The sequence below is a fragment of the Pseudonocardia aurantiaca genome (assembly GCF_039526725.1).
GTDB classification, from domain to species: domain Bacteria; phylum Actinomycetota; class Actinomycetes; order Mycobacteriales; family Pseudonocardiaceae; genus Pseudonocardia; species Pseudonocardia aurantiaca.
The window spans coordinates 338,611-394,773 of sequence record NZ_BAAAJG010000002.1; the positions used below are offsets into that span (position 1 = coordinate 338,611).

The 56,163-nt window shown below is 70.3% G+C and carries 53 protein-coding genes, 1 tRNA gene and 4 pseudogenes (2 of these 58 cut by a window edge); 38 read left to right on the forward strand and 20 right to left on the reverse strand.

What is annotated here, in order from left to right:
* The 7 genes from ABD143_RS03580 to ABD143_RS03610 form a co-directional block, all read right to left on the reverse strand.
* Positions 1-125 carry the 5' portion of an amidohydrolase family protein gene (locus tag ABD143_RS03580; protein ID WP_343971119.1) on the reverse strand. The gene continues 139 nt to the left of window position 1, outside the view, so the window shows 125 of its 264 coding nt (coding positions 1-125); its start codon is at positions 123-125; the stop codon falls past the left edge of the window.
* A gap of 52 nt (positions 126-177) precedes the next feature.
* Positions 178-525 (reverse strand): L-rhamnose mutarotase, encoded by a 348-nt coding sequence (locus ABD143_RS03585; protein ID WP_343971122.1) that lies wholly within the window; start codon positions 523-525, stop codon positions 178-180.
* The gene (locus ABD143_RS03590) at positions 525-1,790 is read right to left on the reverse strand and encodes an alpha-L-fucosidase (RefSeq protein WP_343971125.1); all 1,266 of its coding nucleotides are present in this window, start codon (positions 1,788-1,790) and stop codon (positions 525-527) included. Before ABD143_RS03590 ends, ABD143_RS03585 begins: the two co-directional genes overlap by 1 nt.
* A gap of 32 nt (positions 1,791-1,822) precedes the next feature.
* Positions 1,823-2,941, reverse strand: a complete 1,119-nt coding sequence (locus ABD143_RS03595; RefSeq protein ID WP_343971129.1) for a mandelate racemase/muconate lactonizing enzyme family protein — start codon at positions 2,939-2,941, stop codon at positions 1,823-1,825.
* Between the two features lie 101 nt (positions 2,942-3,042).
* Positions 3,043-3,930: a carbohydrate ABC transporter permease gene (locus tag ABD143_RS03600; RefSeq protein WP_343971132.1), complete on the reverse strand. Its 888-nt coding sequence runs from the start codon at positions 3,928-3,930 to the stop codon at positions 3,043-3,045.
* Positions 3,920-4,894: a carbohydrate ABC transporter permease gene (locus tag ABD143_RS03605; RefSeq protein ID WP_343971135.1), complete on the reverse strand. Its 975-nt coding sequence runs from the start codon at positions 4,892-4,894 to the stop codon at positions 3,920-3,922. Before ABD143_RS03605 ends, ABD143_RS03600 begins: the two co-directional genes overlap by 11 nt.
* A 1-nt stretch (position 4,895) precedes the next feature.
* The gene (locus tag ABD143_RS03610) at positions 4,896-6,155 is read right to left on the reverse strand and encodes an ABC transporter substrate-binding protein (RefSeq protein ID WP_343971139.1); all 1,260 of its coding nucleotides are present in this window, start codon (positions 6,153-6,155) and stop codon (positions 4,896-4,898) included.
* A 220-nt stretch (positions 6,156-6,375) separates the two neighbouring features.
* On the opposite strand from ABD143_RS03610, the gene ABD143_RS03615 reads away from it, so the two are divergent.
* A complete protein-coding gene (locus tag ABD143_RS03615; protein WP_343971142.1) occupies positions 6,376-7,062 on the forward strand; it encodes a GntR family transcriptional regulator in 687 nt (228 codons plus the stop codon).
* A gap of 57 nt (positions 7,063-7,119) precedes the next feature.
* On the opposite strand, the pseudogene ABD143_RS03620 reads toward ABD143_RS03615, so the two are convergent.
* Positions 7,120-8,238, reverse strand: a pseudogene (locus ABD143_RS03620) (aminotransferase class V-fold PLP-dependent enzyme); the annotation flags it as partial.
* Between the two features lie 169 nt (positions 8,239-8,407).
* Here ABD143_RS03620 and ABD143_RS03625 point away from each other — a divergent pair.
* The 3 genes from ABD143_RS03625 (at position 8,408) to poxB (ending at position 11,363) form a co-directional block, all read left to right on the forward strand.
* Positions 8,408-9,085 carry a response regulator gene (locus tag ABD143_RS03625; RefSeq protein ID WP_343971145.1) on the forward strand — a complete coding sequence of 226 codons (678 nt, stop codon included), beginning with the start codon at positions 8,408-8,410 and terminating at the stop codon, positions 9,083-9,085.
* An 86-nt stretch (positions 9,086-9,171) separates the two neighbouring features.
* A complete protein-coding gene (locus ABD143_RS03630) occupies positions 9,172-9,363 on the forward strand; it encodes a hypothetical protein (protein WP_343971148.1) in 192 nt (63 codons plus the stop codon).
* A gap of 260 nt (positions 9,364-9,623) precedes the next feature.
* Entirely contained in the window at positions 9,624-11,363 is a 1,740-nt protein-coding gene (poxB, locus tag ABD143_RS03635) for a ubiquinone-dependent pyruvate dehydrogenase (protein ID WP_343971151.1), read from the forward strand.
* A gap of 80 nt (positions 11,364-11,443) precedes the next feature.
* Here poxB and ABD143_RS03640 read toward each other — a convergent pair whose 3' ends face one another.
* The gene (locus ABD143_RS03640) at positions 11,444-14,032 is read right to left on the reverse strand and encodes a GAF domain-containing protein (RefSeq protein ID WP_343971154.1); all 2,589 of its coding nucleotides are present in this window, start codon (positions 14,030-14,032) and stop codon (positions 11,444-11,446) included.
* 450 nt (positions 14,033-14,482) lie between these two features.
* Between ABD143_RS03640 and ABD143_RS03645 the strand changes: the two genes are divergently transcribed.
* The 18 genes and pseudogenes from ABD143_RS03645 to ABD143_RS03730 all read left to right on the forward strand — a co-directional run bounded on the left by ABD143_RS03645 (position 14,483) and on the right by ABD143_RS03730 (position 32,460).
* Positions 14,483-15,451: an ABC transporter substrate-binding protein gene (locus ABD143_RS03645; protein WP_343971157.1), complete on the forward strand. Its 969-nt coding sequence runs from the start codon at positions 14,483-14,485 to the stop codon at positions 15,449-15,451.
* 1 nt (position 15,452) lies between these two features.
* Entirely contained in the window at positions 15,453-16,313 is an 861-nt protein-coding gene (locus ABD143_RS03650; RefSeq protein ID WP_343971160.1) for an ABC transporter permease, read from the forward strand.
* The gene (locus ABD143_RS03655; RefSeq protein WP_343971163.1) at positions 16,268-17,083 is read left to right on the forward strand and encodes an ABC transporter permease; all 816 of its coding nucleotides are present in this window, start codon (positions 16,268-16,270) and stop codon (positions 17,081-17,083) included. The genes ABD143_RS03650 and ABD143_RS03655 overlap by 46 nt, the downstream gene beginning before the upstream one ends.
* Before the next feature lie 2 nt (positions 17,084-17,085).
* Positions 17,086-17,934 (forward strand): ABC transporter ATP-binding protein, encoded by an 849-nt coding sequence (locus ABD143_RS03660; RefSeq protein WP_343971166.1) that lies wholly within the window; start codon positions 17,086-17,088, stop codon positions 17,932-17,934.
* On the forward strand, positions 17,931-19,013 hold the full coding sequence (locus ABD143_RS03665; protein WP_343971170.1) for a hypothetical protein: 1,083 nt from the start codon (positions 17,931-17,933) through the stop codon (positions 19,011-19,013). The genes ABD143_RS03660 and ABD143_RS03665 overlap by 4 nt, the downstream gene beginning before the upstream one ends.
* Positions 19,014-19,033: 20 nt before the next feature.
* Complete coding sequence (locus ABD143_RS03670; RefSeq protein WP_343971173.1) at positions 19,034-20,224, forward strand: DUF5624 domain-containing protein; 1,191 nt, start codon at positions 19,034-19,036, stop codon at positions 20,222-20,224.
* Between the two features lie 142 nt (positions 20,225-20,366).
* Positions 20,367-20,948 (forward strand): TetR/AcrR family transcriptional regulator, encoded by a 582-nt coding sequence (locus ABD143_RS03675; protein WP_343971176.1) that lies wholly within the window; start codon positions 20,367-20,369, stop codon positions 20,946-20,948.
* Positions 20,949-21,047: 99 nt separating this feature from the next.
* Positions 21,048-21,884 carry an HpcH/HpaI aldolase family protein gene (locus tag ABD143_RS03680; RefSeq protein ID WP_343971179.1) on the forward strand — a complete coding sequence of 279 codons (837 nt, stop codon included), beginning with the start codon at positions 21,048-21,050 and terminating at the stop codon, positions 21,882-21,884.
* Positions 21,881-22,753, forward strand: a complete 873-nt coding sequence (locus tag ABD143_RS03685; RefSeq protein ID WP_343971182.1) for an amidohydrolase family protein — start codon at positions 21,881-21,883, stop codon at positions 22,751-22,753. Before ABD143_RS03680 ends, ABD143_RS03685 begins: the two co-directional genes overlap by 4 nt.
* A 167-nt stretch (positions 22,754-22,920) precedes the next feature.
* On the forward strand, positions 22,921-24,111 hold the full coding sequence (gene hppD / locus ABD143_RS03690) for a 4-hydroxyphenylpyruvate dioxygenase (RefSeq protein ID WP_343971185.1): 1,191 nt from the start codon (positions 22,921-22,923) through the stop codon (positions 24,109-24,111).
* Between the two features lie 14 nt (positions 24,112-24,125).
* Positions 24,126-25,321 (forward strand): annotated as a pseudogene (locus tag ABD143_RS03695) (cupin domain-containing protein).
* Positions 25,318-26,220, forward strand: a complete 903-nt coding sequence (locus tag ABD143_RS03700; protein ID WP_343971188.1) for a hypothetical protein — start codon at positions 25,318-25,320, stop codon at positions 26,218-26,220. The pseudogene ABD143_RS03695 and the gene ABD143_RS03700 overlap by 4 nt, the downstream one beginning before the upstream one ends.
* On the forward strand, positions 26,217-27,452 hold the full coding sequence (gene fahA / locus ABD143_RS03705; protein ID WP_343971191.1) for a fumarylacetoacetase: 1,236 nt from the start codon (positions 26,217-26,219) through the stop codon (positions 27,450-27,452). Before ABD143_RS03700 ends, fahA begins: the two co-directional genes overlap by 4 nt.
* Before the next feature lie 460 nt (positions 27,453-27,912).
* Positions 27,913-28,419 carry a Dps family protein gene (locus ABD143_RS03710; protein ID WP_343971194.1) on the forward strand — a complete coding sequence of 169 codons (507 nt, stop codon included), beginning with the start codon at positions 27,913-27,915 and terminating at the stop codon, positions 28,417-28,419.
* 49 nt (positions 28,420-28,468) lie between these two features.
* Positions 28,469-29,875 carry a Dyp-type peroxidase gene (locus ABD143_RS03715; protein ID WP_343971196.1) on the forward strand — a complete coding sequence of 469 codons (1,407 nt, stop codon included), beginning with the start codon at positions 28,469-28,471 and terminating at the stop codon, positions 29,873-29,875.
* Positions 29,876-29,937: 62 nt separating this feature from the next.
* On the forward strand, positions 29,938-31,044 hold the full coding sequence (locus ABD143_RS03720; protein ID WP_343971198.1) for a YVTN family beta-propeller repeat protein: 1,107 nt from the start codon (positions 29,938-29,940) through the stop codon (positions 31,042-31,044).
* Positions 31,045-31,324: 280 nt separating this feature from the next.
* Positions 31,325-31,915 (forward strand): annotated as a pseudogene (locus ABD143_RS03725) (FAD-dependent oxidoreductase); the annotation flags it as partial.
* Between the two features lie 74 nt (positions 31,916-31,989).
* Complete coding sequence (locus tag ABD143_RS03730) at positions 31,990-32,460, forward strand: FAD-dependent oxidoreductase (RefSeq protein ID WP_343971200.1); 471 nt, start codon at positions 31,990-31,992, stop codon at positions 32,458-32,460.
* Positions 32,461-32,523: 63 nt separating this feature from the next.
* Here the strand turns inward: ABD143_RS03730 and ABD143_RS03735 are convergent.
* A pseudogene (locus ABD143_RS03735) lies at positions 32,524-32,829 on the reverse strand (response regulator); the annotation flags it as partial.
* A complete protein-coding gene (locus ABD143_RS03740) occupies positions 32,826-33,725 on the reverse strand; it encodes a sensor histidine kinase (protein WP_343971203.1) in 900 nt (299 codons plus the stop codon). The pseudogene ABD143_RS03735 and the gene ABD143_RS03740, both read right to left, overlap by 4 nt.
* Positions 33,726-34,187: 462 nt before the next feature.
* Between ABD143_RS03740 and ABD143_RS03745 the strand changes: the two genes are divergently transcribed.
* The 3 genes from ABD143_RS03745 to ABD143_RS03755 all read left to right on the forward strand — a co-directional run bounded on the left by ABD143_RS03745 (position 34,188) and on the right by ABD143_RS03755 (position 40,222).
* Positions 34,188-38,528, forward strand: coding sequence for an ATP-binding protein (locus ABD143_RS03745; protein ID WP_343971206.1), 4,341 nt, complete (start codon positions 34,188-34,190; stop codon positions 38,526-38,528).
* Between the two features lie 231 nt (positions 38,529-38,759).
* Positions 38,760-39,218, forward strand: a complete 459-nt coding sequence (locus tag ABD143_RS03750; RefSeq protein WP_343971209.1) for a hypothetical protein — start codon at positions 38,760-38,762, stop codon at positions 39,216-39,218.
* A 299-nt stretch (positions 39,219-39,517) separates the two neighbouring features.
* Positions 39,518-40,222, forward strand: coding sequence for an MvdC/MvdD family ATP grasp protein (locus ABD143_RS03755; RefSeq protein ID WP_343971212.1), 705 nt, complete (start codon positions 39,518-39,520; stop codon positions 40,220-40,222).
* Positions 40,223-40,295: 73 nt separating this feature from the next.
* Here the strand turns inward: ABD143_RS03755 and ABD143_RS03760 are convergent, their stop codons facing one another.
* Positions 40,296-40,946, reverse strand: coding sequence for a hypothetical protein (locus ABD143_RS03760; protein ID WP_343971215.1), 651 nt, complete (start codon positions 40,944-40,946; stop codon positions 40,296-40,298).
* A 320-nt stretch (positions 40,947-41,266) separates the two neighbouring features.
* On the opposite strand from ABD143_RS03760, the gene ABD143_RS03765 reads away from it, so the two are divergent.
* The 5 genes from ABD143_RS03765 to ABD143_RS03785 all read left to right on the forward strand — a co-directional run bounded on the left by ABD143_RS03765 (position 41,267) and on the right by ABD143_RS03785 (position 44,593).
* The gene (locus tag ABD143_RS03765) at positions 41,267-41,491 is read left to right on the forward strand and encodes a hypothetical protein (RefSeq protein ID WP_343971218.1); all 225 of its coding nucleotides are present in this window, start codon (positions 41,267-41,269) and stop codon (positions 41,489-41,491) included.
* A gap of 1 nt (position 41,492) precedes the next feature.
* The gene (locus ABD143_RS03770) at positions 41,493-42,818 is read left to right on the forward strand and encodes a tyrosine-type recombinase/integrase (RefSeq protein ID WP_343971220.1); all 1,326 of its coding nucleotides are present in this window, start codon (positions 41,493-41,495) and stop codon (positions 42,816-42,818) included.
* A gap of 8 nt (positions 42,819-42,826) precedes the next feature.
* On the forward strand, positions 42,827-43,003 hold the full coding sequence (locus ABD143_RS03775; protein WP_343971223.1) for a hypothetical protein: 177 nt from the start codon (positions 42,827-42,829) through the stop codon (positions 43,001-43,003).
* A gap of 856 nt (positions 43,004-43,859) precedes the next feature.
* On the forward strand, positions 43,860-44,249 hold the full coding sequence (locus ABD143_RS03780) for a hypothetical protein (protein WP_343971226.1): 390 nt from the start codon (positions 43,860-43,862) through the stop codon (positions 44,247-44,249).
* A gap of 110 nt (positions 44,250-44,359) precedes the next feature.
* The gene (locus ABD143_RS03785) at positions 44,360-44,593 is read left to right on the forward strand and encodes a hypothetical protein (RefSeq protein WP_343971229.1); all 234 of its coding nucleotides are present in this window, start codon (positions 44,360-44,362) and stop codon (positions 44,591-44,593) included.
* A gap of 397 nt (positions 44,594-44,990) precedes the next feature.
* Here the strand turns inward: ABD143_RS03785 and ABD143_RS03790 are convergent, their stop codons facing one another.
* The 4 genes from ABD143_RS03790 to ABD143_RS03805 form a co-directional block, all read right to left on the reverse strand.
* Positions 44,991-45,209, reverse strand: coding sequence for a hypothetical protein (locus tag ABD143_RS03790; protein ID WP_343971232.1), 219 nt, complete (start codon positions 45,207-45,209; stop codon positions 44,991-44,993).
* Between the two features lie 49 nt (positions 45,210-45,258).
* Positions 45,259-45,498 carry a hypothetical protein gene (locus ABD143_RS03795; protein WP_343971235.1) on the reverse strand — a complete coding sequence of 80 codons (240 nt, stop codon included), beginning with the start codon at positions 45,496-45,498 and terminating at the stop codon, positions 45,259-45,261.
* A gap of 278 nt (positions 45,499-45,776) precedes the next feature.
* Positions 45,777-45,849, reverse strand: a tRNA-Arg gene (locus tag ABD143_RS03800).
* A 252-nt stretch (positions 45,850-46,101) separates the two neighbouring features.
* The gene (locus tag ABD143_RS03805) at positions 46,102-46,320 is read right to left on the reverse strand and encodes a hypothetical protein (protein WP_343971237.1); all 219 of its coding nucleotides are present in this window, start codon (positions 46,318-46,320) and stop codon (positions 46,102-46,104) included.
* A 201-nt stretch (positions 46,321-46,521) separates the two neighbouring features.
* On the opposite strand from ABD143_RS03805, the gene ABD143_RS03810 reads away from it, so the two are divergent.
* Positions 46,522-47,253: an SIR2 family NAD-dependent protein deacylase gene (locus ABD143_RS03810; RefSeq protein WP_343971240.1), complete on the forward strand. Its 732-nt coding sequence runs from the start codon at positions 46,522-46,524 to the stop codon at positions 47,251-47,253.
* Between the two features lies 1 nt (position 47,254).
* On the opposite strand, the gene ABD143_RS03815 is transcribed toward ABD143_RS03810, so the two are convergent.
* Positions 47,255-48,007 carry a TetR/AcrR family transcriptional regulator gene (locus ABD143_RS03815; RefSeq protein WP_343971243.1) on the reverse strand — a complete coding sequence of 251 codons (753 nt, stop codon included), beginning with the start codon at positions 48,005-48,007 and terminating at the stop codon, positions 47,255-47,257.
* Between the two features lie 111 nt (positions 48,008-48,118).
* On the opposite strand from ABD143_RS03815, the gene ABD143_RS03820 reads away from it, so the two are divergent.
* From ABD143_RS03820 to ABD143_RS03845, 6 genes are all read left to right on the forward strand, one after another.
* The gene (locus ABD143_RS03820; protein ID WP_343971246.1) at positions 48,119-49,060 is read left to right on the forward strand and encodes an ATP-binding cassette domain-containing protein; all 942 of its coding nucleotides are present in this window, start codon (positions 48,119-48,121) and stop codon (positions 49,058-49,060) included.
* A gap of 34 nt (positions 49,061-49,094) precedes the next feature.
* A complete protein-coding gene (locus tag ABD143_RS03825; RefSeq protein WP_343971249.1) occupies positions 49,095-49,919 on the forward strand; it encodes an ABC transporter permease in 825 nt (274 codons plus the stop codon).
* A 144-nt stretch (positions 49,920-50,063) separates the two neighbouring features.
* On the forward strand, positions 50,064-50,762 hold the full coding sequence (locus ABD143_RS03830; protein ID WP_343971252.1) for a response regulator transcription factor: 699 nt from the start codon (positions 50,064-50,066) through the stop codon (positions 50,760-50,762).
* Positions 50,762-52,207 (forward strand): sensor histidine kinase, encoded by a 1,446-nt coding sequence (locus ABD143_RS03835; RefSeq protein WP_379659804.1) that lies wholly within the window; start codon positions 50,762-50,764, stop codon positions 52,205-52,207. Before ABD143_RS03830 ends, ABD143_RS03835 begins: the two co-directional genes overlap by 1 nt.
* Before the next feature lie 102 nt (positions 52,208-52,309).
* Positions 52,310-53,767 carry a S1C family serine protease gene (locus tag ABD143_RS03840; RefSeq protein ID WP_343971257.1) on the forward strand — a complete coding sequence of 486 codons (1,458 nt, stop codon included), beginning with the start codon at positions 52,310-52,312 and terminating at the stop codon, positions 53,765-53,767.
* Between the two features lie 333 nt (positions 53,768-54,100).
* Positions 54,101-54,589 carry a MogA/MoaB family molybdenum cofactor biosynthesis protein gene (locus ABD143_RS03845; RefSeq protein WP_379659805.1) on the forward strand — a complete coding sequence of 163 codons (489 nt, stop codon included), beginning with the start codon at positions 54,101-54,103 and terminating at the stop codon, positions 54,587-54,589.
* 20 nt (positions 54,590-54,609) lie between these two features.
* On the opposite strand, the gene ABD143_RS03850 is transcribed toward ABD143_RS03845, so the two are convergent.
* Positions 54,610-54,972 (reverse strand): hypothetical protein, encoded by a 363-nt coding sequence (locus ABD143_RS03850; protein WP_343971263.1) that lies wholly within the window; start codon positions 54,970-54,972, stop codon positions 54,610-54,612.
* A 34-nt stretch (positions 54,973-55,006) separates the two neighbouring features.
* Between ABD143_RS03850 and ABD143_RS03855 the strand changes: the two genes are divergently transcribed.
* The gene (locus tag ABD143_RS03855) at positions 55,007-55,180 is read left to right on the forward strand and encodes a hypothetical protein (RefSeq protein WP_343971266.1); all 174 of its coding nucleotides are present in this window, start codon (positions 55,007-55,009) and stop codon (positions 55,178-55,180) included.
* Between the two features lie 24 nt (positions 55,181-55,204).
* Here the strand turns inward: ABD143_RS03855 and mscL are convergent, their stop codons facing one another.
* Positions 55,205-55,621: a large conductance mechanosensitive channel protein MscL gene (mscL, locus tag ABD143_RS03860; protein WP_343971269.1), complete on the reverse strand. Its 417-nt coding sequence runs from the start codon at positions 55,619-55,621 to the stop codon at positions 55,205-55,207.
* Position 55,622: 1 nt separating this feature from the next.
* On the reverse strand, positions 55,623-56,163 hold the 3' portion of the coding sequence (locus tag ABD143_RS03865; protein WP_343971272.1) for an SAF domain-containing protein. It continues 101 nt past the right edge of the window; the window shows 541 of its 642 coding nt (coding positions 102-642); its start codon lies off the right edge, out of view; the stop codon is at positions 55,623-55,625.

A 56,163-nucleotide genomic window follows, 5' to 3' on the forward strand; every position in this document is an offset into this window, starting at 1 on the left:
ACCGGCCAGTCGCCCCCGTACATCAGCCGGTCCACGCCGAACAGCTCCGCCGCCCGGTCGATATAGGGCCGCACGTCGCTCGCGGTCCACGTGCCATCGGCTACATCTCCGCCGCGGCGAGCCACTCATAGCGGCCGGGGCCGGGCGTCCAGAAGTGCTGGTGCGCGTCGATCACGGTCATCGGGGCCCTGCCGCTTGCCGGGAGAGTGTCCATACCTCGCCCAGCACCATGTGGGCGGCTTCGTCCGCCACTCCACCTGCCGTGTTCTCGAACCGGTCCACGAACGGGCCGATGAACGCCTGCCACCGCTGGTTCGCGGGATCGTCCTGCAGGACGCGCATCGCCTCGGCGAAGTCGTCGCAGTCGACCAGGTGGAACAGGTGCCGGCCGCTGCGCCAGATCGTCCACTCGTGGATCCCGACGCGGGCGAACGACGCCACGAGGTCGTCGGGGATCCGCACATGCGCCTCCTCGTATCCCCCCTCCTGCCCGTCCGCGATTACCGAATGCAGCGCCACTCGCATCAGCCTTCGCCTCCCAGATCGATCGCGATCACGTCGACAAGGGCGCCAGTCGGCTGGGGAGCCGCGATGAGGAGCTCACCCAGTGCGTCCTCGCCGCGGTGCTCCTCCTGGTGCACCTCGATGTTCGTCTGGTGTGCGAGCGGGGTGTCCGAGCCGAGCAGCGTCACCGCCCGGATGCGGCGCACCGGGATCCCACGCACCACTACCTCCTCCACCGGGCGCAACAGCAGGTGCAGGTACAGCCGCTCGCCCCGGCGAGTGAGGGGGCCGTAGAAGTCCACGGCGCCGCCCACCGGCTCCACGCCGATCACGCTCTCCCCGTGGGTGTCGATCCACGCACCCAACTCCCGCAGCAGCGCGACCTCGGTGTCGGGCACGGCGCCGTCGCCCGTCGGGCCCACGTTCAGCAGGAGGTTGCCGCCGCGCGCGACCGTCTCGACGAGGTAGCGTGCCAGCCGCCGCGCCGACTTGTAGTTCGTGTCCGCGGGGCGGTAGGCCCACGCCTCGCTCATGGTAAGGCAGAGTTCCCACGGGCCATCCGGCGGCGAGACCGGGAGTCCCTGCTCAGGCGTGGAGTAGTCGCCCTGGTCGGGGAGCCGGTCGTTGACCACGGTGGCGGGCTGCAGCTCCGCGATCAGCCGGCGCAGCTCCGCCGCCCGCCACTCCACCGGCGTGCGCTCCCACTCCCCGTCGAACCACAGCAGGTCGATCGGGCCGTACCCGGTGAGCAGCTCGGTGAGCTGATCGCGCAGGTACTGGATGTAGCGGTGCCACGCCTCAGGTGCGGGCCGGCGGTAGCTCTCGGAGGCGTACGGCCGGTCATCGTCGGTGAAGGCCGGGTAGTCCGGGTGGCGCCAGTCCGGCAGGGAGTAGTAGAGCCCGACCCGGAGGCCCTCGGCGCGGACGGCCTCGACGAACTCCCGGGTGATGTCGCGCTGGAAGGGCGAGTGCTCGACCGAGTAGTCGGAGAATCGGGTGTGGTACATCGAGTAGCCGGCATGGTGACGGACCGTCAGGACCACGTACCTCGCGCCGCTCTCCCGGGCCAGGCGCGCGAGGGCCTTGGCGTCCCAGCGCTGCGGGTCGAACGTGTCGGCGGTCGAGTGGTACTGCGCCACGGTCAGGTGGTCCTCGGGTTCCGCCCGGCCCGGAATGATCGACCGGCCGACCAGCGGCCACGAGATCTCGACGCCCTGCTGGCTGGCGTGGTCCCAGTGCACGAAGAGCCCAAGGCCTGCTCCGGTGAACCAGCTGAGATCAGCCATGATCGTGCTCCCCTTCGCAGGGTTCGTGGTGGTCACGCGACGGTGAGGGTCTTGAGGGCGTCCTCGTCCCATGCGATGCCGAGGCCCGGCTCACTGGGAGCCACTGCGTGACCGTCCTCGATGACGAGCTCGGTCGTGGTCACCGCGCGCAGCTGCGGGATGTGCTCGAGGTAGAGGGCGTTGGGCACGGCGCACGTCAGGGATGCGTGCAGCTCCATGAGGAAATGCGGGGCGACGTGCACGTTGTAGGACTCGGCAAGGTGGGCGACCTTCAGCCAGGGAGTGATGCCGCCGATCCGGGCCACGTCCACCTGTAGGACGCTCGCGGCTCCGTGGTGCAGGTACTCCTTGAAGTGGCCGATGGAGTAGACGCTTTCGCCGATCGCGATCGGGATGCTCGTCGCGGCTGCGAGGCGCTCGTGCCCCGCAACGTCCTCGGCCGGAAGCGGCTCCTCGAACCACAGCAGGCCCACTGTCTCGAACAGCCTGGCCCGCCGGATCGCCTCCGCCGCGGTCAGCGACTGGTTGGCGTCGACCATGATGTCCATGTCGTCGCCGACGGCGTCTCGCACCGCACGCAGGCGCTCGAGGTCCTCGTGCGCCCGCGGCTTGCCGACCTTGATCTTCACCCCGGAGAACCCGCGCTCCCGGGAGGCCAGCGCCTGCCGTACGAGCTCGTCGGTGGTCAGGTGCAACCAGCCGCCCTCCGTGTCGTAGAGGCGGATCCGATCCCGCGCCCCGCCTGCAACGGCCCAGAGCGGCAGATCCGCCCAACGGCAGCGCGCGTCCCACACCGCCGTGTCGACGGACGCGAGCGCGAGGGAGGTGAGCACCCCGACGGTCGTGGCCCGGGTGCTGGCGAACAGCGTCGACCACACGGCCTCCGGCCGGTTCACGTCGAGGCCGATCAGCAGATCGAGCAGGTGCGATCGCAGCAGGCTCAGGACCGCGGCTCCGCCGTTGCCGATCGTGTAGCTGTACCCGATCCCCTCGGTGCCGTCGGCCGTCCGCACCCGGACGAAGATCGTCTCCTGCTTGACGAACGACTGCACCGCATCCGTGCGTTCCGTCTCGACCGGAATGTCGCACAGCCACGCCGATGCCTCGACGATGCAACTTCCCTCACCCAGTGCTCTCACCTCATCGTCCATGGCGGAACCGGTCCACGCCGGAACCGGCCCACCTGCAGGTCCACGAATTGATCCCCGAACAGCTCGGGGTGGCCGACCGGGCGGACCGGCCGGAATGGTCGTCAGCGGCCGCCGAACCCGCCCATGCTCACGCCCTTGACCAGCTGACGCTGGAGCAGCGCGACAATGACGATGCTCGGGATCACCGCGAGCGTGGCCGCGGCCATCACGTAATTCCACTCCGTGCCGTGCTCGCCGGTGAAAAACGTCAGTCCGAGTGGGACGGTGGCCTTCTCCTGGGAGTTGATCACGATCAGCGGCCAGAGGTAGCTGTTCCAGTAGCCGATGAAGGAAAAGACGCCGAGCACCGACACCGGCGCCCGTAGCTGCGGCAGGAGCACGCTCACGAGGGTCCGCAGCCGCGACGCCCCGTCGATGCGGGCTGCATCCTCGTACTCCACCGGGATCGTGAGGAAGAACTGCCGCATGAGGAACGTGCCGAACGCGGTGAAGGCGAACGGGAGGATCAGCGCGACGTACGTGTCCACCCAGCCGAGCCCGTTCATCATGATGAACAGGGGGACGACCAGCACTTCCTGCGGCAGCACGAGGGTGCCGACGAAGACCAGGAAGATCTGGTCCCGGAACGGGAACTGCAGCCGAGAGAACGCGTACGCCGAGAGCACGGCGACGACCACCGAGAGCAGCGCGCCCAGGACGGCGACGAGGAATCCGTTGACGATGAACCGGCCGAACGGAACGACCGTCCACGCGGTCACGAAGTTCGACCACATGATCTGACTGCCGAAGATCTCCGGTCGCTGGGTGAAGACCTCGTTGCGGGGCTTGAGCGCCGTCAGGAACATCCAGATGAACGGGAACGTGAAGACGAGAGCGGTCACGGCGAGGGCGGCCGTGCTCAGCCAGGAGTGGAGGGAGCGGCGGCGGTGGTGGATCCGGGCCTGCTCTGCCGGGACGGCGGCACGGACCGTTGCGGTGCTACTGGTCATAGTTCACCCACCGGCGCTGGCCCACGAACTGCAGAGCGGTGATCAGCATGACGATCACGAAGAGGATCCACGCGAGCGCGGACGCGTATCCCAGCCTGTCGAACGAGAAGCCGTTCCGGTAAAGGTGCAGCACCATGGTGTTGGTGGCCTCGCCCGGCCCGCCCTCGGTCAGGACCTGCGGCTGCACGAACACCTGGAATGCGCCGATCATCGTCATGATGCTGGCGAAGAACATCGACGGCGAGATCAACGGGAGGACGATGTTCCGGAGCCTTCGCCACGCGCCTGCGCCGTCGACCCGGGCGGCTTCCAGGATCTCCTTCGGAATCGCAGCCAGCCCCGCGCCCAGGACGATCACGTTGTAGCCGAAGCTCTGCCAGACCGACATCGCGATCACGGACAGAAGCGCCCACCGGCTGTCGGAGAGCCAGTTCGGCCCGGTGATGCCCACGGTCGCGAGCAGGCCGTTGACCACGCCGTTCTCGGACAACATCAAGTGCCAGACCAGCGCGTTCGCGACCATGGGCGTGATCACGGGTAGGAAGAACACGACGCGGAACAGCCCGCTGGCCATGACGCCGCTGTTCAGCCAGAGCGCCACGGCCAGCGCCACCAGGAGGTTGAGCGCCGTGTACACCACGGCGAACACGAGCGTATTGCCGAGCACCGTGTAGAAGGTCGGGTCGTCGGTGAACATCCGCACGTAGTTGGCGATGCCGACGAACTCCGGGGTGCCGAACAACGGCCAGTTGAACAGGCTGATCACCGCCGACCCGACCAGCGGCACCACGATGAACGCCGTGAACCCGAGCAGGCCGGGGGCGAGGAACAGCGCGGCCGCCCGCCCGTCCCCGCGGCGGCGCGGGCGACTCGCCCTGGCCGGATCGGGGCCCGTGCGCCGGATCCCCGGGGCGGTCGCCGGGGCTGTCGTCCCGGCAACCGCCTGTTGCGCGCTCAGAGCCACCTCAGCCGCCAGAGACCGAGCTCTGGATCGTGCCCAGGATGTCCGCGGCCGTGCGCTGGCCCCGGAAGCCTTCCGACATGTACTGCGTGAACGCCGTCTCCACCTGGTTCCAGGTTTCGGTGGTCCGCTGTGCCGTCGCGTTGCCCAGCGATGCCTCGATCACCGCGCTGGACTGCGGGGTCTTGCCCTGTGACCACGCCGGCAGCGACTCGCTGCGCGACGGGACGATCCCACGGGACGCGGCGACGGAGCTGAGGGCGTCCGTGGTCGTCATGGCCATGATCGCGCGGAAGGCGCCCTCCTTGTCGGCGCAGTTGCTCGCGATTCCGAAGCCGGATCCGGCGGTCATCGCGTGCGGCTGGCCCGACGGGCTCGGCACGACGGCCATCCCGAGCTCGAACTTCGCCGACTCGGCGAAGGTCCCGTAGTTCCATGGCCCCTCGGACAGCATGGCGACGTCGCCGTTGATGAACGCCTGCTGGAGCTCGTCCGACTTGGTCGACGCCTCCGGGCTCTTCGCGACCCCCTGCACGTTGACGAGGTCGAAGTACCACTGCATATCGCTGACGAAGGCCGGGTTGGTGAGGTCGAGTGCCCCGTCCTTGAGCCAGGTGCTACCGCCCGCGGTCGTGTAGCCGAGTGCGGAGAAGAGCCCGGGGGAGATGCCCAGGCCGTAGTGGTCACCGCTCGTGAGGGCCTTGGCGTCGGCGATGAACTGGTCGCGGGTGAAGGTCGTGCCGGGGAGCGGAAGTCCTGCCTGCTTGAAGCGGTCAACGTTGTAGAACACGACGAGCGGTTCGGCGTCGTAGGGGATCGCGCGCACCGATCCGTCGACCGTCATCCCGTCGATCATCGACTGGTCGAAGTCGGTCTTCGAGACACCGTTCGCGGCCATGAGGTCGTCGAGCGGCGCAAGGACGCCATTCAGCTCCTGGGCCCGGGCGGCCTGCGTCGTGAGCAGGCACGGGGGGTCGCCGCCGGAGAGTCGAGTCTTGACCTTGGTCCAGTAGTCCTCGAAGCTCGGGCCGTCGATCTGCACCTTGAGGTCGGGCAGTGTCTTCTGCCCGGCTGCGACGAACTCCTCCCACTGGGCCCGGTCGCTCTGGCTGCTGACCCATGTGTAGAGCATCAGCGAGCCGTCCGGTTGCGCTGCTCCGGAGGAGCCTCCGCCGCACGCGGCGAGGCCGGCGACGAGAGACGCGCCCGCGAGCGCGGCGATCGTCCTCCTCAGCACGGGCGTGGACTTCGGACGCACGAACATCGTCTCCTCCATTGGAAATGTGGCCGTGCCAGACGGATCGGGGAGCGGGTGGACGCCGATCGGAGTCAGGTCCCCCCGCAGGTGGGCTCAGCCTCCAGCACCGGCTTTGTGGCGAGCTCACGCTGCGTAGTTTCCTATAGTATTTCCTATAGGATAGGATCACAGGGTCAGGCGGCCGTCAAGAGTCGTCTACGGCAGAGTTGGGCCTCGGGGAGGCGACATGACGTACGACACCCGACTGGCAACGGCCGTGGTTCCGGCACCCGCGAAGGCTGCGGACGTGTACGAGCGGGTCAAGGCGCTGATCATGGACAGTAGGCTCGCGCCCGGCGTGAAGATCAACATCGACGCCGTCGCGCGTGACCTCGAGGTCTCCCACACGCCCCTGCGTGAGGCGCTGGCCCGGCTCGAGGCCGACGGGCTCGCCGTCAAGCACGCGCGCCGCGGGTACACAGCGGCTCCCCTGCTCTCACGTGCCGAGCTGGACGAGCTCTACGACCTGAGGCTCCTCCTCGAGCCCTACGCCGCTGCCCGCGCTGCCGAGCGAATCACCGACTTCGGCGTCGAACGGCTGGAGGCGGAGCTGGCCACCTTCGACCAGGCGCCGGAGGACGAGGGCTACCAGGCGTACGGGGCGCTGGCGGCCCACGACCGCCGCCTCCACGACCTCGTGCTCGAGCTGGCGGGGAACGAAACCGTGCGCACCTGCTTCAACCGCACACACGCCCACCTCCACCTGTACCGGCTGTACTACGGCGGCCGCACCGGGAATGAGGCGATCTCCGAGCATCGGGCGCTCGCCGACGCGCTGACGGCTCGGGACCCGCGTGCGGCGGCGGAGCGCATGCGCGAGCACCTCGAGCGCTCGCGGGACCGGCTGCACCGGATCTTCGACAGCAGACCGTAGGGCTGAAGGTCCGCCTCGGAACCGTCAGTGACCGGAGACAGCGACAGTCGAGGTCCGGCGTTGGAGCCGCTGGAGGACGCCTCGGACCACCTCGGCGGCGGATGGCGGCGTGGAGGCGTGCGGGGAGAGCCGCACGTGCTCCGGGCGGACGGAGGCCGTGATCTCCTCGTCGCGGAGCGCGGCGCCGACCTCGTCGGCGGGGATTCCGGGCAGAGTGAACCCCAGGATTCCGGCGCGGCGCCCGGTGGCGGAGACGATGCGGGCGCCGACTGATCGCACCGCCTCCTCGAGCTCTCCCACCCGCTCGGCGATGCGCGCCTCGATCGCGCCGACCCCGGCCTCCTCGACGAGTTCGAGGGCGGTGGCGAACGCTCCGGACGTGACCGGGCTGAGGTTGCTGATCGACCACCCGGTGGCCGTGTCAGCGGGTGGGTGGATCTCGTCGTCGAAGACGCCGGGCCCGCGACCGCCGGTCCACCCGGACAGCAGCGGCTCCATCCGTTCGAGAGCACGATCGGAGAGCGCCGCGAAACCCGTTCCCCACCCCGCCCGCAGCCACTTCTGGCCGCCGGCGACCAGGACGTCTGCCGCCGCCCATGGCTCCTGCACCACGCCGAAGGCCTGGATCCCGTCCACCACGAGGAGCCGGTCGCCGACGGCGTCGCGCAGCGCGGCGAGATCGGCCCGGGAGCCGGTGCGGAAGTCGACGGCGCTGACCGCGACCACGGTCGTATCCGGGCTGAGCGCATCGGCGACCGCGGAGGCGGTGACGTACCCGTCGGGCGGCCGTAGCCGGCGAACCCGCACCCGTCCGGCCTGCTCCGCGCGGGCCCACGGGTAGGTGTTGGCGGGGAACTCCGCGGCCGACACGAGCACCTCGCCGCCGGGTGCGTGGAACGCCGCCTGGAAGAGCCCGAGGCTGGTGTGCGGCAGCAGCACGATCTGGTCGATGCGGCGACCGGTCAGCCGCGCGACCGCGGCCTTCGCCCGCGCTTCCTGCTGCATGAGCTCGTCAACGGTGCCGGGGCCCGCCACGGCCGAGCGCTCCAGCAGCCGTGCCGTGGTGTCGAGGACCGCGCGCGACGGCGGCCCGAAGCGTGCGAAGTCGAGGTAGCCGGCCGGCTCGCTGAACTGCAGGGGGTAATGCGGCGGGATCCGTCCGTCCGATGGGGTCATCACGCGCGTGGGCAGGTCGGGATCGGCGGGACGGGCAACGGTGAGCTCCACGAGGGCGGGGGGCTGGGGGCGGCCCGGACGCTATGTGTGCCCGTAGTGTTCGTCAACATCGCATAGCTCGCGCCGCCGCGACGTTGGCACTCAGGTGTCATAGTGGATCATTCCGGGCATGGAGCAGTGGACCGCGCTTCTCGGAGTCGTCGCATGGCCGTTCGTCGTCGCCTTCGTCCTCGTCCTGTTCCGCAAAGCTCTTCGTGACCTCCTCTCCCGGGACGACCTGTCGATCAGCGGGCCGGCCGGCATCACGTTCAGCGCGAGGCGGGCCGTCGGTGCGCTCGTGGATGCCGAGGAACTCAGGAGGGATCCGTCCGACGCACGGAGTCCCGTGTCAGCGGCGGACGCCGAGGACCAGGTGCAGGAGGTGGCCGGGTTCGTCCGCAGGCTCGGCCGCAGCCCGCGCCTGCTCTGGGTCGACGACATGCCGAGCAACATCCGGCTGGAGCGATCCGCCATCGAGAACATGGGCATGCTCGTGGAGCTCAGCACCTCTACCAAGGACGCCCAGGCGAAGCTGAGTCGACGCCGCGCGTACGACGTCGTCATCTCCGACATGGGGCGGCCGGAGGGCCCGCGAGCGGGGTACGACCTGCTCAGGTGGATGCGCGACCGGCACGACGACACCCCGTTCGTGGTCTACAGCTCCTCGAACGCGCCGGCGCATTTCGACGAGGCGGTCCGCGAGGGCGCTGTGGGAAGCACCGCGCGGCCGCAGGAGCTGGTCGACATGATCCTTCGCTCGCTGCGGGACGCCCGCGCCCGCTCCCGCTGGTGGCGGACGTCGTCGTAGGCGTTGACCACGACCATTCGGGCACCGCAGAGTGCCCCCGTTTACCGGGCCCTCGCGGTGCTGACCACCGGCGCTTCCTCACGCTGGTGATCGGCGTCCTGGCTCCGGGGCCGCCGGTCGCGATGCTGCTCGGCGCGGTGTTCACGATTCTCGGCACGGTCGGCTTCGCGTGGGTACGACGACGTGAGCGGCTCAGGTGGTCGGTGGTGTACGCCGCGGTACAGCTCCCGCAGGCCGTCGCGGTCTCGCGAACGACCCGGGCGTCGGGTCGATCGTAGATGGGGGTGCCGGTGATCCCGACCGGCTACCCGGTAGCGGGTATAGGGAATACGGGGCAACACCAGATCCAGGATGGGTCCTAGCGGTGATGTGCGGCAGGGTGCCGGAGGCGGAGCCTTTTGCGAAGCCACCCCTGTCCTGGTGCCGGATCTGCCGGTAATTCCTGCACAGCGTCCGCGTCCAGGACCGAGGCGTGACCTCGAAGTCCCCGCAGTCGAGACGACACGCGAGTGACGAACTCGAGAAAGGATTCCGGCTCATGACGGCAACCCTCGCGGATTACATCGTATCGACGCTCAAAGTTTCAGGCGTCCGGCGCGTGTACGGCATCCCGGGCGACTCGTTGAACGGGTTCACCGACGCGCTTCGCCGCGACGGTGAGGTGACCTGGCAGCACGTCCGCCACGAGGAAGCCGCGGCGTTCGCCGCCGCCGGTGAGGCCGCGATCACCGGCGAGCTCGCGGTGGCCGCCGCGAGTTGTGGCCCGGGCAATCTCCATCTCATCAACGGCCTCTGGGACGCGAGCCGCAGCCGGGTGCCGGTGCTCGCGATTGCGGCACACATCCCGAGAGAGGAGATCGGCAGCGGGTACTTCCAGGAGACCCACCCCCAGGACTTCTACCGGGAACTCGCTGTGTACACCGAGCTCGTCAGCGTCCCGGAGCAACTGCCCCGCGTCCTCGAGATCGCTATGCGGACCGCCATCTCCGAGCGCGGCGTCGCGGTTGTCGTCATTCCGGGCGAGGTGTTCTTGGCCGAGGCGCCCAGGAATCTGAGAGTGCGTCCGGTCCGCCCGACGACGGCCGTCGTCCGTCCCGGGGACGAGGCGCTCACAGCGGCTGCGGAGGTATTGAACAAGGCCAAGGCCGTCACGATCCTTGCGGGTGCAGGCGTTGCCGGGGCGCATGGCGAACTGATCGAGCTGGCTGCGTCGCTGAAGGCGCCGATCGTGCACGCCCTTCGGGGCAAGGAGTTCGTCGAGTACGACAATCCCTACGACGTCGGAATGACCGGGCTGATCGGCTGGAGTTCCGGGTATCGGGCGATGGAGCACTGCGACGCCCTGTTGATGTTGGGCACGGACTTTCCCTATCGTCCGTTCTACCCGCCGGAGGGCACGCCGATTATCCAGGTCGACGTACGCGGCGACCAGATCGGTCGTCGCGCGCCGGTGGAGGTCCCGCTGGTCGGCACGGTGAAGGACACCGCACGAGCGCTGCTTCCCCTGCTGAAGCCCAAGTCGGACTCCGGACACCTGGATACGATGCTCGCCCACTACCAGCGGGCACGTCGGCGCCTCGACGCCCTGTCGACGAGCACGCGCGACCGCGTCGGCATCCACCCACAGCTCGTCGCTGCCACGATCGACCGTCTTGCCAACGAAGACGCCGTGTTCACAGCCGACGTGGGATCGCCGACGGTCTGGGCAGCCCGCTATCTCCGCATGAACGGCCGGCGGAGGCTCGTCGGCTCGTTCACACACGCGAGCATGGCGAACGCACTGCCGCAGGCGATCGGCGTACAGGCGAGCCGGCTCGATCGCCAGGTCGTCGCTCTCTCCGGCGACGGCGGCCTCGCGATGTTGCTGGGCGAGCTCATCACCCTTCGCCAGCAAGAGCTGCCGGTGAAGATCGTGGTGTTCAACAACGGGGCCCTCGCGTTCGTCGAGCTCGAGATGAAGGCGGCCGGAATCGTGAACTACGCAACCGACCTCGGGAAAGTCGACTTCGCGGGGATCGCGACCGCTTCCGGGCTCTTCGGGGTTCGCGTCGAGCGCGCTGCCGACCTAGAAGACGCCCTCAGATCCGCGTTCGCGTACGACGGGCCTGCGCTCGTTGACGTGCACACCGCGCGCCAGGAACTTGCGATGCCGCCGAAGATCACCTTTGAGCAGGCGAAGGGCTTCACCCTGTACGCGACTCGCACGATCCTTTCCGGAGGTGGCGACGAGATCCTCGAGCTCGCGCGAACCAACCTGCGGGATATGCGCATCGAGTAGTCGCGCTGACGTGGCGCCCGGGCGGCGCGCCGCTCAGCGTCACAGCATCCATCGCAACCCGCACGTCGCCGGTCGAGCCGTCAGGCGGGCTGCAGCGGAAGCTGAACGACGATCAGCGTCCCGTCCCCACAGCCGCCGCTGATCTCGATCGACCCGCCGAGGGCCTGCACCCGGTCATGCAGCCCGATCAGGCCGGAGCCTCGCGCGGGATCGGCGCCGCCGATCCCGTCGTCGCGGATCGAGAGGTGCAGGACAGAGTCGGTCTGTTCGAGCGTGACCTTCGCGCACGAGGCCTGGGCGTGCCTGGTGGTGTTGGTGAGCGCCTCGGACGCGACGTAGTAGGCCGCCACCTCGATCGGGTCCGCGGGGCGGGTGTCGATCCGGATGTCGAGTTCCACCGGGATCGCGGCGCGGCGGGCGAGGGTGCGTAGGGCGGGGCCGAGCCCGCCCTCGGACAGGATCGCCGGGTGGATTCCGCGGGCGATCTCGCGCAGCTCGTCGATCGCCCCGTCGAGCTCAGCGGCGACCCGCCCGATCTGGGTCTGTAGCTCGGGTAGGTCCGCAGGTTGCGTGGCCTGGGCCAGGCGCAGCCCGAGGCCGAGGGCGACGAGTCGTTGCTGGGTCCCGTCGTGCAGGTCGCGCTCGATGCGTCGGCGGGCGTGGTCGGCCGCGGCGACGATCCGGGCGCGCGACGCGGTGAGCTGGGCGCGGCTGTCGGCGTTGGCGATCGCGGTGCCGACGAGCTCGGTGAACCCGGCCATGCGCTGTTCGGCGTCGGCCGGGAAACTCGCCCGCCGCGCCCCGGCGCCGATCCCGCCCCACAGCCGCCCCTCGACGACAATCGGCGCCGCGACCGACGACTGGAGTCCCAGCCGGCGGACGGCGTCGGCGTATTCGCCGGGGGCTCGCGTGTAGTCGTCGCAGCGAGCCGGGCGGCCCGTGCGCATGGCGACTGCCACAGCCACGGGCGGCTCAGGCTTCCAGCGGCTCCCCACCGGGAGTTCGGCGCTGTGTGCGCCGACGCTGGCGAGGAGGGTCGTAGCGCCGTCGGAATCGAGGCGGACGATGACCGTGCCGTCGGCAGTGAGGACGCTGGCGACCTCCTCCGCGACGGCTGCGAACACCTCGGCCGGTGGCAGCCCGCGGGCGACCAGGGTGGCGACCCGGCGCAGCGCGGCCTGCTCGTCGGCGAGCCGTCGGAGTTCGTCGCGGCTCTCCTCGAGCTGCGCGCGGCCCTCGGCGTTCGCGATCGCGGTGCCGACGAGCTCGGTGAAGCCGGCCATGCGCTCTTCGGCGTCCGCGGGGAAACGCTCGCGCTGCCTCCCGACGGCGATCGAGCCCCACAGCCGATCCTCGACGACGATCGGAACCGCGACCGACGACCGGAGTCCCAGCCGGCGGGCTGCGTCGGCAAATTCGCCGGCGGCTTGCCTCGAGTCGTCGAGGCGTGCCGGGCGTCCGGTGCGCAGGACGACCCCGGACGCCAGAGGCGGCTGAGGTCTCCAGCGGCTCCCCACCTGGTACCCGGCGCTGTGTACGCCGACGACGGCTAGGAAGGTGGCTGCGCCGTCGGGATCGAGGCGGGCGATGTTCGTGCCGTCGGCCCCGAGCACGCTGCCGACCTCGTGCGCGACGGCCTCGAGCACCTCGGCCGGTGGCAGCCCGCGGGCGACCAGGGTGGCGACCCGGCGCAGCGCGGCCTGTTCCTCGGCGAGCCGTCGGAGTTCGTCGCGGCTCTCCTCGAGCTGGGAGCGGCCCTCGGCGTTCGCGATCGCGGTCCGGGTGAGCTCGGTGAAGCCGACCATCCGCTCTTCGGTGTCGGCCGGGAAACGTTCGCGTCGCGTCCCGATGCCGATCCCGCCCCACAGATGCCCCTCGACGATGATCGGCGCCGCGACCCCTGACCGAATTCCCAAGCCGCGGAAGTAATCCCCATCGGCGCCGGCGACCCGGCTGTAGTCGTCGCAGCGCGCCGCGCGTCCGGTGCGTAGGGCGACCGCCAAGGCAAGCGGCGGCTCGGGCTTCCAGCGACACCCGGCCGCCAGCTCGTCGGGGTGGTGGCCGACACCGGCCAGGATGGTCGTCGCGCCGTCGGGATCGAGCCGGGCGATGAGCGTGGCGTCGGCACCGAGGACGTGACCGACCTCGTCCGCGACCCCCGCGAAGACCTCGGCCGGCGGAAGGCCTCGCGCGACCAGGGTGGCGACCCGTCGCAACGCGGCCTGTTCCTCGGCGAGCACGCGCAGTTCCTCGCGGCTCTCGGCGTTCGCGGTCGCGAGGGCCTCGGCCTCACGGCGGCGCGTGGCGAGGCCGACAACCGAGCTGACCGTGGCAGCGGTGAGGACGAACGCGACCAGGGCTGCCACCTCGTTGGCGTCGACGATGGCGAAGGTGTGCAACGGTGGGATGAAGTAGTAGGCCAGCAGTAGCGAGGCCGCGATTGCGGTGGCCAGCGCCGGAACCAGCCCGCCGACCAGCGCCACGACGACGACGGCCAGCAGGTAGAGCAGCATCTGGCTGGACTGGTTCACGATCTCGTGAAGCTGGGTCAGAACGAGTGTCAGGACGGTGAGAACGACCAGCCCGATCAGGACTCCGGTCAACCGGCGCCAGCGGGAGAGCCCCGCCCAGACCACCGGCAGTCGTAGTCGGGTCGCGGTGCGCTTCAAGGTCGCCCCTTCCCATCAGGCGGGTGGCGGTAGCTCCGGTGCCCGATCCGGCCAGCGACAGGTGCCATCTGCGCCGGCCAGCGCTCGGGACGACCCGGGTGGCGTGCTCGTCAAGGGCGAAGCCCAGGCGCGCGGCAGGAATGTGTCGCCGACCACCGCATCGTAAGCCCGTGCTGCGAACCAGGTCAGCCAGCGGGCGGTTCCTGGAAGCACACCTGGACTCCCTGGACGTCATGCGGATCGAGGGCGATCGTCGCGTGACCTTGACAGCATCGGCACCGGTAATGAAGATGAATCCATCTTCAGTCGAGTGCTCGCCGCGGTCACATCCCCGATCGCGGCGGCCGGCTCACTCCGCGTGATCCCGACCCGAGGGCGGGCGAGCGTGGCGGCTGGGCCGCTCGGCCCTGCCCACGGCAATCCTTCATAGACGAGGGAGCGTGCACGAACATGATCAGAGCGATGCGCCTGGTCGTCGTCCTTCTGGCCGCGACGACCGCGCTGGCGGCATGTGGCTCCGGCCCGGCCTCGTCCGGAGGGCCAGCGGGCCCGGTGGTCGTGGGAACAACACCGTCGCTCGGCAATGCAGGCCTCTACTACGCCCAGTCCCAGGGCTACTTCCCCCAGCGCGGCCTCCAGGTGGAGATCACCCCGGCGCAGTCGGGATCGGTCGCGATCCCGCTGCTGCTCAACGGGCAGATGCAGTTCGCCGCCACCGACCCGCTCTCGGCCATGGTGGCGATCAGCCAGAACATCCCGATCAGCATGATTGCTCCGGGGAACGTCGGACCCGCCGACCCGGACATCGACCCCGGCGCCATCCTGGTCCGGGACGGCGGCCCCGTGCGCACCCCGGCCGACCTCGCGGGACGCACCGTCGGCGTCAACGTGCTCAACGGGCTCTCCCACGTCGCGGCCATGCAGGCCATCGATGCCCTAGGCGGCGATTCCTCCGCGTCGCAGTACGTCGAGGTGCCCCTTCCGCAGATGGTCGAGGCGGCCGCCCGCGGTCAGGTCGACGCCGTGGTGACGAACGAACCATTCGTCACCACGGGTCTCGAGGCGGGTCTCACCCGGCTGGCGACACCGTTCTCGAAGGTACTGCCGGACGTCCCGCAGATCGTCTACATCGCGACGAACTCGTACATCGCCGACAACCCTGACCAGGTGTCCGCGTTCCGCGACTCCATTCAGCAGGCGAACGCCTACCTGGCCGAGAACCCGGAGGAATCCCGGATCGTCGGACGGACTTCGACGGAGACCCCACCGGAGGTCCTCGACCAGATCAGGGTGCCGGTCTTCAACGCGGAGCCGCTGACGGTGGCGGACATGCAGGCGATCATGGACCTGATGCTGCGGTACCGGGTCATCGACCAGCCGCTCGACGTCGGCACCGTCGTCGCAGGCCAAGGCACGTGAGGTGAAGGTGCTCGTCGCCGAGGGCCGCGACCACGCTCCGCCCGGCCCCAGCAGATCCCGCTCCGCCGGGCGGCGCCGGGAAGCCCTCCGGCCGGCCGCGGACAAGGTGGTCGCGGTGGCGGCCGTCATCGCGGCGTGGCAGCTCGCGTCGTGGGCCGGGGTGATCGACACCCGGTCGATCGCCTCGCCCGCGCAGATCGTGGGGGAGCTCGTCAGCTTCCCGGGGGATCCCGCATTCTGGTCGGCGCTCGGGGCGACGCTGCAGGGCTGGGCGATCGGGCTCGTCCTCTCGGTGGCCATCGCGTTGCCGGTCGGACTTGCGCTGGGATCGAGTGAGATCGCCTACCGGTCGTGCCGATTCACCATCGACTTCCTGCGGACCATCCCACCCGTCGCACTCGTCCCCCTCGCGCTGCTGATCTACGGGGCGACCCTCGAGATGAAGGTCGTGCTCGTCGTGCTCGGGGCGTGCTGGCCGGTGCTGTTGCAGACGATGTCCGGGGTGCACCAGGTCGACCCCGTCTCGCGCGAGACGGCCCGCTCCTATCGCCTCGACCGGGCCCGGACGATCGTCTGGGTGGTTGTGCCGGGTGCGTCCCCGTTCATCGCCACCGGGGTGCGGATCGCGGCCACGATGGCGCTGATCCTCACTATCGGCTCCGAGCTGATCGGAGGCGCGCCGGGACTGGGTCAGCAGATCGGCCTGGCCGAGGTCGCCACGGACGTCTCGAGGATGTACGCGCTGATCGTCGTGTGCGCCGCGCTTGGGGTCCTCGTCAACGCTGTCCTCGCCAGAGCCGAAGGGAGGGTCATGTCATGGCACGTCTCGCAGACGATGCGCACCCGAGCCCACTCCGCATGATCGGGCGGCTCGGGGTGGAAGCGTGGCTGCCGGTCGCGCTGTTCGTCGCTTGGTGGGTAGCGAGCGACAGCAGCCAGTCGCTGTACTTCCCGAGTCTCCAGACGATCGTCGAGGCGTTCGGACGGACCTGGCTGCCGGCCGGGATCACCGAGCACGTCCTGCCCAGCCTGGGGAACCTCGCCGCGGGATTCGCGATCGCGTCAGCCCTCGGCGTCGGCCTCGGGCTGGTCCTCGGGCTCGTCCGCAGGCTCGGCGCGGCGCTGAGCCCCATCCTGGAGTTCATGCGGGCCGTACCGGCGGTCGCCCTGCTGCCGCTCGGACTGCTGCTGCTCGGGATCGGCTCGTCGATGAAGATCGCGCTGATCGCCTACGCCGCCTTCTGGCCCATCCTGCTCACGACCGTCGACGGTGTCCGCGGCATCGACGCGACCGTGCAGGACGTCGCCCGCAGCTACCGGGTGCCCCTGCGCCTGCGCCTGACGTCGGTCGTCCTTCCCGGTGCGGCGCCGCAGATCATGACCGGGATGCGCACGAGCCTGTCGATCGGGATCACGGTGATCGTGTTCAGCGAGATGGCCGGCTCCACCGAGGGGATCGGCTACGCGATCCTGCAGGCGCAGCGCGGTTTCCGGATCGCCGAGATGTGGGCGGGCATGCTCGCGCTCGGGATCATCGGATATCTGCTCAACATCGCGTTCCGCGGGCTCGAACACCGGGTGCTGCGCTGGAACCGGGCGATGCACCACACGATGCTCGCAGCGAGGAGCTGAGCATGGCCGAGTCCGCAACCACCCCCGCCGTGGCGGCCCGTCGGCCCGCCGAGCCCCCAGACACCGCGGGGGAACGCCACTCCGCGCTCCTCTCGGTGCAGCGGCTCACCAAGAGCTACCCGGTGCCCGAGGGCAGGCGCACCGTCGTCGAGGACCTGGACCTCGACGTCCGCCCCGGCGAGATCGTGACGATCGTCGGCCCGTCCGGGGCGGGCAAGACCACCCTCCTGCGCTGCATCGCCGGGCTGCTCCCGGCCAGCAGCGGCCAGGTCGTGATCGGCGGGCGTCCCGTGACCGGCCCGCCCGAGCAGCTTGCGGTCGTGTTCCAGGACTACAGCCGGTCGCTGATGCCGTGGCTGTCGGTGCGGCACAACGTCGAGCTGCCGCTGCGCGGGAAGAACGTGCCCCGCGACGAGCGGCGTCGCCGCGTGACGGACGCTCTCGCCGACGTCGGCCTCGGTCATACCGCCGAGCAGCACCCCTGGCAGCTGTCCGGCGGGATGCAGCAGCGGGTCGCGATCGCGCGGGCACTGGCGTACCGCCCACAGGCCATGCTGATGGACGAACCATTCGCGTCGGTCGACGCGCAGACCAGAGCCGACCTGGAAGACCTCGTGCTCGACCTGCGACAGCGTCTGGACATCACGATCCTGCTGGTCACGCACGACATCGACGAGGCCGTCTACCTCGGCGACACCGTCGTGGTGCTGGGCGGGCGCCCCACCCGCGTGCGCGAGCGCCTGACCGTCCCGCTCGGCCGCGACCGGGACCAGGCGACCACCAAGGCGCTTCCGGAGTTCGTGAGGCTGCGTACGCACATCCTCACCGGCATCCGCGAGGGTGCGTCGTGAGTCTGCTGACCGAGTTCTGCCGCATCCCCACCTCGGGCGCGCGCGCAGTGGAACCATTCGAGGTCGACGGGGCGTCCTGGCTGGCCGTTCCCCAGCTGGCCACGGACGTGCCCGGCACTCCCGCCGACATGAACGGCGGGGACAGCGACACAGAGGTCCTCCTGCTGCGCCGGGCCGGGTCCGGATACGACGTGGTCGCCGCGCTCGACGCGCCCGGTGGGGAGGACACCGAATTCTTCTCCATCGATGGGCGCCGGTTCCTCGCCGTGGCGAGCATCCGCAGCGGCGCCGGGCCGTACGACTACACCACCCCGTCCCGGCTCTTCGAGTGGAGCGGCGACAAGTTCCTGCCGTACCAGACGTTCCCGGGATACGCCGCCAAGCAGTGGCGGCACCTCGAGATCGACGGGCGGCATTTCCTGGCGCTCGCCCAGGGGCTGGCCAGACCCGGGCAGGACGCGGCGAGCCGGCCGTCGGAGATCCACGAGTGGAACGGCTCCGAGTTCGTGCCGTTGCAGACCGTGGCGTCGGCCTGGGGCTACAACTGGCACGGGTTCGCGGTGGACGGCAGGCCCTTCCTCGCCCACGCAGATCATGTCGAGCCATCGGTCCTGCATGAGTGGGACGGCTCGGCGTTCGTGCCGCGGCAGGTCCTCGTCGAGAAGGCGGGCCGCGCGTTCGCCGACTTCACCGTCGAGGGCACCACCTACCTGCTCGCGGCCTGCCTGCTGGGCCCATCGCGCCTGCTCCGGTGGGACGGCAGCGCATTCGTCGAGCACCAGGTGCTCGACGGGCCGGGGGCCCGCGAGTGGGCCGTGGTGCACGGGCGCTCCGGGCTGTACGTGGTCCGGGTCAACTTCATCACCGGCACCCCGCAGGCGCCGAACCCGCAGCTGGACTCCCAGATCTACCGCTGGCACGACGACCGCCTTGAGGTCGTCGAGACCTTCCCCACCAGCGGAGGAACCGATGTTGCGGTGATCGAGGACCCGGGCGGTCCCCTCATCGCCGTGTCCAACGCCCTGAGCCCCGACGTGCGGTTCGCCGTCCCTTCGGTGATCTACCGGTTCAGCGGTTGAGAACGAGGAGCGCACGCAGCATGCCCGACCACGAGAACCCGGAGATGGTGGAGCTGTTCACCGCCTACACGTCGGGTGCGGACAGCATCGGGTCGCACCTGGGCCGCGCGACGGCGCTACGGCATCGCGACGACCCGCTCATCGTGGCCACGGCCCGGGACATCGCCCTGTACCCGGGAGGCGGCCGCCCTCCGACGGTCGAGGGGTTCCGGTTGTCCACACGCGGGTTCAAGGAGCTCGCCGGAGTGTCGCACCTCGGGCCCGCCGTGGCGTCGCTGGTGAACCTGCGCGCGCTGTCGGGCGACACGTCGTGGCAATCGGATGCACGCCGGCTGCTCGCGGCGATCGACGCCACGCGCAAGGCCAACAGCGCGCAGCTGTGGCGCGACACGATCGCGGTCGAGGCGTTCGCCGGGATCGAGGAGTCGATCGCCGACATGACCGACTACTCGTGCGCCGTCACTGCGCGCTACCTCAGGCGGGCGCTGGCCGACGAGAGCTACCTGACTCCGCAGACTCTGCGCGACCACTACCTGGCCGGGCCCCATCCGGACCTGCCGGTGCCGATCAACCACGTGATGGTCGCGACCTTCTTCCTCGTCGGCCTGGACATCTCCCACCGGACCCTCCGCTGGATCAAGGCGCAGGACGTCGACTGGGAGCGCGCGATGGTCATGGTCGCCGGTCAGCAGGGCCGGCCGACGGCCGGCGTCACGTGGAACACCAGCAGCGTCGCCATGATGATCCTCGGCGCTTCGCAGCAGCGGCTGCCCATGGACCGGATGTTCATGGCGCCGCACGCACCGGCCTTCGCCACCCCGATCGAGGGCGACCTGAGCGAGGTCGTCGCGATGGAGGAACCGTTGCGGATGCTGTGGGCGAGCCTGCGGGCGACCGTGGAGCTCGGCCCGGTGATGTTCGACGGCTACCCGCGGTTCGTTCCCGGCCGCCTGGCCGTCCCCGACCTGGATCTCGATCCGGTGACCGAGCTGAGCGAGATGCCGGTCATCCACTCCCCGGACGACATGACGGCCATGGTCACGAGGCTGCGGGTGGTTCTCGAGGACGCCCGGCAGCTGCTGTCGGGCTGCGTCACGGACTACGCCGTCGCCCAGCTGGTGGCGGCGGACAACGACCCGTCGAAGGTGATCGTCCCCGGCCTGACCGGGGTGCGGTACCCGACCGGGCTCCCCGACGAGGAGCAGGCGTGACCCCCACCGAGCCCGTGCGATTCGGAGGACTGCCATGAGCGAGGCGACCGCAAAGTCGGCGACGGCAGCGTCCGACGAGGTGGGTCGCACGACCTATCCTGACCCGACGCCGGGCCGGCCGGCTGGAGCACGAGGAGGCGCGGTGACACGGCCTGCGTCCGCCCGGACCGAAGCGGAGCTGAAGGCCGCCGCCCGCAGGCTGTTCGCCGAACGCGGCTATGCACGCACGAAGGTCACCGACATCACGACGGAGGCCGGCAGGTCGGCAGGCTCGTTCTACCGGCACTTCACCGACAAGGAAGACCTGCTGCGGGCGCTGGCGCGCGACTTCGAGCAGGCCCTGCACCAGCACGTCGTCGAGCAGATGGGGCACGACCACCAGCTCGAGACCGAGGACGAGGTGCGCTCGCACGTGCAGGCGTACTGGTCCACCTACCGCACGCACCTGCCCGAGATGGTGGCCATCCTGCAGGCGTCGATGACGGACGAGGACTTCACGGCGCTGCACCGCGAGATCCGCCGTCGCGAGATCGACAACTGGGCCCGCCACATCAAAGACGCCTCCACCCCCGACGGGGGCCCGGACGCCTTCGCGCTCGCCCTCGCGATCGTGTCGATGCTCGAGTTCACCTGCTACGTCCAGCTCGGCGGCGGGTCCGGCCTCGAGGACGATCAGGTCATCGAGGCAATCACCCGCATCCTCGCGCGCGGCGTCCTCAGCTGACGCGAGCCGCAGGCGATCGTCCGGCGCCCTCGCGGGCCGGCGTCCTCGGCGCCGCACCGCCCGAGCGCGGCCCCATCCACACCCCTCCGGGACGGATCAATGACCACCCATATCCGCAGCAACCCCTTCCTCGACCGGCTCCGAGCGGGCCATCTCACCCTCATGCTCGGGATCCGCTGCAGCCGCACCAGCGACGTGGTGCGCATCGCGCACGCCACCGGCCACCACGCCGTCCTCGTCGACCTCGAGCACTCGGCCATGCCGCTCGACCTCGCCGCCCAGATGTGCGCCACGGCAGGCGACCTGGGCATGACGCCGTTCGTGCGGGTGCCGGAGCGGGAGTACGGGGCGATCGGGCGACTCCTCGACTGCGGAGCCCACGGCATCGTCGTCCCGCGCGTCGAGACGGTGGCCGAGGCCGAGCTCGTCAGCAGGGCGTGCCGGTTCCCGCCGGCCGGGCAGCGCTCCCAGCTGGCGATGGTGCCCCACCTCGGGATGCGACCGACCGCAGCCCGGGAGCTGAACCCGGCGCTGGACGCCGCGACGATCGTACAGATCCTCCTGGAGACGCCGGCCGGCATCGAGAACGCCGACGCCATCGCCGCCCTCGACGGTGTGGACATGCTCGCGATCGGCGCCAACGACCTGACGGCCGAGCTGGGCGTGCCGGGGGAGTACGGCCACCCGGCCGTCCGTGACGCGGTGGCGACCGCGGCCGCCGCCTGCGCGAAGCACGGCAAGCTGCTCCAGGTCGGCGGCATCACCGACCTGGAGCTACTGGACTCCCTCGCCCCGCTGGGCGTCTCCCCGCTGCAGCTCACCGGCATGGACACCGACCTGCTGCACAGCGCCGCCCTGTCCCGCGCCACCCGGTTCACCGACCGGTGGAGCGGCCCCCACCACCACGACGACAGCGAAGGACGGGAGCACGCGTGAGCTCCGAGATGCTCGAGACCACCCCCATGCGGCCCGCCGCGACGAACACCCGCCCGGAATACGCGATGCCGCCGGGGAGCTGCGACGCGCACTTCCACGTGTTCGAGCCCGGCTACCCGCACGTGCCGGACCCGCTCTACACGTTTCCCGACGCGACCCTGGAGAAGTACCTGCAGCTCACCGCGGTGCTCGGCATCGAGCGCATGGTGCTGGTGCAGCCGACGTTCTACGGCACCGACAACAGCCTCACGCTCGACGTGCTGCGCAGGCTCGGCCCGCGCTGCCGCGCGGTCGTGCGCGTCGAGGAGGACGTGTCCGACGCCGAACTGGACCGCTACCACGACCTCGGCGTGCGGGCGATCCGACTCGACCTCTTCGCCCGTCGTGACCGACCGGTCGAGGAGATCATCGGCTACGTACGCCGCATGGCAGCGCGGGCGACGCCCCGTAGGTGGCACGTGCAGTTCTACGCGCCGGGCACGGTCGTGCGGGACCTGCTGCCGTTCCTCGCGGACCTGGAGGACCGCTTCGTGATCGACCACATGGGCTACATGCTGGAGTCCGAGGGGCTCACCTCGGCGGACTTCGAGCGCCTCGTGAGCCTCCTGGAGCAGGGCAACTGCTGGATCAAGCTGTCGGGTCCCTACCGCATCGCGAAGGCGAAGCCCTTGTCGTCGGTGGCACCGCTGGGGCGGGCGCTGGTGGCCGCCCGCGCAGACCGTCTCCTGTGGGGTTCGGACTGGCCGCACCTGCCCGACGGGCAGCGGGACACGGGCGAGCTGCTCAACCTGCTCGCCGAGTGGGCGCCCAACGCCGCGGACCGGCACCGGATCCTGGCCGCTGGCCCGGACGAGCTGTTCTTCGGTTGATCGCACATGCGGCGTCCAGCAACTTATCGATGTGCCCATCTCACTGCCGCTGTTGGTCGGCAATCTGAGCAGCAGGACCACCTGAAGATGACGGTCTTGCCCACCTCGTCGAGTTGCGTTGTCATCTGTGTCAGAACCCGCCCTGCCACCTGAGGAGCCGGAACCGGATGAGCATCGAGCAGACCCTCACCGACCAGGAGCGGCTGGCCGAGCTGGACCTGGACCAGCTCCGGCAGCTCGTCGGGCTGGTCGAGTACGACGCCGGGAGTGACCCGTTCCCGGTGACCGGGTGGGACGCGGTGGTGTGGGCGGTCGGCAACGCCACCCAGGCCGCGCTGTTCTACCAGCTCGTGTACGGGATGGAGCTGGTCGCCTACTCCGGTCCGGAGACCGGCAACCGGGACCATCACGCCTACGTGCTGCGTTCGGGCGCGGTGCGGTTCGTGCTGAAGGGCGGGGTGGACCCGGCGAGCCCGCTGCTGGAGCACCACCGCCGCCACGGCGACGGGATCGTCGACATCGCGCTCGAGGTGCCCGACGTCGATCGCTGCGTCGACCACGCCCGCCGCCAGGGCGCGGTGGTGCTGGAGGAGCCGCACGACGTGACCGACGAGCATGGGACGGTGCGGGTCGCGGCCATCGGCACCTACGGCGACACCCGCCACAGCCTGGTGGACCGCTCCCGCTACGCCGGGCCGTACCTGCCCGGCTATGTCGCGCGGACGTCGGTGGCGGGGGAGCGACGGCTGTTCCAGGCGCTCGACCACGTCGTGGGGAACGTGGAGCTGGGCCGCATGGACGAGTGGGTCGGGTTCTACACCCGGGTGATGGGGTTCACGAACATGGCCGAGTTCGTGGGCGACGACATCGCCACGGAGTACTCGGCGTTGATGAGCAAAGTGGTGGCGAGCGGGAACCACCGGGTGAAGTTCCCGCTCAACGAGCCGGCCGTCGCGAAGAAGCGGTCGCAGATCGACGAGTACCTGCAGTTCTACGGTGGGCCGGGGGCGCAGCATCTTGCGCTGGCCACGAACGACATCCTGCGCAGCGTGGACCTGCTGCGGGCCCGTGGCGTGGAGTTCCTGGCCACCCCGGACTCGTATTACACGGATCCGGCGCTGCGGGCGCGGATCGGTGACGTGCGGGTGCCGATCGAGGAGCTGCAGGCGCGGGGGATCCTGGTCGACCGCGACGAGGACGGCTACCTGCTGCAGATCTTCACCAAGCCGGTCGGGGACCGGCCGACGGTGTTCTTCGAGCTGATCGAGCGGCACGGTTCGCTGGGCTTCGGCAAGGGCAACTTCCAGGCCCTGTTCGAGGCCATCGAGCGCGAGCAGGCCAAGCGCGGCAATTTCTGAGGCAGGGAGCAGCCATGCCCTACTACGGCAGCCTCGGCGACGTCCCACCCAAGCGGCACACCCAGCACCGCCGTCCGGATGGCGGCCTCTACTACGAGGAGCTCGTCGGCGAGGAAGGCTTCTCCTCCGACTCCTCGCTGCTCTACCACCTGGGCATCCCGTCGGCCATCCTCGACGCGCGGGTATGGGAGCTGCCCGACCTCGCGACGACGGCGAACGCGCCGCTGCTGCCGCGGCACTTGCGGCTGCACAGCCTCTTTCCCGGCGAGGAGTGGAAGGCCCTCGACGCGGTGACGGGCAGGCGACTGGTACTCGGGAACGGCGACGTCCGGATCTCCTACGTCGTGGCGGGCGAGCCCAGCCCGCTCTACCGGAACGCGGTGGGCGACGAGTGCGTCTACGTCGAGTCAGGTTCTGCGACGGTCGAGACCGTCTTCGGCGCGCTGCCCGCTCGCCAGGCGACTACGTGGTCCTGCCGCGGGCCACGACCCACCGCTGGGTGCCCACCGGGAACGAGCCGCTGCGGGCGTACGTGATCGAGGCGGGCGGCCACATCGCGCCGCCCAAGCGCTACCTCTCCCGCTACGGACAGTTGCTCGAGCACGCGCCCTACTGCGAGCGCGACCTGCACGGTCCCGCCGCGCCACTCGTGGTCGATGCGGGACCGACCGAGGTCCATCTGAAGCACCGCGGCGCCGGGCCTGCCGGGATAGCCGGCACCGTGCACGTCCAGGCCCGCCATCCGTTCGACGTGGTCGGCTGGGACGGCTGCCTGTACCCGTACACGTTCAACATCGCCGACTTCGAGCCGATCACGGGCCGCATCCATCAGCCGCCGCCCGCGCACCAGGTGTTCGAGGGGCCGAACTTCGTGGTCTGCACCTTCGTGCCGCGCAAGGTCGACTACCACCCGCTGTCCGTGCCGGTGCCCTACTACCACTCCAATGTGGACTCCGACGAGGTCATGTTCTACTGCGGCGGCGACTACGAGGCCCGCAAGGGATCGGGCATCGGGCACGGGTCGATCTCCCTGCACCCCGGTGGCCACTCGCACGGTCCGCAGCCGGGTGCAGTCGAACGGTCGCTCGGTGCCGAGTTCTTCGACGAGCTGGCGGTCATGGTCGACACCTTCCGGCCGCTGGAGCTCGGGGAGGGCGGGGTGGCCGCCGACGACGGCCGGTACTCGTGGTCGTGGGCGGGCGGCCGATGACCGTCGCCGCGCGGGTGGGTTCCGAGGTGCGCGAGGCACTGTTCGCCGGCCTCTTCGACGACGCCGCGCTGTTCCCACCGGGCAACGTCCCGATGCCGGCGGCGGTCGTGGCGCATCGGGCCAGGACGCGCACCCGCGACGCCGTCCTGACCGGCCCGTTCGTCTGCCCGGACACGCGGGTCGCGGAGCTCGGATCGGTGCTCGCAGGCGCCGGAGCCGACGGGGCGCAGGGCTCCGACGCGTTTCCGATCTCGCTCGTCGTCCCAGGAGGCTCGGGAGCGCTGGCGGCGGCGTTGCGCGCTGCCACGAGCCTCCCGGATGTCGTGGTGCGGGCGATCGAGCTGCCCGCCGCCCCGACCCCGGCGGGCGTCGACGAGGCGCTCGCCGCCGTCCGCGCGGCGGCGATACCCGAGGACGTCCCCGTTCACCTCGAGCTCGCCGCAGCACCGGAACGTGATGCGGCCCTGCACCGGCTTGCCGGGTCGGGCGTCCGCGCGAAGATCCGCACGGGCGGCACGGTCGCGGCGGCGTTCCCGGACGAGCACGGGCTTGCCACGGCGCTGACGGGCTGCGTACAGCGCGGGCTGGCCTTCAAACTGACTGCGGGCTTGCACCACGCAGTGCGGTACACCGACCCGGTGACTCGGTTCGAGCACCACGGGTTCCTCAACGTCCTGCTCGCGGTGGCCGCAGCTCTCGCGGGAGGAGACATCGCCGGCGTCGGCGCGGTGCTGGCCGACCGCGACGGCGCGGCGTTGGCCCGCGAAGCACGCGGGCTCACCCCGGCGTCCGCGCGGTCGGTGCGTGCGGCGTTCGTCTCGTTCGGCACCTGCAGCATCAGCGAGCCAGTGGCCGACCTGATCACGCTCGGGCTCCTCGACCGGCAGGTCGCCGGGTGAGCACCGCCGAGCTCAGCACCTGGCTGGACATCCCTCGCACCCACCCGTTCGGCGTCCAGACCCTGCCGTACGGCAGCTTCACGACGCCCGACGCCCCGCGGCGCCGCGTCGGGGTGGCCATCGGAGATGCGGTCCTCGACGTCACCGCGGCGGCAGCATCGTTACTGCCCGGGCGTGCCGGCCTGTTCGCCGCCGGTTCTCTCGACGCGCTGCTCGCCGCGGGTTCGCGGGCCTGGGCCGAGGTGCGCGCCGCAGTGACCATGTGGCTCACTGATGAGCGCTATCGCGATGCCGTCGCGCCGCTTCTCGTGCCCGCGTCCAGGGCGACCATGCTGTTGCCGTTCACCGTTGCCGACTACGTCGACTTCTACGCCAGCGAGCATCACGCCGTGAACCTCGGCCGGATGTTCCGCCCCGGCAGCGACCCGCTCACCCCGAACTGGAAGCACCTGCCCATCGGCTACCACGGGCGCGCCGGCACCGTCGTTGTATCCGGCACACCGGTCCTGCGGCCCAGCGGGCAGCGCCGTACCCCGGACGGTGAGGTCGTATTCGGCCCGTCGACCCGGCTGGACATCGAAGCCGAGCTTGGCTTCGTGGTCGGGACGCCGTCGACGCCCGGGCAGCCCGTCCGGCTCGCGGACTTCGAACAGCACGTCTTCGGGGCGTGCATCGTCAACGACTGGTCCGCCCGCGACATCCAGGCGTGGGAGTACGTGCCGCTCGGGCCGTTCCTGGGCAAGTCCTTCGCGACATCGGTGTCGCCGTGGGTCGTGCCGCTCGCCGCGCTGGCACACGCGCGGGTCGCGCCGCCGCCGCGGAACCCGCGTCCACTGCCTCATCTCGACGACGCCGATGCCAAGGAATGGGGACTCGACGTCGAGCTGGAGGTGCGGCTCAACGGGCATCCGGTGTCGCGGCCGCCGTTCGCAGGGATGTACTGGACTGCGGCACAGCAGCTCGCGCACATGACATCGGGGGGCGCCGCGTTGCGTCCCGGCGACCTCTTCGCCTCGGGCACGGTCAGCGGGAGCGAGCCCGGACAACGCGGCTCACTCATCGAGCTGACGTGGAACGGTGCGCACCCGCTCGTGCTACCCGACGGCACGAGCCGTGAGTTCCTCGCCGACGGGGACGAGGTGGTCATCACGGCCGCAGCTCGCGGCCCGGGCGGCACGACCGTCGGGTTCGGTGAGGTGCGCGGCCTGATCGCGCCTGCCTGGTCGCGATGACCGACTGACTGGCGCTACCCGGTACCAGGCATACAGGACTCGGGTTGGCACCCATGGAGAAGTCACGCTGGCGGTGATGTGCCGCGCGAGCCCGGAGGGAAGGCTGCTTGAGCGGGGCCGGGGCTCACGATGGCCACCGGTCAGCGCACCGATGCGGTCGAACCTCGGATAGCCATCGGAAAGGGACAGAATGCCGTGAGCGTGGACAGGGCAAGGGTGTGGCTCTTGTCGGACTGCGGCTCATGAGCCCGCGCGTAACCTGCACAAGGTCTTCGGCACGCTCAATATCATCATCTTCGTCGAGTAACTCCGCCGATCAGATGTCTCGTGGGGCTCGCGGACATCGTGGATTGTTGCGAACTCGCCGAGCTTGTCGAGTCCGGCGCTACCCACTGGGTTCTCGCTGATCGAAATGGCTGCGTGTACCTCGGCAGCTGGTTAATCAAGAGAAAGGCGTGTCATGAGCACCACGAGCACATCGCGGACCGGATCCCGAGGCCGCACCGCCAGCGACCGCTTCGTCGCCTCGTCGCGGCTGGCGAACAACCTGCAGGCTGTGCTGGTCGACCTGATCGAACTGCATCTGCAGGGAAAGCAGGCGCACTGGAACGTCGTGGGAAAGAATTTCCGTGATCTGCATCTGCAGCTCGACGAGATGGTCGACGTCGCTCGGGCGGCCAGCGACACGATCGCAGAGCGGATGCGGGCTCTGCAGGCGACTCCTGACGGTCGTACCGACACCGTGACCACTACCACGAGCCTGCCGGCCTTTCCTGCCGGCGAGCAGAACACCACCGCGGTGGTCGACCTGATCACCGACCGCATCGCTGCCACGGTCGCGACCATGCGGACGGTTCACGACGACGTGGATGGTGACGACCCGTCCAGTGCCGATCTGCTGCACGCGATGATCGATGACCTGGAGAAGTACGCCTGGATGATCAGCGCGGAGAATCGCACCGTGTGACCCAACGGCTCGAGATGGCGGGGCTCGCGCCAGCCTGCATCGCTACGATATGCAGTGGGACTTCTGGACGTTGTCCGCGGACTCGGCGCAGCAAACAGGGAAATTCGGAATGGGTAACGAGGAATCGGCTGTTCCAGAGGCTGACCGCGACGGCGCGGCTCGTGGATCATCTCCGCAGTTTGGCCGGCGGTGGTTTCTGCGTGGTGTCGCCTGCGGGGCGGTCGGGACGGTGGCTGCGGGTGCGCTGGGCGAAAGCGCCGAAGCCGCCACCCCGTCGCCGCCCCCGCCGGGTGGTGGCTCCAACCAGGATGACTACAACCTGGAGGCGACGCGGGACGGGCAGCGTTCGGTCCCGTTCTATGGCCAGTACCAGGCGGGGATCGCCACTCCTCCGCAGACGGCCTCGACGTTTCTCGCCTTCGATGTGACGGCGGGCAATCGGGGCGAGCTCATCCAGTTGTTCCAGACGCTCACCGCGCGCGCCGCGTTCCTGACCGCCGGTGGCACCCCACCAGCAGTCCCCCCCGGCGCGCCACCGTCGGATGACCGTCTGCTCGGACCCACGGTCCTGCCCGACGATCTCACCGTCACCGTGGCGCTGGGCGCGTCGCTCTTCGATGGCCGCTACGGGTTGGGCCCGGCCAAGCCGGCCCAGCTCGAGACGATGAAAGCGTTCGCCCACGACAACCTGGACCCGGCGATCTCCGACGGTGACCTGCTACTGCAGTTGTGCGGTAGTCACCGCGACACGGTCGGGCACGCCATGCTCGACATCCTGGCCCACACCGCCGGCAGCATGCGGATCCGCTGGCGCATCGACGGGTTCCGCTTTCCCCCGCGCCCGGTCGGCATCCCGCGGGACTGGATGGGCTTCAAGGACGGCATCACCAACCCCAACACCGCCGACCCCACCGACATGAACCAGCAGGTGTGGGTCCAGCCCGGTCCACCCGAACCGGCCTGGACCGCAGGGGGCACCTACCAGGTGCTGCGCATCATCCGGATGCTCCTGGACCAGTGGAACGTAGTGCCCGTCGAAGAGCAGGAACGAATCTTCGGCCGGCGCAAAATCAGCGGCGCCCCGATGTACGCCACCTCACCGGATGCCCCGGACACCCTTGATCCGATCTACACCAACGATCCCCAAGGGTTGGTCACCCCGTTGAACTGCCACATCCGCCTGGCCAACCCGCAGACCCCGCAGACCGCGGCCACCAGCAACATCCTGCGCCGCAGCTTCCAGTACGACCGCAGCCCCGACCCGGCCGGAAACCCTGACATGGGACACGCGTTCTGCTGCTTCCAGCAGCAGCTGTCCACCTACATCGCCATGCAGACCCGACTGGAGAACGAGATGCTCGTCCCCTACATCAGCCCCATCGGCGGCGGCTACTTCTTCGCCCTTCCCGGGGTGCAGAACCCGCAGGACTACTACGCCCGGACCCTGCTGACCTGACGCCGTCGCCAGACCGTCCCCGGTACTGGCCCCGAGCCATCTCGCCCCCGGAGGGATCACTCATGCCGTCGCGACCACGGGCCCACGCCGCCGCGGCCGACCCGCAACGGGGCACTGCATCCCGAGCGGCCGCGGTGGCGGTCGGCATCGCGATCCTGGCGCTGGTGTCCAGCATCGTCGCCGCGCCCCCAGCATCGGCCACAGCTCCGGCATCGGCCACAGCCCCGGCATCGGCCACAGCCCCGGCCGCCCCCGCGACCGCGAGTACGCACATCTATGTCAGCAACCAGCTGGTCAACACCGTCTCGGTGATCGACGCATCCACCAACCGCGTCACCGCCACCGTCCCGGTCGGTATGGCACCCGGCGGCGTGGCTGTCACGCCCGACACCAAACACGTCTACATCGCCAACGCCGGATCCGCGAACGTGTCGGTGCTCGACACCACCACCAACACCGTGACCGCCACCATCGCCCTGCCCGCCGGGAGCAGCCCCACCAGCGTGGCCGTAAATCCCAACGGCACCACCGCCTATCTCACAGACGGCGCCGGCAACAACGTCTTCGTGCTCAACACCGCGACCAATCAGGCGATCGCCACCGTCCCCGTCGGCACGCAGCCGGTCAGCATCGCCCTCACCCGCGACGGCGCAACGGCATACGTCGCCAACGCCGGGTCCGACAACGTCTCGGTCATCGACACCAAGACCAACCGCGTCGTTCAGACCCTCCCCGCGGGTCACGCCCCGGCCAGCCTTGCCGTGACACCGGACGGGCGGTACGTCTACGTCGCCGACGAAGTCGGACAGAGCGTCTCGATCATCGACACCCAGACCGGCGCAATCACCGCCACCACGCAGGTCGGCATCGGCCCCTTCGGCGCGGCACTGGCCCCCAACGGCAGCCGGGCCTACATCGTCAACCTGGGTCCCGGGACCCTCTCCGTTCTCGACACGGTCACCCACCAGGTCACCGCCACCGTGGACCTGGGCGGCCACGGCACCGACCCGTTCGGCGTCACAGCCACCGCGCAGGCCATCTACGTCGCCGAGCAAGGCGCCAACGCGCTCGCCGTCATCGACCCGGTCACACTCAAGATCCTCGCGACCATCCCCGTCGGCACCAGCCCGTACGGCGTGGCAACCAGCGCCCCCTCTTCCGGCGGATAGCCCGAACAAGACAGGAGACTGCCCAGTCTTCACACCGGGGAATCTCAGCGCACGAACTCCCGCGAGTCGCTGGGAAAATGCGCGCGAGTCGCTGGGGAAGTGCGTGCGGCCGCCGGCTTGTTGCGCTCGGCGCCGCGGGACGTCCTTGTCACCCGTCTCTTTGTGGCACACGTCACGAAGCCTGCGATGTCACAAGGATCGAGTCGCTGGCGTCTCGTGTTCGACCAGTTCCCCCAACAGGCGTCGCCGGTTCATCCGGTGACTAAGGGAGAAACACGTGATGGCAACGACCCCGCACATCGTGGTCCTGGGCGCCGGGTACACCGGCCTGACCGCCGCCAAGCTGATCGCCAAGCGCACCGGCGCGACGGTCACGCTGGTCAACAACCGTGACCGGTTCGTGGAGCGGATGCGCAACCACCAGCTCGCCAGCGGCCAGCGGCTGCGCGACATCCCGCTGCGCGACCTGCTGGAGGGCGCCGGCATCCGGCTGATCGTCGACCATGTGACCCGCATCGACCCCGTACATCGGCAGATCGAGCTGTCCAGCGGCGAGCCGGTCGGCTACGACCTGTTGATCTACGCGCTGGGCAGCCACGCCGACCTGCACAGCGTCCCCGGCGCGGCCGAGCACGCCACCGCCGTCGCCGGCGCCGAGCAGGCCGCGCGGCTGCGCGACCGGATGCGCATCGCCTCTACGGTCGTCGTGGTCGGCGGCGGACTCACCGGCATCGAGGCCGCCGCCGAGCTGGCCGAGACCTACCCGGACCGCACGGTGCGGCTGGCCACCAGCGGGACGCTGGGCGTCGCGCTGTCCGAGCGCGGCCAGGCTCACCTGCACCGCACTTTCGACCGCCTCGGCATCCAACTCCGGGAGCACGCGCAGGTGGCCAAGGTCGCCGCGGACGGCGTGCTGCTGGAGGACGGTGAGCACGTCGCGCCGACGTGGTGGTGTGGACCACCGGCTTCCGGGCGCCCGATCTGGCGCGCGAGGCCGGGCTGGCCGTCGGCGACAACGGGCGCATGCTCGTGGACGCCACGATGCGGTCGGTGTCGCACCCGGAGGTCTACGGCATCGGGGACGCCGCGGCCGCCCGCAAGCAGGACGGGCGGGAACTGCGCATGGGCTGCGGGCCCGGGGGGCTGGCCGCCGCGTGCGCCGTCCGCGCGATCGGCGACCGCCTGACCGGCCGCACCCCGCGGCAGCTGCGCGTCGAGGGCGACGGCCACTGCATCAGCCTCGGCCGGAAGGACGGCCTCGTCCAGTACACCAACTCCGACGACAGCCCGCGCGGGCCGATGATCACCGGCCGCCTGGCCGCGATGTTCAAGGAAGCCATCGTCAGCGGGGCCGGTGGGTTCGGCCTACGCCACCCCACCCTCGCCCTCGTCGCCGCCAGCCGCACGCTGGCCTGAGCCGGTGTTCGATGCGGGGTGCTGCGGGGCCATCCCGTTCTGGTAGGCCCACACAACGGATCTGCTGGCACCGGCGTCGAGCGCACCGAAGACGTACTCGTCGAGGTCGAACGTGGTCACGACGAGCACCGCGGGGGCCGGCTCTGGCGTCGTGGCGGCGACGATCTCGCGGGTGGCGGCCAGCCCGTTGCCGCCGGGCATCGGTACGTCCATGCAGACGACGTCGGGGCGGAGCGTGCGGGCGAGTTGCACGGCGGTGGGGCCGTCGGTGGCCTCGCCCACGACCTCGATGTCACCGGCGAATTCGAGGATGACCCGGAACCCCGCCCGGACCACGGACTGGTCGTCGGCCAGAACAACTCTGATCATGCGCTCACTTCAGTGTTCGTGGTGCCGGTGGGTCCGGGCGGGGCGTGCGACGGCGCGGTCTCCGGCGCCTCCCGGTCGAGCGGGAGCGCCAGCGTGACCTGCCATCCGCCGGACGGGGTCGGCCCTGCGGCGAACGTCGCGCCGATCATCTGTGCCCGCTCCCGCATCCCGGCGAGGCCGAGACCGCGATGGACGTCGCGCGGTGCGCCGGGGCCTGCGGGCCCGGCCTCGTCGACGACGTCGAGGCGGACCTCCGACGCGCGGTGGCGCAGGTGCACCCGCGCAGGGGCCCCCGGCGCGTGTTCCCTGGCGTTGGAGAGCGCCTCCTGCGTGACCCGGTAGAACGTGACGTCGGCGACGGGGGGCAGGGATCGCTGCTCGCCCTCCCGCACCAGCTCGACGGGCGTCCCGAGGTCGCGCGCGGTCCGCACGAGACGGTCCAGGACGGCGAGTCCGGGCACCGGGGCCCCGCCGTCGCCCATGACGTCCGCGTCACCGGCCCCGTCCCGCCCGGGTTCGCGGAGGGCACCGACGACGAGACGCAGGTTGTGCAGCGTCTCCTTGCCCTGCCCGCGGATCCAGGCTGCCGCCTCCTTCGCCGCTTGCGGGTCGCGGTCGATCAGCCGCTCGACCACGGCCGTCTGCACGACCATGCCGGAGAGGTGGTGCGCGGCGATGTCGTGCAGCTCGCGGGCCATGCGGGAGCGCTCGAGCCTGATGGCTGCGTCGGCCCGTGCCCGCTGCGACTCGACCGCCTCCGCGGCGCGGACCCGCACCAGCTCGACGTACTGCCGGCGCGTCGTGACGTATGCGCCGGCGACCGCCGCCCCGACGTAGGTGAGCACACTCGAGAGCAGCTGGCTCGCCAGCAGCGACACGACCGACCCCGGCGACACGTCCGGTGCCGAGCCCGCCGGGGGGACGTAGGTCGCGGCGGTGAACGTGGCGGTGTCGAACAGTGCGACGGCCGTGGCCGGTGCCGAGCCCGGACTTCGCCGCGCTCGTGCCGACCCCGAACGGGCGGGGGCGCCGGGTGTTTGCGGCGTCGGCGAAGACCGACACGGCCGACCGGTGGCGCAGGTACCGGTTAACGGCGACGCAACTGCCCCCTGGCCCATCAGCCTCTCTGCGCGCCGTGGCCTAGGTCACCGGGCTGGCCCCGGTGCCGGGTGCGGCTAGCGGGGTCGCGCCGCCTCGCGGTCTCGTGAATAGTCGCCTTTGGCCCTCGAAGAGGTGTAGGCGCGGCACGAGATGGGCCCGACCGTGCGTGGAGGTGTCGGATGGCGGCAGGCGGGGCGCTGCCGGGCCGAGACCCGCCAGCGCGGGCCGAAGTTCTGCATGCGAGCGAGCGCACGCGCGTGACTCGGCTCTACTTTCCTGGGCGCAGCGTCGTCCGTAAGGAGCCCCTGGGGCCGGACGCGGAACGCCGGCTGCGGCACGAGCTGGCGATGCTGGAACGGCTGCGCGGTGCTCCGGGGGTCGCGCAGCTGGTGGAGACGCCGCGGTACCCGGGGTCGATCCTGCTGGCCGACGTCGGTGGCTCGAGCCTGGCCGGGCTGACCAAGCCGTTGGCGGTTGACGAGCTGATCGGGCTTGCGGTGGAGCTGGCGGAGGCGGTGGCGGGGATGCACCGCCGGGGGGTAATGCACCGGGACATCACCCCGGCGAACATCGTGCTCTGTCGCGGCGGCGCCCCGTGCCTGGTGGACTTCGCGTTGGCGACTTCGTTCGCCGAGATCCGTCCCGAGTTCACCCACCACACCGAGATCGTCGGAACGCTGGCGTATCTGGCGCCGGAGCAGACCGGGCGGACCGGCCGGTCGGTGGACCAGCGTGCCGATCTGTACGCGTTGGGTGCGACGCTGTACGAGCTGGCCACGGGCGGGCCACCGTTCGGCTTCGGCGACCCGCTGCGGCTCACCCACGATCACCTGGCGCGGGTGCCGGTGCCGCTGGCGGAGGTGAACCCGGCCGTACCGGGGCCGCTGTCGGCGATCGTCATGCATCTGCTGGAGAAGGAACCGGACAACCGCTACCAGACCGCCGACGGCGCGGTCTACGACCTGGAGCGGTTGCGGGACGCCGGCGCACGCCCGGGAGCCGCTGCGCTGCGGGTCGGCGAGCACGATGTTCCGCTGCGGCTGCTGCCCCCGTCGCGGCTGGTGGGCCGCGACGACGAGGTGGCCGCGCTGGAGGCGGCGTTCGCGGACGTGACGTCGGGCCGGTGCCGCGGGGTGCTGGTCAGCGGGGCGCCGGGGGTGGGCAAGACGGCGCTGGTCGACGAACTGCGGCCGGTGGTGACCGGCAGTGATGGCTGGCTTGTGGCCGGCAAGTTCGACCCGTATCGGCGGGACCTGGAGTTCGACGCGGTCAATCAGGCGTTTCGCGCGTTGGGTCGGCTGTTGCTCGCCGAGCCGGAGAATGAGCTGGCGCAGGTCCGCGAGCGGATCTTGCGGGCGGTTGGGCCGAACGCGGGTCTGCTGACCGCGACAGTGCCGGAGTTCGCGGCGCTGCTGGCGGCGCCGCCCGATCCGGGGGATCCGCTGACCGCGCAGGTCCGGGCGCAGCAAGTGGCTGTGGCGGTATTGCGGGCGGTCGCCCCGCGGAAACGGCCGGTGGTGGTGTTCGTCGATGACCTGCAGTGGGCCGGGCGCACACAACTCGGCTTCGTCGACCTCGTGCTGAGCGAGGAGCCGATCGACGGCCTGTTGCTGGTGGGTGCTTACCGCGAAGACGACGTGGACGCGGCACATGCGCTGGCCGCGCCGCTGTCCCGATGGCGGGAACAGGCAACAGTGCAGCACCTGCGCCTGGTCAATCTGCCCGTGCCGAGTCTCGTCACCATGGTGGCCGAGATGCTCCGGGTGGACCGGGCCGCGGCGGCCGGCCTGGCCGAGGTGATCGAGCCGCATACGCGCGGCAATCCGTACGACACGGTGGAGCTGCTCAACGCGCTGCGGCGTGACAGCGTGTTGATGGCGACAGCGGCCAGGTGGCGATGGGACGACGCCGCGGTGCGCGCTCACCTGGGCCGGTCCGAGGTGGCGGGGCTGCTGGCGGCGCGTGTTGACGCCATGTCGGCGCAGTCTTTCCAGATGGTGGAGGCGATGGCGTGTCTGGGCGGGCGAGTCGAGGTGAAGGTGCTGCAGGCCGCGACCGCCGCGCCAGCGAGCGTGGTGGAACGGACGCTGTCGCCCGCCCTCGAGGACGGTGTTCTGGTGGCGGCACCTGGGGTGCATGAGGCGGTGCGGTTTCGCCACGACCGGATCCGCGAGGTGATCCTGGGCGGGCTGGACCCGCGGCGGCGACGAACCCTGCAGCTGGCGATGGCGCGGCGGCTGGCGGCCGTGCCGGGATTGTTCGCGGTCGCGGCGGAGCAGTACCTGCCGGTGGTCGCCGCGGTCCACGATGCCACGGAGCGGCGGGTGGTGGTGGGGCTGTTGCGGCGCGCCGCCGACCAGGCGGCGTTGATCGGGGACTACGCGCTGGTGAGCGCGCTGCTGGCCGGCGCGCTGCGGCTGATCGACCCGGGCGAGACCGCCACGCTGATCGAGGTGCACACCGGCCGCCACGCCGCCCTGTACAGCATGGGGCGCCTGGAGGAGGCGGGCGAGGAGTACCGCACGATCGAGCGGCTGTGCACCACCGCGTTGGCGCGCGCGGACGCGACTGTGGTGCAGGTGCGCAGCCTGACCCACCGAACCCGTTTCGCGGAGGCGATCGGGCTGGGCATCGAATCGCTGCGCGAGCTGGGCATCGCCGTCCCGGCTGCGGACCGGCTCCCCACCGAGCTCGACCGCCAGTTCGACCATCTGTACCGGTGGCTGGATGACACCGACGCCGCCGATGATCTGGCTCGGCCGGAGATCACCGAGCCGGCGCTGCTCGCCGCGACCCGTCTGCTCGACGCGGTCCTGCCGGCGGCCTTCTTCGTCGCCGACCACGCTGTGCAGGCGTGGCTGAGCCTGGAGGCGCTGCGGATCTGGCTCGAGCACGGCCCGGGCCCTACCCTGGTCGGCCCCGCCGGGGCCGTCGCCTTCGCTGCGGTGGCGGTGCGCGGCGACTACGCCGCCGGGTATCGGGCGCTGCGGCGGATCGTGGAGCTGGGCGAGGCCCGCGGCTACGAGCCCGCGACCTCGCTGGCGCGCCACCTGTTCGCTCACCACAGCTGGTGCTTCGAGCCGATCGAGAGCGCACTTCATGCCGATCAGCGGGCCCGGGAGGGGCTGATCGCGGGGGGCGACCTGGCTAACGCCGGCTACACCTACTACCCGACCGTGCATTACCTGCTGGATTGCGCGCCATCGCTCGACAGCTTGATGGCCGAGGTGGAGGCGGGGCTGGTCTTCGTGCGGCGGACCGGCAGCGAACAGACCATCCAGTGGCTCGACAGCTGCCGGTGGCTGGCTGGTGTGCTGCGCGGCGAAAGCCCCGCCGCAGCCGGTGAGGCGGTCCCCACCGACAGGAACGCCGACAACCCGCTGCCGCTTCTCCACACGCATATCAACCATGCGATCGTCGCCGGCGTCTTCGATGATCCGGCCGCCCTAACGCGGCACACGGCGGCCGCGATGCCGCTGCTACCGGCTGCCCCGGGCAACTACCCGACCGCCGTGGCCCGCCTGCTGCGCGGGCTGGCCCTGGCCGGGCAGGCCCGCGCCAGCCACGGTGACGAGCGCGGAGGCCTGCTGTCCGAGCTGGACGACGTGACGCGGTGGCTGGCCGCCCGCGCCGCGAACGCCCCGGCGAACTTCCTGCACCTGTTGCGGCTGGTCGAGGCGGAGCGGGCCTGGGCGGTCGGCGACTTCCGCGCCGCCGTCCTCGCCTTCGACACCGCCCGGCGCGAGGCCGCCGGCCGCCGACGGCCCTGGCATCGGGCCCTGATCGCCGAACGCGCCGCCCGCTTCTTTCTCGCTCACGGCATCGAACACACCGGCTACGACCTGCTCGCCCAGGCCCGCCAGCAGTACGCCGCGTGGGGGGCGACCGCGAAAGTCGCCCAGCTGGACTGGGCCTACCCGACCCTGCGGCCAGGAGCCGATATGGAGGCCGGGCTCGGCGGTGACCAACCCGCTGATGTGCTCCATCGTCGCTCCACGTTCACGACCGGAACGATCGACCTGCTCGGCATTCTGTCCGCGTCGCAGGCGCTGAGCTCCGAAACCAGCATCGAACGCCTGCACGCCCGCGTGGCCCAGGTGCTCAGCGCGATGACCGGCGCCACCGGCGTACACCTGCTGCTGTGGAGCGACGACAGGCAAGACTGGCTGCTGCCCGCCCCCGACAGCGGCGGCGGCGCCCCGGTTAGCGGCATCGGGCACGAACGCGCGGTGCCGATGTCGGTGCTGCGATACGCCCAGCGGATGGGCGAGCCGCTGGTGGTGGGCGACGCCACCCGCGACGACCGCTTCGCCCGCGACCCGTACCTCACCGACGTCCCAGCTCGCCGCCGCACCGACCGCCTGTCATGCCGAGCAGCAGCAAGACTGCAGAGGGCCAGGAGCCAGTCCCCCGAGCACCTGCCAGCGGGTGGTGCCTGGGCCGCCGCGGACTGGCTCGACCACGGCGACCGACGCACGGCGCCGATCCGCGCGAGGATCGCCACGAGCCGCGCGCCGGGGCTCGTGGACGTCCTACTGCTGGTCGGTTACTCTAAGTTCGACATTGGACTCCTTATCGGGACCGATGGCGGATCTTGAAATGATCTACAAATAGACGATCAGCCACCAGTCGTGGCATCTGGAGCCGAATTCCTGTACTGTGTCCGTCCTAACAAGACCTGGCACGACCTGCCACTAATCGTGGCCTCCGTGCATGGCCGATCTTGCGATTGGAGGGTAGCGGTGACAATTCCATCGGACGCATCAAACCTAGAGACAAAGGAAGTCACTCGCCTAACACAAATGGGGCGGGCTTCGTCCAGATGCGTGATGGCAGGTTATCTCGTCGGTGAGGACGCCGATGTGATCTTCGTTGCCGACCTGCAAGGGACGTGGGTATTGCCTCACGGCAGCTATGACGATCTCAGTGATTGGGCCGGAGGCGAAAATGCACCGGAAATGTTCGAGGCGCGCGGCAGGCCAGTGCAACTCGCCCTACGAGAGGGCGCCGTGATTCACGAGTTACGACCGTACACGGTGCGTAAAGGTGGTGATCCGATTGCAGGCAAGAAGAATCGTAAACTGATCCGCGAGATCTTCTCGGCAGACGGCCGCATGCCAGATCGCGATGTCAGCATGCTGGGCGAGGAACGACTGTTGAGACTGGAGGAGGCCCTCGGTCGTCGGCTTGGCTGGGATCCCGAGAAGCCTGTCGGAGATCAAGTATTTTTCGCCCATCACCTTCGTGCCGCCTCCTGGAATTGCGGCTCAGACGGCGGCGGCAGTTGAGACTAGGATTCGACCTGCGGTCCGCGGGTCTCCCGTCACGGCAGTCAGTCACTCATAGCATGTCCGACTCACTCCCGCTTTTGATAGTTGCGCCTCCAGAGGACCTACACGCTAGAAGCTTGTGGGACAATCTGATACTCAAAGGGCTGGATGTTGCTTGGGTGGATCTAGCACGACTAGGCGATGACCACCTTCTTGAGCTGAGGGTGGGACACTGCGGCCGATCTATCCTTACGCCCACCCAGAATGACGGATCAATAGATTTGCAGCACGTTCGGACGATCTGGTGGCGACGCCCCGTGCCGCCAAATCCGGAAGGTGGGGATAGGTTCCGAACAAATTTTCTTGCAGATGAATGGCTGACGTTCTGCGAGAGCCTTGAATGGTGCACCACCGCGCGCTGGGTCAACAAGCCGAGCAAGGAGCGAGTAGCAGGATCGAAAGCCTACCAACTACGCGAGGCAGAGGGTGTTGGACTCCGCGTGCCGCGTACTCTAATAACCAACCGTCCAGATGCCGTGCTTGCTTTCGCCTCCAATGAGCAGGCATTGATCTACAAGCGAATAGGCGTGTCACGCAACGCTCCGCCGGTACCGACACGTCTTTTTGGGGATGATGATCGTGCGCGATTGCCCACGCTTCGAGACTGTCCGGCAATGTTCCAGGAGTACATCCCTGCAAGGATCGATGTACGAGTGACATTCATTGGCGGAACTAGTTTCGCTACGGAGATCCACTCGGGACAGGGCCGCTTCCCAACCGATGCGAGGCTAGACCTCGCGGTGCCAACGATGCGACATAATCTGGATGGCTTGGTTGCGGCTCAATTGCAGGACTTCATGGCCAATCTCGAACTCGACTTTGGCGCCATCGACCTCCGGATGACGCAAGAAGGCGAGTATGTATTCCTCGAAGTGAATCCGAGCGGGCAGTACCTGTTCGCCGAGCTATTGACGGGGGAGCCACTTACGGCGCATCTGGGGCAATTCTTAGTTGGTCAGTAGTTTCCTATTTTAAGGAGCGGGTTCGGGGACCGGCGCGAGGCTCACCAGAAGAAGCGCACGCCGGTCCCCGAGATCACGGGGTCACGGGGTGACGACGGGCGGAGCCCAGCCCTCCATGAACAGGCGCTTGATCGAGACGCCGTCGGTACCCGGGTACGCGGTGACGGTCATCTCGTAGGCGATCAAAATAGACGACCGTGCCGAAGCGGAACGCACCCGAGACCGAGCTGGCATCCGCGGAATACGGGCGCGCCGGGCGGAGGGTGGAGATCGCGCCGACGCCGAGCGCGTGAATGCCGCCGCCCAGATCCTGGGCGCGTCGCTGAAGCATCGTGACCCGCTCCCGCTGCGGTTTGGTACCCAAACCGACCGTGCCGCCGACCGCGACATACCCGGCGTCGCGGACCATCGCGTCGAACTCCGTGACCGAGTCACCGCGGGTGAACACCGGCATGACCGGGAGCCCGCGCTCGTGCAGCTTGCGGGTATGCGCCGCGGTCTTCCGCGGGTCGCCGATCACGTCCAGGGTGATGGCGTGGTCCCAGCAGCCGCGCCAGCGCTCCAGGAACTTCGCGTAGGCGTCCAGGGTGATGGTGCGCCCGGTGGTGTGCGCGGTGAACGCGCCCGAGTCGAGCAACAGCTGGCCGCACACCAGCCCGCGGCGCAGCTTCGCCAGATCCGTGGACTCGTGGAAGGCATAGGACAGCAGCAGGTTCACGGCCACGGCTACACGCCCGCCATGTCCAGGACCACGCGCACCCGCTCCTGATCATCGTGGCCCTCCACGGCCATCCAGCATCCTGACCGACGCGGAACTCGCCTTCACGAGGTTGCTTGCACCCTCCGAGGCGAGGACCCGGCGTGCTCCCGGGCGCAAGCGGCAGGGCGTAAGACGGCCCGCCTCCAGACGAGGCGATGAGCCGCCCTGACCAGCAGCGACGCCGACGAAGAGGTGTCGTTCGTGATCAACAGGTGCACTGTTGAAGATTCAACTGGCGTAGCTTTCGCTCCCGCGCGAGTCCACCGTGGACGGAGGGAGCAGAGATGACGCAAGAGGACTACGAGGTCGTCCACCCGGCCGAGCTGAGCGCGGGCGACTCTGTCTGGCGACCGGACCCCGAGGCCGGGGTTCGCTGGGTCACGGTCACCGGGCGCCGGTGGGTTCGCAACCCGGGGCTGAAGTTCAGCGTGGTCCGGGTCGAGTTCGCCGACGCCCCGCCCGCGGAGTACCTGCCGACGTCGACGTTCCGCCGTCTCAAGGCGGGATGACATGGCGCACCTGCAGAAGATCAACCCGAGCTCATGTGACCGGTGCACCCCTCGGCTGGGCGTGATCACCCACTACGAGCTGCGGTGGGACGAGCGCTCGTACAGTGGCCGGCAGTTCCGGCAGCAAACCTTCCACACAAAGGCCGAGGCCCTGGCGCGCAAGGCGGAGATCGAGGGCGAGCGCCAGGCCACCGGGCGGGTCCGGGACGCTCGGGTCGCCGAGGTGGCGTTCGGCAAGGTGGCCCGGGATTGGCTGGATTCGATGACGCCGGGAGTCCAGAACGGCAAGCTCAAGGCCCGGACCCGCGACGAGTACGCGGCCATCCTGCGGCGGCACGTATTGCCGAAGTGGCAGGGGGTGCCGGTAGGCGCGATCACGTCGCAACGGGCCGAGGCGTGGGCTCGGGAGCTAGCCGGGCGGGGTCTGAGCGCTCGGAGCTACCGGCACGTCTGGGACGCCTTCTCCCGCGTGCTCAAGTACGCAGTCCGGCACGACATCCTCATCTTGACCCCGGCCGACAAGGTGGAGCTCGGGAGCCCGCGCGCCGACAACACCGACGGCGAGTTCGAGGGCCGGGCGCTGACGGCCGATGAGGTCGCGGCCATCGTGCGCCAGGTGCAGGGGCGCTACCCCGTCTACGCGCTCGCCGTCGCGTTCTTGGCGTACACCGGACTGCGGGCCGGGGAGTTGGCCGGGCTGAACATCGGCGACGTGGCGAACGGTGCGGTGACGGTCCGGCGCACCCGACGCCTGAGGCGGGGCGGATGGTTAACCGACACGCCAAAGTCGCGCGCCTCCCGTCGTTGCATCCCGATGGATGACTGGCTCACGGAGATGGTGGACGACTACCTGCGGACGGTGCATCCGCGCACCGACGACCCGGAGGCGCCCCTGTTCCCGCATCGCAAGCCGGGGCGCGTGCAGGTCAGGAACGCCACCGTTCAGGACTACTCCTCCCGGCTGGACTGGTCGCAGCCGATCGAGCCAGCCAGCTTCTACAAGACCATCTTTAAGCCTGCGGTGAAGGCGGCCGGGCTACCGCACACCCGGCTGCATGACCTGCGGCACACCCTCGCCACGCTCCAGCTACAGGCCGGTCCACCGGACCACTACATGCAGGTGAGCGTGTGGATGGGACACGCCGACTACACGATCACGCTCAAGGTCTACGCCCACGTGATCCCTCGCCCCGGTGCCGGCAAGCCGCATCAGCTCCCGCCCCCGCCCGGGGTGCTGCCGGCGCCCGAGCCCGAGCCGACCGCGCTGCCCGCCGGGGTCGTGAGCCTGGCCGAGCGGCGGGCGCGGAAGGGCCGCAGCGCGGGCTAGCCTTAGGCATGCAGATGGACGAGGCGAAGCGGCTCCGGGAGGAGCAGGCGGCGAAGGGTAACCCGCCCTGCGGCCATCCCCAGCTCGTCAAGGAGTACTACCTCGGCACCCAGACCGGCGACAAGGTCTGCACCACGTGCGGCGAGGACTTCTCGGAGCAGGAGTGGAGGGCGATCGGGCGGTAGCCCCCGCCGCTCTCTACGGCCACGAGAGCCCCGGCCCGTCCTACGCGGACGGCGACCGGGGCTCTCGCGGCAACGGCCGCTACTGAGCCGGGGGATCACCCCCTCGACCGCGGAAGGCGCTAATTAGCTCGCAGACGACGCGGCGGAATCGCATCTGGTCGGCGTGGCGGAGCGCCCACTCCACCCGAGACTTCCGGGGGACGCCGCACCAGCGCAGCACCTTGGACATGATGACGATGTACAGGGGTTGGGCGATGAGCAGCACAAAGGCTGAGATAACGATGCCCAACCATCCCAACTCGGGGATTGGCATTTACCAGCTCTCCACGGGGAGCACCGACAGGGACCGCCATTTGGCGAATGCTTCTCAGATTCAGATGCGCGTGTATGCGAGATCGTGTTCAGATGCGCGTGTGTGTGAGAGCGTGCATGCCGTGGATGCGAATTAGCCGTGGATGCCGTAGATGCGTATGCGCGAAGGTGGCGAAAGTGGCTCTGTATGCGTGATGGCGTCGATGCTCTGGATGCTCAGCTGCGTAGCGCGTGGTTGGGCCGGCACGGAGGCGTTGCCCAAAGAGGACAGTACACGACTGCCGGAGGGAGTGACCACCGGGGGTCACGTCGCCACGGGTAGTGCTGCGGGCCGTCCCGACCCGCCCGTCCGGACGGCGACCGGGTTACCCATCCCCAACTGCGACGGCACGTGGCCCTTTGAATACAAGGAGTGACTGAACAGCAAGCTGTGCAAACGCCTGTTCGTCTCCTTTGGCCACTTGGCGCATGGGAACGGCCGTTCGACCCGGCGACCGCCCAACAGAGTGGCAAACGCCGTTTGGGCCCGCTGTACCTTGGCGGCGTGGAGATGATCAGCCGCGTCGACCAGTGGCTCAGCGAGATGCGGGACTACGAGAAGCACCTCGCCACCGAGCTGCAGCGCGTTCGGCAGCTGCTGCACGCCGCTGACGGCTCTGATGCGCGGACCAACACAACCGAGATGCTGCTCCAGCTATTCCAGGACAATCCGGGGGTGGCCTACACGGCCGCCGAGGCCGAGGCCGAGATCCGCGAGAACGGCTGGACAACGGACTCCGCCGACCCGGTCAACGCGGTCCGGGCTGCCCTCACCCGTCTCAAGAACAACAACGAGATCGAATCGGTGGGCCGGGGTCAGTTCCAGCTCCGGCAGGACGACCCGTGGGGCTCGGCGCCACCCGGTCCACCCATCGACGACGAACCGCCGTTCTAGGGCAACGTCGCCCCCGAGACGCGACTGAGGGACAGCCCCGTTTCCTAGGCGCAGGCTGCCCCTCCGCGTCGCACACCCGCAGTTCCCTTCAGAACACCAGGAGCGACAGCTTGACCCTACTGCCTGCGGGGCCCCCTGCCCAGGTGCCGTTCACCACGCCCGACTACACCATCGCGTACATGGTGCCGGTGCTCACCGCCGCCATCATCATGTTCGGCATGGTGATCGCTCTCGCGATTGCGCTGCACAAGACCAACTCTAAGGACAAGGCCGACGTCATCCGCGCGCTCGCGGAGCTGTTCCGGTGGTTCCGCCGCGGCGGCCCTCCGGGCGGGATGGCGTAGCGGGCAGGACCGCCCGGCCGCTGTCGGGGATGGACACACCCACGCCGTGCCACTACGCGGCCGCCTGTGGATAACTGGGGTGTGTCGAACCCGGAGCGCGGCCGGGTGATCTGTAACCTGATCAGCACTCACCCACGGCCGCAGCGGCCAGGCACCCGAAGGAGCGATCGATGTACCGATCGGATTCGCGTCGCCTGAGGAGCCCCGGCCGTGCCGTCCTTCATCTCTGGTCTGCTGGCGAATAGCTGGGCCATCCCCTTCCTGCTGCTCGCCTGGGTCGTCCTGGGCGGGCTCGTGCTGCTCGCGTTCGGCCGTAGCCGCCAGCAGGTCGGCGAGTGGGCGGAGGACTGGCTCAGCCGGCCCTCGCGCCACCGTCGCCGCACGTGCGCCCGTACCGCTAGCCGTCCTCGGGCGGGTCGTGCTTCTCCGACCCCGGCAGGCCGCGGAGAGCGCGGATGAAGTCGGTCAGGCGCTTCCGCGCGGCCTGATCCTTGACCCACTCCGTGACGTCGGCCTTCGGAACGCCGCAGACGCGCTGCACCACTGCCATCGACAGCACGTAGAGCGGGTGGATGAACGGCGCGAAGACGCCGAGATATGGCCATAGCTCGACCAAGGCGCAACAACCTTCCCCTTGCGCCCCGGCGAATGGCTGTGGGCGCACGCTACCCAGGCGGCGGCGTCGGGGCGGGGAGCGCGGGCGGCGTGTCGGCCGGAGGTGGCTCGAGCCCCCGCGCGGCGCGGAGGAGGTCGGTGAAGCGCTGCCGGTCCGCCTGGCGCAGTGCCCAGTTCGCGATCTCGTCCTTCGGGACGCCGCAGAGGCGTAGGACGCCGGCCATCAACAACATGTAGACGGGGTAGGCCAGCAAGACAGCCATCGACAGCAGCGGCCAATACGCGAGCACGGCAGGACTCCCCTCGGCCTACCGGTCCGGGGTGGCTAGGCCCGGGTCGGCGGCGCGGTCGAGGCTTCCGTGCTGACGGCAGCGCTTGTATTTGTTCCACGGCACGCGCAATTCCAGAGGTCGATGGTTCCGATCTCCAGAGCTGCCAGGCCTTGGGTGCCCGACCACCCTACAGGGCGGAGGGGTTCTGCCGCCCACGGAGGGGTTCAGGAGGGGGTGAACGCCCTAGACGCCAACGGCGCGCGCCAGGTCAACGCCCCTACCAGCGCCTTTCTCGGTGCCCCCGGCAGGATTCGAACCTGCGACGCACGGTTTAGGAAACCGATGCTCTATCCCCTGAGCTACGAGGGCTGACCTGCAACATCGTAACCGCAGGGCCGCTCCGGTCGGTGCCTCGGGCACGGTGCGGGCACGGCGGCTCGCCAATGTCCGGTCGGGCGCTGCGGTGAGGTGCTGGTCATCGGACCGGTCGAGCTCTGGCTCGGTGGCTGTCCGACCCGCATCACGCCCCGCCGGGCGGTGCATCTCTCCGTGGAGCCGGACACGTCGGCCCGGGCGGCGGTGCGGCCTGGCGGCGCAGCACGTAACCGAGAGGGTCGAGAGTCAGCACGTACCGATGCAGCCGCCGATGTTGCCGAGCCCGTTGATCGCGCCGATCCCGCCCGTGAAGGCCGCCCCGGTGAGGAACGGGATCGTGAGCTCCAGCGGAACGCAGGTCCGATCCCGGCGATCCAGAAGCCGATCCCGGCGGTGGTCCGCCGCAGCGGCGTAGTGGCGCACGCGCTCGCCCGTGCGGTCCGGGTGCCGGGGGCACCACAGCATCGCCCGAGGGCGAGCACCGGGGGAGCGCGGCCACCCAAGATCGGAGCGCGAGGCGTGCGAGTGCCCACATTCGCCGAGACAACACCGGCCGGCGCCTTCGGTCCGCGCTTGGCGATCACCGGGGCGTTCGGCACCACGCGCCGAGCCTGGCCGGGGCTGCCACCGCTGGTCGATCACCCGATCGGGTGCTTGGATCGTGTTGTGAAGCAAGACGTTTCGTCTCTCGCCGAGGTCGCCCCGCGGGAGAGGTTCAGCAAGATCTGCGCGCTCACCGGCGCCGGGATCAGCGTCGCCGCCGGGCTCGGCACGTTCCGCGGCCCGGACGGCCGGTGGACGATGACGCCGGAGATGGAGCGGGCGATGCACGTCCAGCTCCTGCCCGGCAATGTCGACGCGCTGTGGTCGGTGTGGGGTGGCATGTGGGATGTCGCGGCCCGGTCCGGGCCCACGCCGGCGCACCGGGCCCTCGCGGCCGCCGGGGCGTCGGTGATCACGCAGAACGTGGACGGGCTGCACCAGGCGGCAGGGTCGGTCGACGTCGTGGAGATCCACGGGTCGGCGGGTCGGGCCCGTTGTCTCGACGACGCGTTCTGTGGGTGGACGGGGTCGGCCGAGGAGGCGAAGCGGGTCGATCCGCCGCAGTGCACGCAATGCACTGAGCCGGCTCGGCCGTCGGTGATCCTGTTCGGGGAGATGCTCGACCCGGAGGCGCTGGAGCAGGCGCGGCGGCTCGCGTCCGAGTGTGATCTCTTCCTCGCGATCGGCACGTCGGGGCGGGTCGCGCCGGCGTCGTGGCTCGCGCCGGCGGCCCGGGAAGCGGGCGCCCTCTGCGTGAACGTCGACCTCTACCCCGACGGCAACGCGGACCCGGCCTTCCATGCCCGCGTGGTCGGCGACGCCCAGGATGTGCTCGTGGAGTGGGCGGCCAGCTGACCTACTCGCGGCTCCGCGCCGCGATGAACTGCTCCACTCCGTCGAGGAAGAGGGAGAAGCCGAACTCGAACTCCTCCTTGGCCTCCTCTTCCTCGTACAGGGTGTCCTGGTCGAACACCCCTGCCTCGACGACGGCGCTGAGCGCAGGCAGGCGACGCGGGTCGACCAGCCGCTTGAGCAGCTCCCCGTACCGCGGGCCGAACGCCTCGGGGTTCGCCGCGTAGGCCGCGCTGAGCGAGGTGCGCAGCCGGATCTCGCCGTGCACGTAGGTGAGCATCGCCATCACCACGCCGACCTTCTCGGGTTCGCTCAGGCCGGAGCCGGAGAGCGCGCCGAGTGCGCTGTCGAACCAGGCGAGGCTCGTCGGGCCGATCGGCGGCGCGCCGATCGGGAGCTGCGCGAACCACGGGTGCCGCCGCGCGGCGGCCAGGTTGTGCCGCGCCCAGAGCATCAGGCCGCTGCGCCAGTCCGCGTCGGCCGGCAACTCCGGCGGGCTCTCGAAGGCGGCGTCGGCCATCAGCGCGAGCAGTTCGTCCTTGCTCCGCACGTGCCGGTAGAGCGCCATCGTGGAGTTGCCGAGCTCCGAGGCGACCCTGGCCATCGAGACCGCGCCCAGCCCGTCGGCGTCCGCGACGGCAATGGCGGCGCGGGTGATGTCGTCGGCCGTGAGCGTCGCCTTCGGCCCGCGACGCGGGGCATCGCGCATTCCCCACAGCAGGGCGACGTCGTCCGGTAGCTCCGTCTCGTCGGCCATCCCCGCCCTCTCCGTCGTACCCGGAGCCAGTCTAGGAAGACCGCTTCAACTCCTGACTGCGTATGAGCTACGCTATTAAGCGTATCGCATACGCAGTGAGGGGATGAGGGCATGATTGTCGAGACGAGCGGGCTGCGGAAGGTCTACGGGTCGACCGCGGTGCTGGACGGGATCGACCTGGCGGTGCGCGAGGGTGAGGTCGTCGCGCTGCTCGGGCCGAACGGCGCCGGGAAGACCACGACGATCCGCGTGCTCAGCACGCTGACCCGGCCCGACGGCGGGAGCGCGCGGGTGGCCGGGCACGACGTCGTGCGCGAGGCCGACGAGGTGCGCGCGGCGATCAGCCTCACCGGTCAGTACTCCGCTGTGGACGCCGAGCAGACCGGGCGCGAGAACCTCGTGATGGCCGGGCGGCTGATGCACCTGGGCAGGCGCGGTGCGGTTCGGCGCGCCGACGAGCTGCTGGAGCGCTTCGACCTCGTGGACGCGGGCCCGCGGCGCGTCCGGACGTACTCCGGTGGCATGCGCCGCCGCCTCGACCTCGCGATGAGCCTGGTCGCAGCCCCGCGCGTGATCTTCCTCGACGAGCCGACCACGGGGCTCGACCCGACCAGCCGCACGACGATGTGGGACGCGATCACCGAGCTCGTTCGCGGTGGCACCACGATCCTGCTGACCACGCAGTACCTGGAAGAGGCCGACCGGCTCGCCGACCGGATCGTCCTGATCGACCGGGGGAAGGTGGCCGCGGCCGGCACGGCCGACGCGCTCAAGGCCCAGGTGGGCGGGGAGCGCGTGGTGCTGAGGTTCCCCGACGCGCACGCGCTGAGCCGGGCGACCGGCCTCATCGGTGGGGACGGCGCTGTCGCCGCGCCGGAGCGGCTCGAGCTGGGTGTCGCGTCCGACGGCACGGCCGAGCACCTGCACCGGTTGCTGGACCAGTTGCGCGCCGCAGCGGTGCCGGTTGCCCGTGTGAGCTCGCACCGCCCGACTCTCGACGACGTCTTCATCGCGCTGACCGCCCACCCGGCGGACGCGCCCGTTCCCGCCTGATCCGCAACCCAGACCGAACGTCCGGAGGGATGACATGACCACAACCGCCTCGACGCCCACCACGGTTCCCCCGCTCCGGCCGGCGTCCGTGCGCCACGGCGGCGTCACGAACGCGATCAGCGACGCGATGACGCTGATTGGCCGCAGCATCCGGTTGACCAGGCGAAACGCCGACACGATGGTGATGTCGGTGGTGCTGCCCCTGCTGATGATGGCGATGTTCGTCTTCGTGTTCGGGGGCGCCATCTCCACCGGCACCGAGTACATCAACTATGTCGTGCCGGGAATCATCATCCTGTGCACCGGCTACGGGGCGTCGTCGACGGCGATGTCGGTGGCCGACGACATGACGAGCGGGATGATCGACCGGCTCCGCTCGCTCCCGATCCGCAGCTCGGCCGTGCTGGTCGGGCATGTCACGGCGAGCGTCGCGCGCAACGCCGTCGCGACGGCGATCGTCGTCCTCGCCGCCGTCGGGATGGGCTTCCGGCCGAACGCGACCTTCGGCGAGTGGCTGCTCTTCGGCGGGCTGGTGCTGCTCTACGTGCTGGGGCTGACGTGGCTCGCCGCGGCGTTCGGGGCGGTCTCGAAGAGCGTGGAGTCAGCGGGCCTGTTCGGGTTCGTGATGCTCTTCGTGCCCTACCTGAGCAGCGCGTTCGTCCCGACGGACACGATGCCGGCGTTCCTGCGCCCGCTGAGCGAGCACCAACCGATCACGCCCGTGATCGAGACGGTCCGCGGGCTGCTCACCGGCACACCGATCGACCGGGGTGGGGCGGCGCTCGCCTGGACGGTCGGGGTTCTGGTGGTCGCGTTCGTCGTCGCGGTGCGCCTGTACCGGAGCCGCACGAGCCGCTGAGATCAACCCGCGGGGCGAGCGGGGGGAGCCGCCGTCCCGCGTTCAGCTCGTCGTTTCCGCGGGTCAGGGGTCGCGCTCGCCACACTCAGGTGGTGTGCATCGGCCTCTCAGGCGCGTCTCAGACGTCGAGGTCACACTAGCCGCATGCGCATCCTAGTCGTCGACGACGACCGGTCGGTCCGGGAGTCGCTGCGCCGCTCGCTCGCGTTCAACGGCTACCAGGTGGAGCTGGCGAACGACGGGCAGGCGGCGCTCGACGCCGTGCTCACACAGCGGCCAGACGCCATGGTGCTCGACGTGATGATGCCGCGGCTCGACGGCCTGGAGGTGTGCCGCCGGATGCGCGCTGCGGGCGATGAGCTGCCGATCCTCGTGCTCACCGCCCGGGACGCGGTTTCGGACCGGGTGGCCGGGCTGGACGCCGGCGCCGACGACTACCTGCCCAAGCCGTTCGCATTGGAGGAGCTGCTCGCCCGGCTGCGGGCGCTGCTGCGCCGCCGCACCCCCGACGACATCGCGGCCGCCGCGGGGGAGAGCAAGCCACTCGAGTTCGCCGACCTCTCGCTCGACCCGGACACACGCGAGGTGCGCCGCGGCGATCGCCCGATCAGCCTGACCCGCACCGAGTTCTCGCTGCTCGAGCTGTTGCTCGCGCACCCGCGCCGGGTCCTCACTAGGGCTCAGATCCTTGATCAGGTGTGGGGGTATGACTTCCCGACCACCGGCAACGCGCTCGAGGTGTACATCGGCTACCTGCGGCGCAAGACCGAGGCGGAGGGCGAGAACCGCCTGATCCACACCGTGCGCGGCGTGGGGTACGTGCTACGCGACACCCCGCCGTGATCCATCGGCCCGGCGCAGCATCGCCGCCGCGCGAGGGAAGGCCGGACGGGTCGATTCCACGGATCGCGGCGCTCGACCACGTCTCGCTACGCACCCGCTTCGGGCTGCTCGCCGCGCTCGTGGCGGGGCTCGCCGTCGTGTTGGTCTCGATCTCCGCCTTCGTGACGGTGCGCGCCAACATCCTGCAGACGCTCGACAGCAACTTGCTGCAACGGGCCTCGGCGGCGGCCCAGAGCCAACTGGCCGACCCTCAGCAGCTCGCGACGATCCCCACTGGCGTGCTCGGCGCGGGCGACATCCGGCTAGCCTTGTTGCTCGCGAACAATCAGGCGATCTCCGCGGAGGGTGCGGCGTCGGCGCCCCCGCTCGGCCCCGATGAGCTGGCTGTGGCGAAGGGCCAGGAAACCTCCTCTACGCGCACCGCCACTCAGGACGGCGTGCAGTACCGGGTGGTGGCCGTGCGGGCGGGGCCGGGACAGGCGCTCGTGATCGCGCAGCGGCTGGACGCCACGCAGCAGGTGCTCACCAAGCTGGGTGTCGCCCTGCCCGTCGTCGGCGGGATCGGGGTCGTGCTGGCCGCGTTAGCGGGTGTCCTCATCGCGCGTGCCGGCCTGCGGCCCATCGAACGGCTGACAGCGGCCACCGAGCGGGTCGCGGCCACCGGCGAGTTCCGTCCGATCCCCGTGGACGGCACCGACGAGCTGGCCAGGCTCACCCGCAGCTTCAACGAGATGCTCGGTGCGTTGGCCGCGTCCCAGGAACAGCAGCGCAGGCTCGTCGCCGACGCCGGGCACGAGCTGCGCACACCGCTGACGTCGATGCGCACGAACCTGGAGCTGCTCGCCGCGGCGAGCAGGCCCGGGGCCCCGACCCTGCCGGAGTCGGAGCGCTCGGAGATCCTCGACGACGTGCAGGCGCAGGTGGCGGAGTTGTCGACGCTGGTCGGGGACCTCGTCGAACTGGCCCGCGACGACCCGCCGATGGTCGTGCACGAGCCGCTCGAACTCACCGACGTCGTGATGCGGGCCCTGGAACGGGCGCGTCGGCGGGCGGGAGACGTCGAGTTCGCGCCGGTGCTCGTGCCCTGGAGACTCGTCGGGGACGCAACGGCGCTGGAGCGGGCGGTGCTCAACCTGCTCGACAACGCCGCGAAGTGGAGCCCGCCGGGCGGCAAGGTCCGGGTGCAGCTGCGGCCGCTCGACGAATGGTCGATCGTGCTGGAGGTCGCGGACGAGGGGCCGGGGATCGCCGCCGAGGACCTACCGAGGGTGTTCGACCGCTTCTACCGCTCGGCCACGTCCCGCACCATGCCGGGATCCGGGTTGGGTCTCGCGATCGTTCGCCAGGTCGCGGTGCGCCATGGCGGCGCCGTGTGGGCCGGGCGCGCCCCAGAGGGCGGCGCTCTGCTGGCGATGCGGCTTCCCGGCCGACCCCACCGGTTCTGAGACGGGGTGCCGACGTCACCCACAAGTTGTTCAGACGGTCGGCGGGCGGAGCCGGCGGCTTCTATGGTGGGCAGGGTCCCGATGGGAACCTGGTGAGATGGCATGGTGAACGACAGCCCCGAGCACGACGATATCCCCAAGGGACCGGCGGAAGGTGTGCCACCGGCCGGGGAGCGCAGCCCGTGGGCACAGCCCGTCGTCAGCGCCCGCACCGGCCCTGACCAGCGCTGGGACGAGCGGGCCGGGTTTTTCGGACCGGCTCGTCCCGGACCCGCCCACCACGACGCGGCCCAACACGACCCGGCTGGGTACAGCACGGCTCGGCTCGGTCCGCCCGAGTTCGCCGCGCAGGCCTACGCGCCCGGCCCGCAGTCGGGGCACGGCGGGAGCCGGCACACCGGCTGGATGGCCGGTTCGCACGGCCCGCCGGGCGGGGCCCCGGGGTGGCCCGGGCCGCCGGACTCCGCACGGCAGTTTGCGTTCGACCCCCGGCCGGAGCCGCGGGCGTCGCGTGCGCGGCTCCTCGCTTTCGGGCTGATCGCGGTGCTGCTCGCCGGCGTCGTCGGCGGGCTGATGGGCTACTCGCTCGCAGCCGGAAACCGCGGCGGCGGGTCGGTGGGGGTGCTCGAGAACCCGCTGCCGGCGATCGATGCGGCGTCCGCGCCGCAGGGACCGGTAGAGGCCGTTGCCGCGCGCGTGCTGCCGAGCGTGGTGCAGCTACGCGTGGAGGGCGCGGGTTCGTCGGGCGAAGGCTCGGCGATGGTGCTGAGCAACGACGGGCTGCTGCTCACGAACAACCACGTCGTTGAACCCGCGGCGGGCGTCGGGAGAGTCACCGCCGTGTTCCAGGACGGCAGCACCGCTCCCGCCGAGATCGTGGGCCGGGACCCCAGCTCGGACCTCGCGGTGCTGCGGGCGCAGAACGTGTCCGGGCTGGCTCCCGTCGAGCTCGGCAACTCCGACTCCGTGCGCGTGGGCCAGCCAGTGGTGGCGTTCGGGTCCCCGCTCGGCCTCGGCGGCACCGTCACCACGGGGATCATCAGCGCGGTCGACCGCGCCGTGAGTGTGGGCGAGCAGCAGGGCGCCAACGCGCCCACGGTGCTCAACGCCCTCCAGACTGACGCCGCCATCAACCCGGGGAACTCCGGTGGGCCGCTCGTGGACATGGAAGGCCGGGTAGTCGGCATCAACTCCGCCATCGCCACCACCGGCGCGCAGGGCGGCTCGATCGGCGTCGGGTTCTCGATCCCGATCAACCAGGCCCGGCGGGTGGCCGGGGAGCTGGAACGCACGGGCCGCGCCTCGCGTGCCGTGCTCGGCGTGACCGTGGCCGATGACCCCCAGCGCGCGGGGGCATTGATCCGCACTGTTCTGCCCGACGGCGCGGCCGCGCAGGCCGGCATTCGGGAGGGCGACCTCGTTCTGCGCTTCGGAGACCAGCGGATCAGCACCGGCACCGACCTGCAGGCCGCTGTCGGGTCCCGGGCCCCGGGTGAGGTGGTCGAGATCGAGCTGGCCGATCGCAAGGTCAACGCCACCCTCACCGCCGCGCCCAACTGACGGATCGTCGATCCGACGGCAACCTGATCGATCATGAGGGCGCCGTCACGGCTCCGAGGGTGACTGCGTCGGAGGTTGCGGTTGACGGGACGCTGGCCGGTCTGGTCTGGTGCAGTGGTCCCGGTTGTGGTGCCCCACTCCCGCGGCATCGGTCGCGTCGGCGCCGGTACCCCCTCCCAGCGCCGGCGCGGCCCCGCCCGTCCGACCACCCCGTGCCCCGGTGATCAGGATGCGCGCTCGCAGGGGCGTGCGCTGTGGCCGGGACGCGTTCGGCGTTTGGCCGAGCCGTTCCTGATCGTCGAGAGGCGCCCCGCTACGGTGAGCGCCATGGAGATGGCGCCCCCGCAGATCGGCCGAGCCCTCGTCGTGATCGTCGACGACCGCGTGAGCCACGGCGAGCGCGAGGACGTCATTGGGCCGCTCGTCACCGAGCTGCTGGAGGAGGCCCGGCTCGTTGTCGACGGGGTGGTGCTGGTGCCGGGCGACCCGGTGGCGATTCGCAACGCGCTCAACACAGCTGTGATCGGCGGCGTCGACCTCGTCGTGACCGTCGGCGGCACCGGTGTCTCACCGCGTGACGTCACCGCCGACGCCACGGCCGGTGTGCTCGACCGCCCGATCCCGGGCATCGCCGAGGCCATCCGCGCCTCCGGGCTGGCTGCCGGGGCGATGGACGCGGGGCTCTCCCGGGGGCTCGTCGGCGTGTCGGGCAGCACGCTCGTGGTGAACCTGGCCCCGTCCCGCGCCGCTGTGCGAGACGGGATGGCCACGCTCACCCCGCTCGTCTCCCACGTGATCGCGGAGCTGTCGGGCCTCGACTGAGCCGGCCCGAGTCGGTAGGGCTACGGCTTCGGGGTGTCCGGGCCGGTCGCCCCGGTCGTGCCGCCGGCCGTCGGACGTGTTGGTGGCGTCGTCTTCGGGGTGGCTGTGGATGGCTCGGGGTCGACGAGTCCGGACGTGCCGTAGTGCGAGCGGGGGCGGTCGAGGCTCCCGTCCAGCTTCGCCGCTGCGCCCTCCAGCTTGTCGTGGAATCGACCGCCGGTGGCCCGGTCGATCCCGGACGCCGTCGCGTCGACGGCCTTCACCGTGACGTCAGCGGCCTTGTCGATGACTTCGGGCGCCTTCTCTCGTGCCGTCGCCGATAGCTCCTCGGCCTTCTGCAACGCGGTGTCGGTGAGTGCCTTGGCCTTCTCAGTGAGTCCCATAGGCCCCATCGTCGCACCGGTGCAGGATGGTGGCGTGGACGAAATCTCCGATCGGGTGCGCAAGCGGCTGGATGAGGTGTTCGGCGACGTGCTCCCAGCGACCACGAACGACGAGCGCGACGACCGGGACCCCGGCGACGCCCGCGCTGACGCCGACGCGGACCTCGTGGCGAACCGACCGCCGCACCACGACCGCCCAGACCATTGATCGTGCCGGCGGCGAACGAGCCGACTAGCGGTTCTGGCCCGTTCCGGGGTGCTCCTGCTGGGCGCGGAGCAGGTCGCGGATCTCCGCGAGCAGCTCCACGTCGGTCGGCTCCGCCGGCCCCGGCTCTTCACCCCGCCTGCGCCGCTCCTTGAGCGTGTTGAGCGGGAAGACGATGAGGAAGTACACGACTGCCGCCACGATCAGGAAGTTGATCGCTGCCGTGATGAGCGCGGCGAAGTCGATGTAGGTGTTCTCCCTTCCCGCGACGAGCTCGACGCCGAAGCCAGGGCTGCTCGGTGGCGTCACGACGTTGATGAGCGGCTGGAGTATGTGGCTCGTGAACGAGGTCACGATGCTGCTGAACGCGGCGCCGACGACGACGGCGACCGCTAGATCCACGACGTTGCCGCGAAGGACGAAGTCCTTGAAGCCCTTGATCACGCTAGCGGAGGGTAACGGCCACCTGATCGGCAAGCGACGCGGCGGCCACCCGTGCGGCCACGGCGGGCGCCAGCGCGACCAGCACGAGCCGGCCGGACACCGCCTCCTGGTCCTCGGGCAGCACCGCGAGCACCTCCGCCCCCGCCGCGAGCACCACCGGTTCGTCGGTGCTGGCGCCGACCGTCACGACGTCGACCCGGCGGCCGGGCGTGAGAAGAAGTGCCACCCCGGCGTCGGCCAGCCGGACCGGCACGGCCGCCCCACCGGAGCCCGGCGGCCCGGGCCCGGCGCCGACAAGCCGGACGTCGGTGATCGGCTCGCCCGCCCGCGCCGCCCCGACGAGCACCCGCCCGTCGGCGGCCTGCGCGTCCGGGAGCGCGCCGACCGGCACGAGTTCGGCCGGCCACCTCCGGACGGTGAGGTCGGCCGCCCGCACGGTGGCGCCCGCTGGGAGATCGGCCGCGGCCACCACCACAGCTGCGCCGGCCGGGCCTGCTCGGGGCACGAGCGCCAGCAGCAAGGCGAGCAGGCAGAGCAGCCCG

Excerpts from the sequence above, each read along its gene's own strand:
- ABD143_RS03770 (WP_343971220.1), top strand. The coding sequence starts at position 41,493 with ATGGCGCACCTGCAGAAGATCAACCCGAGCTCATGTGACCGGTGCACC.
- ABD143_RS03805 (WP_343971237.1), bottom strand. The coding sequence starts at position 46,320 with ATGCTGTGGTGCCCCCGGCACCCGGACCGCACGGGCGAGCGCGTGCGC.
- ABD143_RS03610 (WP_343971139.1), bottom strand. The coding sequence starts at position 6,155 with ATGTTCGTGCGTCCGAAGTCCACGCCCGTGCTGAGGAGGACGATCGCC.
- ABD143_RS03585 (WP_343971122.1), bottom strand. The coding sequence starts at position 525 with ATGCGAGTGGCGCTGCATTCGGTAATCGCGGACGGGCAGGAGGGGGGA.
- ABD143_RS03840 (WP_343971257.1), top strand. The coding sequence starts at position 52,310 with ATGGTGAACGACAGCCCCGAGCACGACGATATCCCCAAGGGACCGGCG.
- ABD143_RS03700 (WP_343971188.1), top strand. The coding sequence starts at position 25,318 with ATGACCGTCGCCGCGCGGGTGGGTTCCGAGGTGCGCGAGGCACTGTTC.
- ABD143_RS03720 (WP_343971198.1), top strand. The coding sequence starts at position 29,938 with ATGCCGTCGCGACCACGGGCCCACGCCGCCGCGGCCGACCCGCAACGG.
- ABD143_RS03775 (WP_343971223.1), top strand. The coding sequence starts at position 42,827 with ATGCAGATGGACGAGGCGAAGCGGCTCCGGGAGGAGCAGGCGGCGAAG.
- ABD143_RS03820 (WP_343971246.1), top strand. The coding sequence starts at position 48,119 with ATGATTGTCGAGACGAGCGGGCTGCGGAAGGTCTACGGGTCGACCGCG.
- ABD143_RS03850 (WP_343971263.1), bottom strand. The coding sequence starts at position 54,972 with ATGGGACTCACTGAGAAGGCCAAGGCACTCACCGACACCGCGTTGCAG.
- ABD143_RS03765 (WP_343971218.1), top strand. The coding sequence starts at position 41,267 with ATGACGCAAGAGGACTACGAGGTCGTCCACCCGGCCGAGCTGAGCGCG.
- ABD143_RS03660 (WP_343971166.1), top strand. The coding sequence starts at position 17,086 with ATGGCCGAGTCCGCAACCACCCCCGCCGTGGCGGCCCGTCGGCCCGCC.
- ABD143_RS03615 (WP_343971142.1), top strand. The coding sequence starts at position 6,376 with ATGACGTACGACACCCGACTGGCAACGGCCGTGGTTCCGGCACCCGCG.
- ABD143_RS03815 (WP_343971243.1), bottom strand. The coding sequence starts at position 48,007 with ATGGCCGACGAGACGGAGCTACCGGACGACGTCGCCCTGCTGTGGGGA.
- ABD143_RS03655 (WP_343971163.1), top strand. The coding sequence starts at position 16,268 with ATGGCACGTCTCGCAGACGATGCGCACCCGAGCCCACTCCGCATGATC.
- ABD143_RS03590 (WP_343971125.1), bottom strand. The coding sequence starts at position 1,790 with ATGGCTGATCTCAGCTGGTTCACCGGAGCAGGCCTTGGGCTCTTCGTG.
- ABD143_RS03680 (WP_343971179.1), top strand. The coding sequence starts at position 21,048 with ATGACCACCCATATCCGCAGCAACCCCTTCCTCGACCGGCTCCGAGCG.
- ABD143_RS03645 (WP_343971157.1), top strand. The coding sequence starts at position 14,483 with ATGATCAGAGCGATGCGCCTGGTCGTCGTCCTTCTGGCCGCGACGACC.
- ABD143_RS03825 (WP_343971249.1), top strand. The coding sequence starts at position 49,095 with ATGACCACAACCGCCTCGACGCCCACCACGGTTCCCCCGCTCCGGCCG.
- ABD143_RS03595 (WP_343971129.1), bottom strand. The coding sequence starts at position 2,941 with ATGGACGATGAGGTGAGAGCACTGGGTGAGGGAAGTTGCATCGTCGAG.
- ABD143_RS03830 (WP_343971252.1), top strand. The coding sequence starts at position 50,064 with ATGCGCATCCTAGTCGTCGACGACGACCGGTCGGTCCGGGAGTCGCTG.
- ABD143_RS03710 (WP_343971194.1), top strand. The coding sequence starts at position 27,913 with ATGAGCACCACGAGCACATCGCGGACCGGATCCCGAGGCCGCACCGCC.
- ABD143_RS03600 (WP_343971132.1), bottom strand. The coding sequence starts at position 3,930 with ATGACCAGTAGCACCGCAACGGTCCGTGCCGCCGTCCCGGCAGAGCAG.
- ABD143_RS03670 (WP_343971173.1), top strand. The coding sequence starts at position 19,034 with ATGCCCGACCACGAGAACCCGGAGATGGTGGAGCTGTTCACCGCCTAC.
- ABD143_RS03715 (WP_343971196.1), top strand. The coding sequence starts at position 28,469 with ATGCAGTGGGACTTCTGGACGTTGTCCGCGGACTCGGCGCAGCAAACA.
- ABD143_RS03750 (WP_343971209.1), top strand. The coding sequence starts at position 38,760 with ATGGCAGGTTATCTCGTCGGTGAGGACGCCGATGTGATCTTCGTTGCC.
- poxB (WP_343971151.1), top strand. The coding sequence starts at position 9,624 with ATGACGGCAACCCTCGCGGATTACATCGTATCGACGCTCAAAGTTTCA.
- hppD (WP_343971185.1), top strand. The coding sequence starts at position 22,921 with ATGAGCATCGAGCAGACCCTCACCGACCAGGAGCGGCTGGCCGAGCTG.
- ABD143_RS03845 (WP_379659805.1), top strand. The coding sequence starts at position 54,101 with ATGGCGCCCCCGCAGATCGGCCGAGCCCTCGTCGTGATCGTCGACGAC.
- ABD143_RS03625 (WP_343971145.1), top strand. The coding sequence starts at position 8,408 with ATGGAGCAGTGGACCGCGCTTCTCGGAGTCGTCGCATGGCCGTTCGTC.